Source organism: Butyricicoccus sp. AM78-15b2TA (genome assembly GCF_027665985.1).
GTDB lineage: Bacteria > Bacillota > Clostridia > Oscillospirales > Butyricicoccaceae > Agathobaculum > Agathobaculum butyriciproducens.
Genome location: NZ_JAQEHY010000018.1, coordinates 1 through 42,530 on the forward strand (window position 1 = coordinate 1; position 42,530 = coordinate 42,530).

Annotated in this window: 33 protein-coding genes and 2 pseudogenes; 15 read left to right on the forward strand and 20 right to left on the reverse strand. The window is 47.7% G+C overall.

Annotated elements, in window-relative coordinates:
- The 6 genes from PGS25_RS13325 to PGS25_RS13350 all read right to left on the reverse strand — a co-directional run.
- A partial coding sequence (locus tag PGS25_RS13325) for a Gfo/Idh/MocA family protein (RefSeq protein ID WP_270419047.1) occupies positions 1 to 512 on the reverse strand: 512 nt, incomplete at its 3' end.
- A gap of 2 nt (positions 513 to 514) precedes the next feature.
- A complete protein-coding gene (locus PGS25_RS13330; RefSeq protein WP_118762034.1) occupies positions 515 to 1,636 on the reverse strand; it encodes a Gfo/Idh/MocA family protein in 1,122 nt (373 codons plus the stop codon).
- A gap of 13 nt (positions 1,637 to 1,649) precedes the next feature.
- Positions 1,650 to 2,729, reverse strand: a complete 1,080-nt coding sequence (locus PGS25_RS13335; RefSeq protein ID WP_118762033.1) for a Gfo/Idh/MocA family protein — start codon at positions 2,727 to 2,729, stop codon at positions 1,650 to 1,652.
- Positions 2,730 to 2,868: 139 nt separating this feature from the next.
- Entirely contained in the window at positions 2,869 to 3,882 is a 1,014-nt protein-coding gene (locus PGS25_RS13340) for a sugar ABC transporter substrate-binding protein (protein ID WP_118762032.1), read from the reverse strand.
- A 62-nt stretch (positions 3,883 to 3,944) separates the two neighbouring features.
- Positions 3,945 to 4,955 (reverse strand): Gfo/Idh/MocA family oxidoreductase, encoded by a 1,011-nt coding sequence (locus tag PGS25_RS13345; RefSeq protein ID WP_118762031.1) that lies wholly within the window; start codon positions 4,953 to 4,955, stop codon positions 3,945 to 3,947.
- A gap of 190 nt (positions 4,956 to 5,145) precedes the next feature.
- Complete coding sequence (locus tag PGS25_RS13350; protein ID WP_158580391.1) at positions 5,146 to 6,144, reverse strand: LacI family DNA-binding transcriptional regulator; 999 nt, start codon at positions 6,142 to 6,144, stop codon at positions 5,146 to 5,148.
- Between the two features lie 699 nt (positions 6,145 to 6,843).
- On the opposite strand from PGS25_RS13350, the pseudogene PGS25_RS13355 reads away from it, so the two are divergent.
- Positions 6,844 to 6,966: pseudogene (locus tag PGS25_RS13355) on the forward strand (IS3 family transposase); the annotation flags it as partial.
- Between the two features lie 94 nt (positions 6,967 to 7,060).
- Positions 7,061 to 7,231, forward strand: a complete 171-nt coding sequence (locus PGS25_RS13360; RefSeq protein ID WP_158580389.1) for a hypothetical protein — start codon at positions 7,061 to 7,063, stop codon at positions 7,229 to 7,231.
- 507 nt (positions 7,232 to 7,738) lie between these two features.
- Here PGS25_RS13360 and PGS25_RS13365 read toward each other — a convergent pair.
- Positions 7,739 to 8,992 carry an ATP-binding protein gene (locus PGS25_RS13365; RefSeq protein WP_270419050.1) on the reverse strand — a complete coding sequence of 418 codons (1,254 nt, stop codon included), beginning with the start codon at positions 8,990 to 8,992 and terminating at the stop codon, positions 7,739 to 7,741.
- A gap of 744 nt (positions 8,993 to 9,736) precedes the next feature.
- Between PGS25_RS13365 and PGS25_RS13370 the strand changes: the two genes are divergently transcribed.
- The 4 genes from PGS25_RS13370 (at position 9,737) to PGS25_RS13385 (ending at position 11,885) form a co-directional block, all read left to right on the forward strand.
- Positions 9,737 to 10,330: a type IV toxin-antitoxin system AbiEi family antitoxin domain-containing protein gene (locus tag PGS25_RS13370; RefSeq protein ID WP_270419051.1), complete on the forward strand. Its 594-nt coding sequence runs from the start codon at positions 9,737 to 9,739 to the stop codon at positions 10,328 to 10,330.
- On the forward strand, positions 10,327 to 10,701 hold the full coding sequence (locus PGS25_RS13375) for a nucleotidyl transferase AbiEii/AbiGii toxin family protein (RefSeq protein ID WP_270419052.1): 375 nt from the start codon (positions 10,327 to 10,329) through the stop codon (positions 10,699 to 10,701). The genes PGS25_RS13370 and PGS25_RS13375 overlap by 4 nt, the downstream gene beginning before the upstream one ends.
- 29 nt (positions 10,702 to 10,730) lie before the next feature.
- Complete coding sequence (locus PGS25_RS13380) at positions 10,731 to 11,174, forward strand: nucleotidyl transferase AbiEii/AbiGii toxin family protein (RefSeq protein ID WP_270419083.1); 444 nt, start codon at positions 10,731 to 10,733, stop codon at positions 11,172 to 11,174.
- 117 nt (positions 11,175 to 11,291) lie between these two features.
- Complete coding sequence (locus PGS25_RS13385; RefSeq protein ID WP_270419054.1) at positions 11,292 to 11,885, forward strand: AbiV family abortive infection protein; 594 nt, start codon at positions 11,292 to 11,294, stop codon at positions 11,883 to 11,885.
- A gap of 270 nt (positions 11,886 to 12,155) precedes the next feature.
- On the opposite strand, the gene PGS25_RS13390 is transcribed toward PGS25_RS13385, so the two are convergent.
- The 3 genes from PGS25_RS13390 to PGS25_RS13400 all read right to left on the reverse strand — a co-directional run bounded on the left by PGS25_RS13390 (position 12,156) and on the right by PGS25_RS13400 (position 17,313).
- Positions 12,156 to 12,722, reverse strand: coding sequence for a super-infection exclusion protein B (locus tag PGS25_RS13390; RefSeq protein WP_270419055.1), 567 nt, complete (start codon positions 12,720 to 12,722; stop codon positions 12,156 to 12,158).
- A gap of 391 nt (positions 12,723 to 13,113) precedes the next feature.
- Positions 13,114 to 15,723 carry a DEAD/DEAH box helicase gene (locus PGS25_RS13395; RefSeq protein WP_270419056.1) on the reverse strand — a complete coding sequence of 870 codons (2,610 nt, stop codon included), beginning with the start codon at positions 15,721 to 15,723 and terminating at the stop codon, positions 13,114 to 13,116.
- 12 nt (positions 15,724 to 15,735) lie between these two features.
- The gene (locus tag PGS25_RS13400) at positions 15,736 to 17,313 is read right to left on the reverse strand and encodes a site-specific DNA-methyltransferase (RefSeq protein WP_270419057.1); all 1,578 of its coding nucleotides are present in this window, start codon (positions 17,311 to 17,313) and stop codon (positions 15,736 to 15,738) included.
- A 339-nt stretch (positions 17,314 to 17,652) separates the two neighbouring features.
- Between PGS25_RS13400 and PGS25_RS13405 the strand changes: the two genes are divergently transcribed.
- From PGS25_RS13405 to PGS25_RS13415, 3 genes are all read left to right on the forward strand, one after another.
- Positions 17,653 to 18,822, forward strand: a complete 1,170-nt coding sequence (locus PGS25_RS13405) for a DNA topoisomerase I (RefSeq protein ID WP_270419058.1) — start codon at positions 17,653 to 17,655, stop codon at positions 18,820 to 18,822.
- Positions 18,823 to 19,160: 338 nt separating this feature from the next.
- Positions 19,161 to 19,922 carry a ParA family protein gene (locus tag PGS25_RS13410; RefSeq protein ID WP_270419060.1) on the forward strand — a complete coding sequence of 254 codons (762 nt, stop codon included), beginning with the start codon at positions 19,161 to 19,163 and terminating at the stop codon, positions 19,920 to 19,922.
- Positions 19,922 to 20,227 carry a hypothetical protein gene (locus tag PGS25_RS13415; protein WP_270419061.1) on the forward strand — a complete coding sequence of 102 codons (306 nt, stop codon included), beginning with the start codon at positions 19,922 to 19,924 and terminating at the stop codon, positions 20,225 to 20,227. The genes PGS25_RS13410 and PGS25_RS13415 overlap by 1 nt, the downstream gene beginning before the upstream one ends.
- Positions 20,228 to 20,660: 433 nt before the next feature.
- Here the strand turns inward: PGS25_RS13415 and PGS25_RS13420 are convergent, their stop codons facing one another.
- Positions 20,661 to 21,869 carry a hypothetical protein gene (locus PGS25_RS13420; protein WP_270419062.1) on the reverse strand — a complete coding sequence of 403 codons (1,209 nt, stop codon included), beginning with the start codon at positions 21,867 to 21,869 and terminating at the stop codon, positions 20,661 to 20,663.
- 1,102 nt (positions 21,870 to 22,971) lie between these two features.
- Here PGS25_RS13420 and ssb point away from each other — a divergent pair.
- From ssb to PGS25_RS13435, 3 genes are all read left to right on the forward strand, one after another.
- Complete coding sequence (gene ssb, locus PGS25_RS13425; protein WP_270419063.1) at positions 22,972 to 23,715, forward strand: single-stranded DNA-binding protein; 744 nt, start codon at positions 22,972 to 22,974, stop codon at positions 23,713 to 23,715.
- A 99-nt stretch (positions 23,716 to 23,814) separates the two neighbouring features.
- Positions 23,815 to 24,132, forward strand: coding sequence for a hypothetical protein (locus PGS25_RS13430; protein ID WP_270419064.1), 318 nt, complete (start codon positions 23,815 to 23,817; stop codon positions 24,130 to 24,132).
- Between the two features lie 368 nt (positions 24,133 to 24,500).
- The gene (locus PGS25_RS13435) at positions 24,501 to 25,739 is read left to right on the forward strand and encodes an excisionase (protein ID WP_270419065.1); all 1,239 of its coding nucleotides are present in this window, start codon (positions 24,501 to 24,503) and stop codon (positions 25,737 to 25,739) included.
- Positions 25,740 to 25,877: 138 nt separating this feature from the next.
- On the opposite strand, the gene PGS25_RS13440 is transcribed toward PGS25_RS13435, so the two are convergent.
- From PGS25_RS13440 to PGS25_RS13465, 6 genes are all read right to left on the reverse strand, one after another.
- Positions 25,878 to 26,348 (reverse strand): toprim domain-containing protein, encoded by a 471-nt coding sequence (locus tag PGS25_RS13440; protein ID WP_270419067.1) that lies wholly within the window; start codon positions 26,346 to 26,348, stop codon positions 25,878 to 25,880.
- On the reverse strand, positions 26,296 to 26,853 hold the full coding sequence (locus PGS25_RS13445; RefSeq protein WP_270419068.1) for a DUF3991 domain-containing protein: 558 nt from the start codon (positions 26,851 to 26,853) through the stop codon (positions 26,296 to 26,298). The genes PGS25_RS13440 and PGS25_RS13445 overlap by 53 nt, the downstream gene beginning before the upstream one ends.
- On the reverse strand, positions 26,822 to 27,094 hold the full coding sequence (locus tag PGS25_RS13450) for a hypothetical protein (protein WP_270419070.1): 273 nt from the start codon (positions 27,092 to 27,094) through the stop codon (positions 26,822 to 26,824). Before PGS25_RS13450 ends, PGS25_RS13445 begins: the two co-directional genes overlap by 32 nt.
- 462 nt (positions 27,095 to 27,556) lie before the next feature.
- A complete protein-coding gene (locus PGS25_RS13455) occupies positions 27,557 to 29,977 on the reverse strand; it encodes an S-layer homology domain-containing protein (protein ID WP_270419072.1) in 2,421 nt (806 codons plus the stop codon).
- 224 nt (positions 29,978 to 30,201) lie between these two features.
- Positions 30,202 to 30,882 carry a copper amine oxidase N-terminal domain-containing protein gene (locus tag PGS25_RS13460; protein ID WP_270419074.1) on the reverse strand — a complete coding sequence of 227 codons (681 nt, stop codon included), beginning with the start codon at positions 30,880 to 30,882 and terminating at the stop codon, positions 30,202 to 30,204.
- Between the two features lie 148 nt (positions 30,883 to 31,030).
- The gene (locus PGS25_RS13465) at positions 31,031 to 32,218 is read right to left on the reverse strand and encodes a nuclease-related domain-containing protein (RefSeq protein ID WP_270419076.1); all 1,188 of its coding nucleotides are present in this window, start codon (positions 32,216 to 32,218) and stop codon (positions 31,031 to 31,033) included.
- A gap of 314 nt (positions 32,219 to 32,532) precedes the next feature.
- Here PGS25_RS13465 and PGS25_RS13470 point away from each other — a divergent pair, with 314 nt between their 5' ends.
- Positions 32,533 to 33,138 carry a recombinase family protein gene (locus tag PGS25_RS13470; protein WP_270419085.1) on the forward strand — a complete coding sequence of 202 codons (606 nt, stop codon included), beginning with the start codon at positions 32,533 to 32,535 and terminating at the stop codon, positions 33,136 to 33,138.
- A 301-nt stretch (positions 33,139 to 33,439) separates the two neighbouring features.
- A complete protein-coding gene (locus PGS25_RS13475) occupies positions 33,440 to 37,858 on the forward strand; it encodes an S-layer homology domain-containing protein (protein WP_270419078.1) in 4,419 nt (1,472 codons plus the stop codon).
- Between the two features lie 173 nt (positions 37,859 to 38,031).
- Here PGS25_RS13475 and PGS25_RS13480 read toward each other — a convergent pair whose 3' ends face one another.
- Together PGS25_RS13480 and PGS25_RS13485 are read right to left on the reverse strand one after the other, a co-directional pair.
- A complete protein-coding gene (locus tag PGS25_RS13480; protein WP_270419079.1) occupies positions 38,032 to 39,600 on the reverse strand; it encodes an RNA polymerase sigma factor in 1,569 nt (522 codons plus the stop codon).
- Positions 39,601 to 39,618: 18 nt separating this feature from the next.
- On the reverse strand, positions 39,619 to 40,905 hold the full coding sequence (locus PGS25_RS13485) for a stalk domain-containing protein (protein WP_270419081.1): 1,287 nt from the start codon (positions 40,903 to 40,905) through the stop codon (positions 39,619 to 39,621).
- A 340-nt stretch (positions 40,906 to 41,245) separates the two neighbouring features.
- On the opposite strand from PGS25_RS13485, the pseudogene PGS25_RS15775 reads away from it, so the two are divergent.
- A pseudogene (locus tag PGS25_RS15775) lies at positions 41,246 to 41,418 on the forward strand (transposase); the annotation flags it as partial.
- 268 nt (positions 41,419 to 41,686) lie between these two features.
- On the opposite strand, the gene PGS25_RS13495 reads toward PGS25_RS15775, so the two are convergent.
- A partial coding sequence (locus tag PGS25_RS13495; RefSeq protein ID WP_270419082.1) for a sugar phosphate isomerase/epimerase family protein occupies positions 41,687 to 42,530 on the reverse strand: 844 nt, incomplete at its 5' end.

A 42,530-nucleotide genomic window follows, 5' to 3' on the forward strand; every position in this document is an offset into this window, starting at 1 on the left:
ATCGGAATGGACGGGTCAAGCAGCATGTCCTGATCGTAGGTAGCGTGTACGCGCATGATCTTGCCCAGCTTGCCGGACTTAACCAGCTCTGCAACGTACTGGTTTGCCGGGTTCATGATGTTGGAGAAACCGCAGTAGTTGACTACGCCCTTTTCCTTAGCCAGATCAGCCAGCTCGCGGGACTGCTCCGCAGACAGCGACAGCGGCTTCTCGCAGAAAACATGCTTGCCGTGCTCGAGAGCAGCCTTTGCCATCTCGTAGTGCATGCAGTTCGGGGTTGCAACGTCAACCAGGTCGATTTCGGGATCGGTAACAACGTCCATCCAGTTGGTGGTGTAGCGGTTGTAGCCCATGTCCTTGGCGAACTTTGCTACTGCGTCCTCGCTGACGTCGCTTACCAGCTCAAATACCGGCATATCATCGCCGAAGATCATGCGTGCATTGTGGAATGCGGTGGTGTGTGCCTTGCCCATCCAGCCAGCGCCGATCAGACCGATTTTAATTTCTGCCATCTTCAATCCTCCATACAAATCCATATATTCCCTTTTAGATGACTTTCTACTACCTTATCGACAAAACTTATTGCTTCAATACCATCATCAGCATTAGGGAACAGACAATTTTCGGAGTTTCCCTGACGAATTGCTCGCGCAATATTACAGTACAGATTACCAAGTGCCTCCAAATATCCTTCCGGATGACCTGCGGGTGTACGGCATTCCTGTGCTGCGCTTTGAGGCAGCAGTGCAGAACCGCGTTTATAGATATGCTTGGTATCGTTTTCATCGATTAATACCAGTTCTTCGCAGTTTTCCTGCTCCCACTCTATGGTTCCCTTATCACCAAAAACACGAATTTTTAAAGCATTATCCATGCCCGTAGCTACAACAGATGCCCAATATACACCGGTTGCACCATTTTCATATTCACATAAAACAACGCCGTTATCATCTAATTGCCGGCCCTCAACCATTGTATCCAGCTTGCCAAGTAAGCGCTTAATTTTCAGACCAGTCATGGTATGTACCGCATTTTCGATATGGGTACCGATATCTGCCATACAGGCAGATTTACCGCTTTGCGTCGGGTCCAAGCGCCAGGCCTGTTTTCCGCCCGCGCCGGCTTTAGACAGCCAGCCTAATGGATATTCCGCCATAATCATGCGGATATTGCCGATTGCTCCGGCTGCAATCATTTCCTTGGCTGCACGCAAGGTCACATGTCCCGTATAAGAATAGGTTACTGCCAAAATCAAATTTTTAGCATCGGCCAACTGCTTTAACGCTACAGCCTGTTGCTTTTCAATGGTCAATGGTTTATCGCAAACTACATGGATTCCCGCATTCAGAAAAGCACGGCAAATCACATAGTGAGAGCTGTTCGGCGTGCATACAACGACAAAATCAATGCCGTTTTCGCGTGCAGCCTCTGCTTGAGCCATCGTCTCGTAATCTGCATAGACTCGTTCGGGTTCTACATATAACTGCTCAGCTAATTGTAAGCTTTTTTCACGCGTCTGAGAGAAACAGCCTGCAACTAATTCAGCCGTCCCGTCCAATGCAATAGCCCGGCGGTGCATTGCACCAATATAGGAACCAATGCCGCCACCGACCATTCCGTATATCAGTTTTTTCATCTGCAATCCCCCATCAATCAATGCTCTTTTGCGCTATTTCCTGTGCCAGCAGCAAATCTGCGCGCGCGTCTGCCAGAGGAGTCATCGGAGATGTTTTGTTGGTAATACAATTTGCAAATTCGATCAGTTCATTGCGGAAATTATCCGTGTACCAAGGTCCGAAAATCGTTTTTTTATTTTCCAGTCCGATTGTTTCTGTCATCTCTAATGTTACCGGCAGATTACGAATGTAGGGACTTTCAAATTTCAGCAGAAACTTTCGATTGCCTTGAAAGATCTCAATGGCCTCGTCGAAGGCAGCAACAGACTGGTCATTGACATATTCAAATACGCCCATAAAATTATCGTATTCCAACAGTGCAGCAATACGCTTTCCTTCATTCGTTGCAAAAGAACGTGCGACTCGCTTTGGCGAACCGACCAGATCACGCACAGCTGACAGAATATGGACACCGGAACAGTTTACATAAGTATAAGTATTCTGCAGTGCATCAGATGGATTTTCTCCTAATGCTTTTTTCATTTGCTCAGTTCGAAGTTGTTTACCTTCAGAAATCATTTCTGGTGAAATATCTTTCCCTCGGAAAATTCCTCGTGTTTGTTTCAAATAAAACGGTGCTTCGCATACCAGCGTACGACACCGCAGATACTCTACCGGGCGAGGATCTTCTGCTAATAACTGCTTCAGTTTACGAAATGGATCCGCATATCGGCGTACATAGCCAACCATTGCTGTCAAATCACGGTGTTTTTCTGCTACATCAATCATATCTTCCAAATCTTCCAAGCACAATGCTGCTGGCTTTTCCAGAAAAACATGCTTGCCATTCTGCAATGCAGTCTGCACCTGCTGTGCGTGATAAGCATCCGGACTGCATAAAATAACGGCATCAACCGTATCACTGCACAGCAACTCATCCGCATCATAAAAGCGATGCGGAATATGAAATGTTTCTGCAATATAATCAGTTGTCCCACGCGAAGCATCGGCTACAGCCGTTACTTCATAACGATCCCGGAGCTGCTCTAATGCTGGCATATGAAGTGCTTGTACAGCCTCGCCTAAACCAACTAAACCAATTTTAATTTTCATAACGCACCTCTTGCCACATGTGTAAAATTTATAGTCGGATATCTGTGCAGTATCAAACCAATACGACTATATTCATATAATGTGATAATGAAGTCCCTAAAAGGGACTTCATTATCAGAAAAGAGAGAGTTGTAAAACCTTATTTCAAATAACCCTTCAGCGTATCCAACTGCTTCTGTGCATTATCCTGGGTAATAACAGAACAACCGGTATCAATAAACTCGTCCAGCTTTTCTCCATTGATTGCTTTAACGCATGCTTCAACAGATTTATAACCCATACCATAGGGATCCTGTGCAACAGACATCGTTTCTACGCCCTCAATAATGCTTTCGCAAGCCGACTGAATGCCATCAAAACCACAGAAAACAGTATTCTTATATGCTGCGTTGCTTTGCGCGGTTCTTGCTGCTGCAATAGCCATATCGTCATTATTGCAAAGGATAATAGCGATACCTTCCGGATGCATCTGCATAATGCCTTCCATGGAGGTAACTGCCTTATCCGCCAGAGAATCCGCATACTGCGTTTCATTGCTCAGGAATGTGCCGCCTGCGTTTTCGACGCCTTCCTTAAAACCGTTTGTACGTTCAGCATGGGTGGGATCACCCTGTACACCTGCGATATTAATTGCCTTAATTTCTGTCCAACCGCGAGCCTTTGCTAATTCAACAGCTGCTTTAGCACCTTCGGCTGCTGCAGCTTCGTTACCAGTGCCCACAAAACTTAAACTTTCTGGTGCATCCAAACGGCTGTTTACCGATACAATTGGAAGTTTCGAGCCTGAAACGAGTGTTTTTGCGGTATCAGCTTGCAATGCAGAAATGACCATACCATCGTAATCGCCTGATGTCAGCGTGGTTTCAATCATATTCTGCTGCTCATCATACGATGTTTCAGACGGAGGACCCTGCACATTGACCTCTATACCATGTTCCTGACCGTATGCTTTAGCACCAGCCGAAACATATCCCCAATATTCCGAAGACAGCGTGTTTAAAATAACACTAATCTTCAGATTATCGCTCTTAGAAGTGCTGCTATCCGCCTGACTGTTTTCCGCTGGTGTAGATGCGTTTCCGCAGCCAGTCAAAGCACCTGCGAGAAGTCCACCTGCCAAAGTGACTGCCAGTAAACGTTTCGTTAATTTCATAATACTCGTCCTTTCTCATTTCTCTTTATCTTCTTGTCCGCATCTGCGGAGAATAACTGATATTATATAAGGTAAAATTCCGGTGTTTCTTCAATATGCACTGCTTCCCATTTACCGGTTTCTCGAGATTTCAGGCAGGCTTCTGCTACTGCGATCGCAGCGTAACCGTCCCATGCAGTCGGTCCATCTACGATGCCAGCCTTCGTGTTGTTGACCCAGCTTTGGAATTCAATATTATATGCATCAATAAAGCGATATCGCCAATCCTCCAAAATATCAAAACTGCACTTTGCTTTTTGACGAACAATTACCTGTGCGGGATCCGGCAGACGGATAGTTCCCTCTTCGCCGACTACTTCGCACTGAATATCATATCCATATTGACAATGCAGAAAAGTTTCTACATCGATAATGATACCGGTTTTCGTCTGAAATACGATGATCTGCGGATCTTTTTGCCCGTTTTTCACATACTTAGATACACGTGGCTGAACAATTTTTGCGGCTACGATATCATCATTTAACAGCCAGCGCATAACATCAATCTCATGAATCGCAGTACCCGTTACGTTAACTTTCGTTTCATACTGCGAATTTGAAGTTGCATTGCGATGGACACAATGTGCCATCAATGGCGCTCCCATGCTGCCGGAATCCAGTCGAGCCTTCATTGCGCGATAATCGGTATCAAATCGCCGCATAAAACCGACTTGAACCAAATGTTTTCCGCTTTCCATTTCCTGCTTAACAATATTTCGGCAACTATCTGCGGTTTCTGCTAAAGGCTTTTCACAGAAAACAAATTTACCTGCTTCAATCGCAGCCAGTACATATTTTTCATGTGTCGGATCCCACGAGCAAACTACAACAGCCTGCACCTCAGGATCACGAATCAAATCCTCGCCCTGTGCATAGCACTTGGCCCCGTACTGTGCTGCAACACTTTGTGCAGTCTCCTGATTGATATCGGATACTGCAACAACGCGTGCGCCCGTAACGTGATTGGTCAATCTTTCGATATGTGTCCGACCGATTGCTCCGGTTCCAATCACACCAACTTGAAGTACTGTCATGTGATATTCCTCCGATCTATTTGTAATTTACTTATCTTTAACTTATGTATTTAGTATAATAGCTAAACAAGCTAAACACAATCGTTCAATTGAACAATAGTTTTAAATTATTTTCGTTTAATCATCCAATGTTGTAATCTGCTTTCAGAATAAGAAAATGGAGATGCACCATATATGATGCATCTCCATTTTATGCTCTTTTTCTACAGGTAGATTCTCGCTGCACTAAAAATGGCTCGATGTAACTATGCACTATAGCCCGCGACGGATCTGCAAGAATCTGCTGCAAACGATCTATCGCCATTCGTCCTAATTCGCGTGCATTAACATCAATTACGGTCAAGGTCGGAGAAGAGAATAGCGCAATCCGGGTATTATCAATTCCTATTACAGATATGTCTTCCGGAACAGAAATTCCTAATTGGAGTAAATTTTGAATGCATTTTGCTGCAATTACATCGCTTTCACAAAAAATTGCACTTGGATGCAAGGATGAATCTGTAAACGCTGGTATGATTACTCGCTCTACATTTTCTGATGTACTATTAATGTCAAATACGAAGTTGTCCATAATATTCAAGCCCAATCGTTCGGCAGCTGCTTTAAAAAAAATAAAGCGTTGTTTAAGATCGCTACGAGTTGGCACACACCGTAAATAGCCAATATCAACATGGCCGAGTTTATGCAAATGTTCTGCTGCCATATTAGCAATTAACCGCTGATCAATATTAACCGTATTTATAGAGCGATCAGAAAAGCAGCCATCCAAATATACCTTGGGCAGCGGAATACGCATGGTATACTGTAAGCATTTTTCTTGCATATCGCTTGCAAAAAAAATGATTCCACACAGGTTTTCCAAATCCAATGCTGCAATTTTTTGTTCATATGTATCATTGGTGATATTCACCAATGATACGGTATAGCCGGCACGGTTCGCATATTCCTCAATGGCGTCCAATACAAGAATGGAAAACTCATCATTCTGATGAGAAGCACGGCATTTAATAATACAAATCTGCTGAGAAAGTATTTTTTTTTCAGGAAAACGCAATTGATATCCATTTTCCCGCAGGGCATTTTGTATGAGCTGTCGCCGTTTTTCTCCTACGCCAGGCTTATTATTTAACACAAGCGATACTGCTGCCGGTGATACACCCAATTTTTCTGCAATTTCTCGAATTGTCACAGCTCCCCCTCCTCCATCCACTTATATGATTTTATTATAACATGTTTGCAGGTTTTTGTTAAGTAAACTTTACTTATAATTTTTTAAAATTCTACTCAACACGCAAAGGCTCAAAGCATGGTTAACTACAGTAGGAAATCTCGCTACATCTGTCAGCCTTGCCCGAGTATTATACAAAAACCGCAAGATAACTTCTCAAAAATGCCCTCTTTCGGTTTTACGCTATTTATAAAACCGTTCGCCATTTTGCATACCTCATCAGCAGCGGTACAGCTCCCGCATAGCCTCCATGAACCGATCCATAGTATGGGCGCATCAGAACACCATGAAATATATGTTGTCTTCAGTATAGCATTCGACCAGATATCACGCAACGTTTCCAAGTGAATATCTGACAGAAATTCAAAAAACGCTTCTGCAGAAGCAAAAAAAACAAACGCTGAATGGGCATTCCCTATCTGCTACAGTTCCATCTTTTCGAAAAAGTTATAAAGTTAAAACGTTTCTGAACAGCACCCCATTTGTTAGACAGTATGATATACTATCTAACAGATGGGGTGATTTATTATATCAAGAGGAAAACCGAACAAACGGTACACGCCGGAGTTTAAGAAGCTGGTAGTCGAAACGATGCTCAATGAGAAATTGAGCTACAGTGAAACCGGACGGAGATTTGAAGTGAACAGCCACGGCAGGATTATGGAGCACTTCAAGCAGGAACTCATTGATTATCTGGACTATTACAACAATCGCAGAATCAAGGCAAAATTGAAGGGCTTGCCGCCTGCGGTTCACAGACAACAAGCCCTTTCGGCAGCTTGAATAATTTTTACTTTGAAAGATTGTATAACTTTTGGGGGGCAGTTCAAGGAACGATCTTGCTTTTCATCCTTTGCCGCTGCGCCGAACACCGAATATGATACTGAAACAGCTGTGCCTGCATCTGGGGTGTGAGTATGTGTCCGATCTGCCTTTTCTGGACGGAGAGAAACACGAGCAGCTGAAGTTGTTGCTGGCGCAAATGCCGCATAAGGATACTACCGAACAGGAATGGGACGAGGTCTATTCGTATCTGAAAGAGCGGTAGAAACGTAGACAGACCTAGTATACACATACACAACATTCTTGAATAACGTTCAAAAAAGCGTAAAATACACATAGATACAGCGCCGCTACCATTTTGGTAAGCTTCCGCAGATAGAAACACGACAGTCCGGCTTGCTTGTCCGTCTCGGCAGCAGCGCGGTGATTTGCAGTGAATGGTCACCACAGAAAGCCCTTTCGGCAGCTTTTTACGCGGTTTTATCCGATTATTAAGCCAAATGATAATAAAATCGTAGTTTTATTTTGCCCTCTCACATAGACGGTACTACCGCCTTTGTGGGAGGGCATTTTTTACCGCATGATTTGCGTCTTTTAGGTTTCAAAATATGGATCCCAAAATCGAGGGCAGGGTTCAAAATTCAATATATATGCCCAATGTCCGCCTTCGCGGTATCGCTCATTTCATCAATCATGCGGTGAGGGACCACAAAAACAAAAGGTGCCGCAAGGCAGGAAAGAGCAGCGCCTTTTTTTGATACATCGGATTTTCTTAAAACTCCAGACTGTCCGCGTTCAGCAGAAAATACTTCATGCCCATGATAACGAAGCCTTCATCGTTGCGCCACGGTTTGCGGACGCCGTTTACGATGACGATTTTCTTGAACGAGTCCGGGATGTGGCGGAGCGAGTTGAACTCCTGCGCCTGCTTCTCCTCCGAGGTGAGGTCGTAGGCGACCTGGATATAATATCGCTGACTCGCCTGATTGACGACGAAATCGACTTCGAGCTGCTTACGCAGGCGTTTGCCGCTGCTATCCTTGCCGAACGCCTCAACGATGCCCACATCGACATGATACCCGCGAATGCACAGCTCGTTATAAACGATGTTCTCCATGATGTGAGTCGGCTCCTGCTGACGGAAATTCAGCCGGGCGTTGCGCAGACCGAGGTCGGTGAAGTAATATTTGAGATTGGCACCGATATACTTGCGCCCTTTAATGTCATAGCGCTGCGCCTTCTCGATCAGAAAAGCATCTGCCAGAAAATCAATGTGCTGTGAAATGGTCTTGTTGGTGTAGCTCATCTGGCGCTCGCTTGCAAAGGTGTTTGCAATTTTAGACGGGTTGGTCGGCGCGCCGATCGCAGATGCCAGAACGTCAACCAGAATGTTGATCTCCGCATCGTTCTGAATGCGGTTGCGCTCGATTACATCCTTCAGATAGACGTTAGCAAAGATGTTTTTCAGATAGTCTGCCTTCTGTCGCTCGCTTTGAAAATTCACCACCTGCGGCAGACCGCCGTAGAGCATATATTCGTCCCAGGCATCGTCAAAGTCGCCGTCCCAGACCGAATAGAACTCTGCAAACGACAGCGGATGAATGCGTATCTCGTCACCGCGGCCGCGAAATTCGGTCACGATGTCGCTGGAAAGAAACTTGGAGTTGCTGCCGGTCACATAGACGTCGATATTGCTCATGCGCAGCAAGCTGTTCAGAACTTCCTCAAACCGGGGCATGAACTGCACTTCATCGAGCAGAAGATAATACGGCCCGTCGCCGCGCATGGCATCCGTGATATAGCGGAAGCATACCTTGGGGTCGCGCAGCTCCTCGTTCTCAATGCCGTCCAAAGCGATCTCGATAATATGATCCTCCGGAACGCCGCTTTCAAGTAGATACCGCTTGAATATGGTGAACAGCAGATAGGATTTTCCGCAGCGCCGTATGCCGGTGACGATCTTGATCATGCCGTTGTCCCTGCGCTCGATCAGTTGGTTCAGATATGCCTCTCGCCGGATCTCCATGCGATCACTCCTATTTTTTGTGCCATGCACGTTTTTTAGTAATATCATTGTAGCATATCAGCTTTGACCGCGCAATCGGTGCAGTCCTATTTTCTGCGGCACAGAACAGATTTATGTATCGGGAAAGCAGCGGGAAATCATACACATACACAATACACATACACAATGTGTATACTGAAACACTCCCGTTCGTGCGAAGTCAAGGGGATGGCGGAAGTGCGCGATGTGGAGACCAGGCAGGAGACGCCTTCCGGAATTATCGGTGCATACGAACGCGATATGGCAATCGAAGGTTATTCGAGTGTGACGTCATCCTATTAAACGCCTGAACGGATACGAGATCGGAGTGATACCTAAAACTCAAAGGTTTTGAGACAGACTCGCATCATATCTAGCAATTACACGCAGATATTTTTATACCGCCTCCATTAGCCAGCCGTCAGGTTTTCAACCTTGATGCCGTTGTAATTCCCGAGCGTGAGCCGGTCGTTGGTCTGCATGATCTTTTCGCAGTTGTCCCGATTCCCGATCAACAGCCGCAGTTCGCGTTCGAACCACTATATGTATTGTGTATTATCTCTACACAAATTTTATATTGATACTATATTCTAATTTGTCTATGCGCTTTGCTTGACGATAATACATTATTTTGTTATAAAGTAATGTGTGAATGTCAATCAGCTGTTGACTAATACACATTATTTCTATATAATATAATGTGTGAATGTTGAGCGAGGTGATAGCATGAACAACATAGATAGAGTAGAGAAACTGGTTCGATCTTCTCCTAACGGTATCATCACAACTGCACAGCTGACGAACGCCGGTCTGCATCGAGGCTATCTGCATGATTTCGTCGAGCGCGGAGAACTATACCGTTTTGGGCGAGGTCTGTATGTGCAGAGTAACGCATGGGAAGATGATTTTTACCTTTTGCAGCAAAAGTACGGCCGCGGTATCTATTCGCATGATACTGCTCTTTATCTGCTGGGGTATTCCGACCGCACCCCGGCTCGGTATACGATGACCTTTCCAAAGGGCTACAACGCACCGTCCCTGAAACAAGAAGATTTGATCGTTAAGCGTGTTATTCCAGAAAATTATAACTTCGGCATTATCAAAATCCAATCCCCCTCCGGCAATCCGATTTGTGTTTATGATTTGGAACGGACGCTGTGCGACACCCTGCGCGGCAGCGGAAGCGATATTCAGATTGTAGGAGCTGCTATGAAACGCTATGCCGCATCCAAAGACAAGGATATTCACAAACTGATGCAGTACGCAGAACAGCTTCGCGTAAAGCCCAAAGTTCTGCGCTACATGGAGATTTTACTATGATTACAAAAAATCCAATGCAGTTAAAAGCCTATATTAAAAAGAAAGCCGCTGAGAAACACATTTCCGCGCAGCTTGTAATGCAGAATTATATGCTGGAAAGACTGCTGGAACGTATTTCCCTTTCACCGTATAAGCATAACTTCATCATTAAAGGCGGCTTTCTTGTGTCGGCCATCGTTGGTCTGGATACGCGCGCTACTATGGATTTGGACACGACCATCAAAGGCTTTACGCTGACCCATGAGGCGATTCTGTCCATTTTCAAAGACGTGTGCGCGGTGCAGATTGACGATGATGCACAGTTTGAAATTGTGGGGGTTGCGGACATCCGTGAAACGGACGCGATTACCCCGGTATCCGAGTATCCCTGAAAGCTAACTACCCACCAATCAGCGTCCCTCTGACAGTAGATGTCACAACGGGTGATAAAATAACGCCTCGCGAGATCGAGTATACCTTTTCAACGCTGTTCGATGACCGCACATTCAGCGTTTTAGCCTATAATCTTGAAACTGTGCTGGCTGAAAAACTGGAGACTGTGCTGTCTCGCAATATTGCAAACACTCGCCCGAGAGATTATTATGACATCTATATTCTGTACACACTGCGCGGAGACGAGTGCGACAAGGCTCTGCTGCGGCAGGCGCTGGAACGGACAGCAGAAAAGCGCGGCAGCAGCAAGATCTTAACACAGTACCCGGAAATCATGCAGGAAATCCGGGAGAGTGATACACTGCGCAGGCAATGGAACAAGTATAGCCGCGAATATGACTATGCAAAGGAAATTTCGTTTGACGATACCTGCGATGCAATCCGGAAAATCATGGACGAAATCATCAAATGAGGTAAAATAGAGTCTGATAATTTGATGGCTGCCATATCGCGTAGATATCATCATCACAAAAAGGCTTCCAATGTTCTAATATTTTTATAACTGATTACTTTTTGAGGAGAAAGCAGCATGATTGCCCCGTCGAAATCAATATTAGAAGTAGCCAAAGTTCTAAACAGTGAAAGTAATTTTTTCATCAAAACCGCAGACGATCTTAACATTGGCATTGACCATTTATTCCGACTTATCAAAGATTCCTATATTCTGTATCAAAACAAATCTTTTGCATCGTCAGTGTTTCTATCAATTGCAGTTATTGAAGAAGTTGCTAAAATTCATATGGCCCTGTTTGTAAAAGGTACAAATACATATGTGAAAAAGGAAAAACTAAGAGATCATAAATCAAAAGAGATGATAGGTGTAAACTATACAGTCTGTATGGGAACTCGCATCAAAGAAGCTCTTGGTGATGAAATGCTTGAAAAAATATATAATCTTGCATACTCAGGAGAATTAAAAGAACTGCGCGAAAAATCGATATACTGCGAACGTTGTGATGGCGCTGTTGTAACGCCATACGATATTATCACACAAGAATTTTCAAAAAGTATTTTACTGTTTGCCATCGATTCTTTTGACGATAACCTTGTTGGATTAACAACGCATTCTATGGATGTTTCAATAAAAACAGATGCTTTATTTGAGAGCTTGGCTAGTTCATAAAAATAACAAAATGCCAGACACAGCAGCCACAAAGTCGCTGTGTCTGGCATTTTCATCCCGACAGAAGTGCTACTCCTGCTTAAGATAATATGTCATGACCAGATTAACGGTATTTCCCATCGGTAAAAGCAAATTTTTACTCATTCAAGTCAGCATCAGTCATACACTTCTCATCAGAAGACTCATGTACACGATAATCTGCATCAGTATCTTTTTACAGCCGCTTATTTGGGAAATTCGGTATTAGTGATCAATATTTCTCCGTATCTTTCAATAATTCAAAAAGTTATACTCCCCATATATCTCTGCGTCTGTAATATCCGGAAATCCGGCAAGATACTCTGGATGCCTGTCCAGATATGCCACTACCCAAGGCTGGAGAAACCAATCAAATAGTATGCCTTGTCCGCTCGTCGATGGACGACTGATAATTGATAGGCCATACATCAGCTCTGCTGTTGCGCTATCAACCGGCAATCTCAGGGAATGGCTTTCGGAATTGTACATTCTGCAGACAATCCCTTTTCCGATTATGCTCAGCGAGTCCAATCTCTTTTTCGCATCCTTGCCGGTATACTGCAATCTCTTCTTTACCCATTTAATACTCTTATCAACGACATCGATAAGCAAAATTACAGCTGCACCAAGAAATATCAATCCCAGCAATGGTTGTGATTTTACACGTAATTGTCCAAGTCCTAGCCTGTCGATGAGTGATACAGGTGTAAACAACAAAATTCCAGTCATCACCAGAACAAATATATCGATCCGGAGGCCGGAATGTGTTTTTATTAGATCTAAAAAATATTTAATGATTTCTTTAACTGTAGGATTCATGTTTGTGCTGCATCCTTTCCAATAATCGCATATTATTATAGCATATTATGTAAACAATTGTAGTACTTATTTGCCTAGAGATTGGCCGATTTCTGAGCAACAGTACTATCGTAACGCGAAAAGATAACGCTTTGAAATAATGCGTAGCCGCCTTTCTGTTTTGTGGTGCACGTTACCTCCGAATTGACTACGGTAATTTCTACTCATGCAGCGGCATTTGCTGTTTGGTTGTCTTCATCGCCATAGCTTCCAGTTGCATATACTATTATGTAAAGAGAATTGTATAACAAAAACCGCAGGATGACTTCTCAAAGAATGCCATCCTGCGGTTTTACTCTATTTACAGAACAATTTTCTGTTTTATATACGCCATAAGCACAACCTTGCAGCGTTACAGCTCCCGCATGACCTCCAGGAACCGATCCATGGTATACGCACCGTCGGCGTTAAGCTCACGGTTTTTGAACACCATGAAATAGCGGTAATTCTCGCCGCTGTGTGCGTCCCACTGACGGCCGAGCTCGAGCTTTTCCCGGCTGTTGCTGTTATCCCGGTCACCGCCCTTGTATTCCAGCAGTACCAGCCTGCCGGCGTTCGTCATCACCAGGAAGTCCGGATAATGGTTGATATATCCGTTCAGCCGGAAACCCTTGTTTTCAATAATGCGGTGCCACCACTTAACGTTATCCAGCGCCACGACTGCATCGATAAAATCGTGTTCTTCAGAATTCATGTCGTCTGCTTCCGCCTCGTACAGCGACTTGGGGATCACATCCGTAGCCTTGGACGGCGTGATAACCGGCGGCAGCGTATAGGATTCCCGGCACACGATCTTTCCTGCATCCAGCCACTGCTTGAACTTCTTTTCCCGATAAACCGACTCGAGAGCCTCAATTTTGTCCTTGATCTTGCGCGCATAGGTCGGGATTGCGGTCTCCATCGCAGTAAGCTCGTCCTCAGTCATGCCGCCGACAATGCGATGCACATAGTCCCTGATCTCCGCCGCCTGATAGCGGTTATTCTGATTAAGCTGGTCGCAGAGCATTCGCGTGCAGCTCTCGATCTTCTGCTCCGGCAGAAGCTGTGCCAGACGGCTGCGGATAAACTCGCTCAGCTCACTGGAAGCGCGCTTGTACTTCGGAACGGCTTCGCCGCTTTCCGATACGTCCACGCGGTACATCTCACCGCTTGCGAGTTCAAAGCTGATCTGTGCATCCTGACCGGCGAGAGAAAATCCTTCGGAGAGATTTTCCTTTTCCAGCGGCACATATTCCCCGCCGAACAGGTCTGGAACCGACTTCAAACAGAACTGCGGAATCCGCAGTCCGGAAACCTCCCCGGCCAGATAGGGCTGTATTGCGTACTGTTTCAGCATATCTCCCAGTTCACCTCCGATAAATCCATCATCCGGCTGCTCGGCCTGCGCTGTGTAGGCGGCGGCCTGCTGTGCGGCCCGCTTCACCATATCCGTTACAGCCGGAGCCGCTGCCGTCGCGGCGTTCTCCAGTGCGGCCTTGACTTCGCCGATATTGACATCGTCAAAGGTATCGTTTTCGGGTTCCTTCGACTGCGGTTCCATCTCCATCTGCGGCGCTTCCGGCTGTTCCGGTTCCTGTACCGGGATAATGTCCTCGCCGAGCCGGTAATCCCGGCGGCTGAAACCGGCCTTGTTCAGACCTGTCACGATATTTTTAAGCGTATCGCGGAAATCCCGAGAATTTGTCAGCACATAGGACGTATTCAGCAGCGGCGAAGCGTGCTGCACCGCGTAAGGCTGGCGCAGGATACGACCGAGTATCTGCTCAACGTCCACTGTTGAAGTCCGGTTCGCGAGCGACGCGAGAATATACGCAAACGGGCAGTCCCAGCCCTCTTTCAGCGCGTTGACCGTGATGATATAGCGAATTTGACAGTCGCGGCTCATCAAGTCCTGTCCCCTGAGGTCATCGACACCGGACGTTTTCACCGCGATCTGATTTTCCGGGATACCCATGCCGGTCAGCATGGTTTTGATCTTGTCGAACGTGTCGCTGCTGTCGCCGGTGCGCGGCTGTGCCTGAAACAGCACGATCGGACGGATGTATCTTCCGCCTGCCTGCTCTGCGGCAATGGCGTCCTGCTCAATACTGCCGCGCAGCTGAATGGCGTCCTGAATGACGCTCTGGCGGGTGGTACGGTTGTACACAACGACCGGCAGCTTGACCATGCGCTCTTTTTTCAGCTCACGCGCATCGACATAACAAATAATATTGCTGTTTTTGCGCGGTGTCGCGGTCAGATCGAGCACGAACGACGGATTGAGGTTGTTCAGCATTTCGGTGCTGAGGTCAGAACCGGCGTTGTGGCTTTCGTCCACGACAACGACCGGCTCCAGATGGCGGAGCACCTGAATGAGCGCGGTATCCGGCGTATCGGCCAGAAGAACATCAGTATCCCTGAAATAATCAGCAAAGCGGAACAGATTGCCGTTTTCCTGATACACCTTGCGGACGTCCTTCTTTTTGCTGTTAATACGCAGCGAGCCGTAGCTCATCACGCAGACGGTCAGCATTTCCCGAACCGTATCCGGCGAAAAGTTCTGACCGGTCAGCAGCATTTCCTTCGTATAAATGCCGACGCGGCCGCCGAAATCCTGATCGAGCTTCTGGCGGTACGGGTGATCGACATTGGACAGGTTGCGGATAGTCTGTGTCAGAATAGAGTCGCTCGGCACGAGCCAGACGACAACCTGCGGCCTGCCTGCCGGAAGTCCGTCGAAAATGCGCTTGACGGATGCACAGCCCATAAAGGTCTTTCCGCCGCCGGTGGGCACCTTCATGCAGACGTGCGGCACCTTTTCGATGGAGTTGTTATAGAGCGGCACGCCGCCCAGACCGACCGCAACGTCCTTTTCCGCCCAGTATTCGCGCCATGCGGCGAACAGATTAGGCGTGCGGTCCACACAGGCCAGATAGGCGCCGAGGTCGCGCATAACCTGCTTCTGATAGCTGTTCAGTTCCATCTTCCGGCCTCCTTACAGTCTGGTAATGTCGCGCGGGATTTTCTTGAATGTAATGTGGTATTTCTCCAGTTCCGCCTCACTGAGCGTGCAGAGGTCGGCATACATCACATAAGAAGCCGCTCTGGTCTTGACCGTGTGCAGCAGTTCGCGGTTCAGCGTAACGGCGCGGTCCTTTTCATAGCAGAAATAGTAGGCGCTGCTGACATGGAGACCCATAAAATACGGCTCGTCCGGGTGCGGCGCGGGCAGGCGGTTTTTCGTGTCGGTGAAGTAAACGTATTCGCGGATTTTCTCGATACCGACGTTCTCGTTGAGCACATCGCCGCACATGAGCGGCTCACCGAGTTCATAGTAGCTGAAGCTGCCGCCCGTGCCCTCGACGGCCTTTTTGCCCTCGCCGTAGCCGTCAATCACGCGCTTGACGCGCTCAGCGGTGATGGTGTCGGCGTAATCGCCCATTTCCACAAGGATGAATCTGCGGTTTCCGCCGTCCGCCTTGTTCATGTTCAGCACCGCGTGCGCCGTCGTGCCCGAACCGGCAAAGGAGTCGAGAATGATGGAGTCCGGGTTAGATGCTAGCTTGAAAATTCGTCGTAATAATCGAGTCGGTTTAGGATAATCAAAAACAGCTTTTCCTAAAACAGTTGCCGTTTCCTGTGTTGCCTCTTGGGTATGTCCCACTTCTGCATTTGTCCACCAAGTCCAAATACCTTTACCCTCGCGTTCGTAAAGATAAGTCTTTTTTCGAGGCACACCACAACCATCCGCACCAAACCAAAGCCGCCCATCTGCTAATAATTCTTTGTAAACACTTCCAAGGTGTCGCCAGCACCTACCCTCCGGAGGTGTCATTTTTAATCCACTTGGTGTAGTAATTTCATACATCTGGTTTGGACGCCATCCCTGCGCTGTAAAATCAGAGGAAACCCATGGTCCATGTGGATCGTTATCTGGGTTTTTGAATTTCTCCGCATCTTTCCCCTCGATTTCCAAAAGATTGAAACAATCATTCTGTGAATTTTTGGCGTATACAAGAATGTATTCATGTCCATTACTCAATTTCTGACGAGCATCGGGAGAAGTACGCTTTTGCCAAACTAGTGTTTCTACAAAATTATTGGTACCGAAAATCTCATCGCAGATTAACCGCAAATTAGACTGTTCATTATCATCAATGCTAATAAATATCGCGCCGTCCTCGGCCAGCAGTCTTTGCAGCAGTTTCAGCCGCGGATACATCATGCACAGCCACTTGTCATGGCGGCTTAAATCCTCGCCCTCTTTGCCGACTGTCTTGTGCAGCCAATCCCTCATGCGCGGGTCGTTTACGTTGTCGTTATACACCCAGCCCTCGTTGCCGGTATTGTACGGCGGGTCGATGTAGATGCACTTCACCCGTCCCTCGTACTGCGGCAGCAGAGCTTTCAGCGCTTCCAGATTGTCGCCGTGGATCACCATGTTTTCGCTGGCGTTGTCCGCCTCGTGCCGGCCGTCCGCATCATAGCTGTACTGCCGCTCCAGCACCCGGTACGGAACCTCCAGATGATGGTTGACTACTTTATCTTTTCCGATCCATTCCAGTGTCGGCATTTGTCCTTCTCCCCTGACTTCGGTGTATGTCCCATTATAAAAATAAGCTCCCCTCTATTTTAACAGCAAATTGAGGGGAGCACAACCGCCGGAGGCAGAATAAACACGGCGGCCGCTCCCCTCTTCTGCGGTTATACGCCATATGTTATGGATAACCGCGGTTGACACGCCCTGTTTTCTATGCTCTAATAGGAGCATCAAAGAACGAATACCGGCTGCAAAAAGGGAACCGAAAGTCGTCCTGTGCAGGCGCAGCTGCGTAAAGCCGATAAGGAGAACGCCAAGCTCTCCGCGATGATCGAACAACTGAAAAAATAAAACCAGAAAGGGTGCGTCGATATGATCCAGCGCGCAGTCTGTCTTTGTGACGGAAAGTACATCGGTATCGAAAGCATTTACACGGTAATCAACGGAAAGCAGATCAATATCCCTGAAAAACTGGAGGCGCTTCGGGCGAAAAGCAGAAACGGCGAGTTGTTCTGCCCATGCGGCTGCGGTGCGAACCTCATTCTCATCGCCGGTGACAGGAACCTGCGTGCGCAGCATTTCCGTCTGAAAACCGGCAGCGGCAGGTATAAATGTACCGCCGAAACAGAAGGCATCATCTCGATCTATTCCAGAATCGTGCTGAAATGCTGGCTCGATGAAAAGCTCGCCTCCGGTGATGTGGAAACGCGCGTACCGATTTGTCAACTCGGCGACAGCAAACGCAGATACGAGTTCTCTTTTCTGTCGCGCACACGCAAGATTGCTGTCAGCTATACCGCAAATCGCACAAACCTTTCTGACGAAAAATTCGATATTCTTCGTACAAACAGCAGCGGCATTCAGCTTCTTTACTTCACAGATGCCGCGAATACAGGCACTCACGGCCAGTATCCCGAGTATCTCCAGAAAATCCAGAAACGCAAGGGCTATTGTCTGCTGCTCGATGTGAACAGTCCGTCTTATGAACAGGCCAGGCTGTATGCGGTTTTTTACGCTCAGGACTGTGATGGTCTGTGGCAGGAAGTCCGTTTTGCCGCCGGTCTGCTTGCTGATTTCGGAATTACCGAAGGCGGACAGCTCCTCTATAAGAATGTCCCCCTTCCCGTTTTGCTCTCCGAAAAGAAAGACGCTTTCAGCGAACAGCTAAAGCGCGAACAGGCGCGGCGTGAAGCTGCGCGCAGGCAGTATGAGGAGCAGCTGAAGCAGCTCGAACACGAGCGCCGCACAAGGCAGGCATTGCAGAAAAAGCTGGCAATAGAAAAGCTAGTGCGTGAGAAGGAAGCGGCTGCCCTCCGCGCCCGTCAAAAGCGTCAGGACGAGCTGTCAGCCAAAGACCTCTCTGCCCTGCTCGATCGGTCCCAGACAGAAGTCATCGACTCGAACGGCGTCCAATGGCTGAAATGTCATTACTGCGGTGCTGTCGGAAACGCAAACACCTTTTTCTCGCGCGGTCATGGAGCGTTCATCAACCATGGTATCTGCCGGGACTGCTGGGGACGTGGACATAAATATATTCGCTGAAACTACAGCTCTCTGAATTACACATAAACATTGTGTATACACAATGCTATTACATAATATTTATATGTAATTTTATTATATCTATATATAATGTAATGTTTCTACACATATAATTACATCGACATGAGCTGTAATCTTTCAAATTTCGCATATAGATCGAAAATATCCTATTCACACGCTAAATATCAAAGTTTTATTATGAATATAGGTAAATTTCTTGACTTCGATATAGGAACGTGGTACAGTATAAAATATACAGCATAATATTACACATACTTATAAAAATTACATAATTATATTGTGTAATTGAATTACATCATTTGGGAGGAAAATCCGGTATGACAATACTTGCAATCGCCAACCAGAAAGGCGGCGTCGGCAAAACAACGACGGCCTGTACCCTGGCATATATGGCTGCACATGACGGGAAACGTGTTCTGTTGATCGATGCCGATGCGCAGTGCAACAGCACGGATACGAGCCGCGCACAGAGCGACGGCGTCAGCACGCTGTATGATCTCATTATCAATAAGGACAGCGATAATTGCGTACAGCATACTCCCTACGGTTATGACATTATCGCCGGTGATCCCCTTCTGCGGGATGCTGATAAAATGCTCAGTGGTTTTGCTGATGTGTTTGTTCTGAAAGAGCAGATGGAGGCCGCAAAGCTCGATTACGATCTAATCATCATCGACACACCGCCGGCACTCGGCACTCTGCTGATGGCTTCTCTTACCGCAGCTACAACCGTCCTCGTCCCTATGACTGCCGACCGCTATGCGGCTCAGGGCATCAGCCGTCTGGCGCGAAGCATCGCTGACACACAGAAGTATACCAATCAAGGCCTGTCGTGCTGCGGTGTACTGCTGACACGCAAGGGCCGTCCGACTACGCTTTCCCGAGAGATCGAAGCCGGTCTTCCCGAGCTTGCAGAGCAGCTTGGTACGACTGTACTCGAAACCGCAATCCGCGAAACCGTGCGTGTTCGTGAAGCACAGGCGGCACGTCAGCCGCTTATGGAATGGAATGATACTTGTACTGCGGCACAGGATTATCGTGCGCTGTACGATGAACTGAAACGAAAGGGTGTATTGTAATGGCGAAGAATATCGCAAGCGAAAATATTTTTGACGGACTGAAGGGCGGACCGGCAGCAGCCCAGAAAACCGTTCCGGTACAGGAAGCCACACCAGCCACACCTGCTCCGGTCAAGCCGGAAAACGAAATCAAGGTAACACCGCGCAACGATAAAAACCGTACCGCACGCGCTCAGATCGTTCTTACGCCGGAACTGAAGCAGCGTGCTGTAAAGGTCGCGCAGCATACCGGAGTCAGCTTTAATGAACTGGTTAATCAGCTGCTCGAACAGTATTGCGCAGTAGTAGAAAACAAGCAGGACTAAAACATAATTCTGAGAAAAAAGCCGAGATACGCTTTTCAATAGTGTATCTCGACTTTTTTGCTGTAAAATAATATGTATAAATATTACATATTAAAATTGCATGATAATAATATATATAAATATTATGTAATATCATTGTGTAATTTTTTTACTTATTCTCTTGTCTGAACGGCCAAAGGTTTTAGACGAGAAGTTTTATTTAAGAGTATTAGGTAGAGAAATTTTTATTATACTATGCCGTTTTGCAACTACTCAAAATCCATAGAACCTATTACCATCATATCGTAAATTGAGTACCCTATAAAAATAGGGTAATGCTGAAACTAATAAAAAGCAGACGGAACTTTGAAGCCGCCTGCAAGTAATTTTGAAGGATATTAAGTTTTGTACACACGATAACCAGCCATGACGCTTGTCATGGCTGACTATGTACTTAATCCTGGTACTCGCCGCGAGCGATCTCTTCTTCGCGGCGGCGCCGCCTGTCCTGGACCTGCGCGATCCATGCCAGCTCCCAGTCGGCAAGCGGCTTGTCCGGCGCTTCGTCGGCAGGGGAGGCGTCCGTGCTACACTGCTTTTCGAGGAAGTCGAACAGCGCGGTCTGTAAGTAGGCGGCCGGGTTTTTGATGCGGCTGAAATCCAGCGTGGTGCTGTCGAGGAAGCGCTCCACGCTTTCCGGGGAAATCATCTGCGCGACAGTTTCGCGACGCTCCTGCGTGATCTCAGCGCCCTTGATGAACAGCTTGTCCGCGTACTTGATATTATAGACCGCTGTCACAACCGTTCCGGTCAAGTCGTTTCCGAACCGCCCGCGGAGCGCATCGGCGTTCAGCTGCTGCTCGATCTGTCTGCGCTCCTTGCGGCGCACGGCGCGCGGCTTGTCCTTTTTCTGGATAGACACGTTCTTGCGGATGCGGGAAACGCGCTTTTTGAGCTTCTCGAGGAAATCACCGATGGTTGCAATCGTGGAAACCGAGCCGTCAACGTGGTAGTTGGTCAGATACGGCGTTTCCAGATCGGGCGTCTCGCAGATCTCATACTCGTATGTCCAGCGGTTTTCCTCACCGGCCGGATGGCGGTGCTGCTTGAGCAGACCGGAAATCTTGAAGCGCTTCCAGAGTGTCGAGAAATGTTTTACTTTTTCCATGCAGAACGCGCGGATTCCCTCGGGACGGAGAACAAAGTCGGGAATTTTCATCAGATGGCTGACGAGCGCGAACAGACCCTTGCTCGCGAGGGAAATGGTTTTATCGCGCAGAACCGCAGTGGCAATGTTCGTGTAGTCGCGCTGGGCGTCGGAAATGCAGATAACGTCGCCGTTCGGGCGGTCGATGGCCGGGGAATAGACGAAGTCGACCGGCGCGGACGGGTGCTGCATCAGATTGTAGACATGACAGAACGCACCATTTTCCGACTGGGAGAAATAGTGCTGCAAATATCCCTTTTGCTTGAGCTCCTTCCACGCCGCGTTCAGCAGGTAGCCGCTGTCCGAGCAGGCATAGCCGAGACGGCGCTTGCTCAGCGCGAAATCCGGCAGGCCGACAAAAGACTTGATGACGGCAAACAGACCCTTGGCGTTGAGGGAAAGCGTTCTGTCGCGCAGAACTTCGTTGTAGATTGTGGTGTAACCGGTCGTGGACATTGCCTTCCCTCCTTTCCATTGCTTCGTATTCGCAGAATAAACAAAAAATCGCTCGATGTTCTCACATCGAGCGACTGAAAATCCTTGTCTTAAATCGTACCAAAAATCGAAAATTCGTAATATTGCACAAGTAAAATGTGTCGTATCAGGTAGAAAAATTGATTTTTGTCGAAAAACGCGCGTCTTATTGACATAACCGCTTGTTGAATGTATAATAGTAATACAAGTAAACGGTATGCGCCATTTGGTAGTCATCGTGGAAAATGACGACTTATGTGCGCGTTAAAGGTCTCAGGGTTAAGGTGAGATCCGACCGCCCGCTGGTGTGGATTACCAAGTGGCGGATATCGTTTATGAAAGAGCTGGTGTCGCCAAACGCCGGCTCTTTTGTTTTCTGTAATTAAGAATACCATGCTTACGAGGAAAAGTCAATCTAAATCGGAAAATACGGGAAAGATATGGTTCGTCGATAAAAAACTTCAAATTTTGAGTGAGTACTTACCGCCGCTGATCTGTGGACTGGATCGGCGGCGTTTTTTTGTGTTTGTGATATTTTTCACGCAATAATAGGAAAGACGGATTAGGTGACTGACGTCTTAAAATAGGATTGGAATATGGTAACGGATCTGCGTTTATCGGGCAGGAGTTCCTAGAGGTAAGACACAAACAGCGACGATGAGAGCCTTCAAAGCTATATACTATACACATAATTATTATGTGATATGATTATGTATGAAATATACATTATATATTACATTGTTAATATACATAATAAATTACATATAATAATTATGTAATTATAATGAACCGTAATCACTAGAAAAGTTGTGCGTTTTGTGCGCATAAGATGTGATACACTCTAAACTGGGCGAAGGCCTACAGGAGCGCCGCATATACGAAGTGCGGACCCTTTGTGTGGTTGTGCGCCGGAAACACACCCAATTTTTTGTCCACTTAGGGGTAGTGCTTTCCACTTCCGGCGCATACCAGTTATTTTATATGTTAATCTGCAAAGTTACAGCACTGGCAGCCGATGGCTTTCCGTGCTGTTTTTTTATGCCGTATTCAGAAATGATCGGCTTTTGACGAGGAGGAGGACACCATGAGCAGCGGTGTATCAATCAACCATATCATTCTGATGGGCCGTCTGACGGACGAACCGGAACAGCGTTGGACGAAAAGCAGCCGACCGGTGACAACGTTTCGTCTTGCGGTCGATCGCCGCGCGAACACAGAAATTACGGATTTTATCCCCTGCGTGGCATATGGCGCACAAGCTGAATTTTCGGCGCAGTGGTTGAGCAAGGGAACACTTGCTATTGTAATTGGGCAGCTTATCTCACATTCGTGGACAGATAAAAACGGGAAGATACATCTGGATTTCGAGGTACAGTGCGATAAGGTGCAGTTTGGAGAAACCAAGAAACAGCGCAATACGCGCGAACAGGAACAGACACAACAGCAGCTTCCAGAGAATGCGCCTGAGCGCAGCGGTCTGCAAATTGTTGCAGTGAATACGCTTACGGGAGATGTACTTTCTAATGCTGCTTATGATGTGTATACGATGGACGGTATTCTGATTAGCCAGCGCAACAGCACAGGTACGGACGGGGGTGTTTCCATTGTAGGCCTGTCGGCAGGGGAGTATCTGATTACCGAGGTGAAAGAGCCTGACGGCTTTCGTGCTGTCACGCGTTCAGTCAGTGTAAAGCTGGAACCGGGTATTAACCATTCGGTCACATTTCCGCATAGTGAGGTGCCTGCGGGTGCGCCTCATTCTTCAATCATGGTCTATGATGAAATGCCGGAAGGATATGACGATGATGATGTAGACAGTATGATTTGAGGGCAGCGTGTTTACTTCGAAATATTCACAAAAACGGTCGATGAAAAAATGTGGTAACGTGTTTCTCTAACCACATTAAAAAACAGAAGGTGAACCGTTATGACAAAAAGAGAATTAGAGCAGCTTACTCTGCTCAACAAAGAGATCGGCCGTGATCTGGAGCGCCTGCATGAACTTCATGCTGTGCTGACAGGCTGTGCATCGTCTATCAGCGGACTGCCACATATCGGCGTACTGAGGGACAGGGACAGGACAGGGCAGTTTGTATCGACGATTGAACTTTTGCAGGATACTATTGTGGAGCGTGTTCTGGATAGTGTGACGCTGTACATCCAAATCAATGCATTTATCAACAGCATTGATGACCCTATGATTCGGCAGATCATCGCATTGCGCTATCTGGATGGTCTATCGTGACGGCAAGTCAGCCAGAAAATCGGAAGCGGTATCTCGGTCAGCGGTGTGCGCATGATGCTGACACGGTATCTGGCTACAGAAAATCAGCTGTAATACAAGAATGTAATAAATATATGTAATATTATTGCGTATGTGTAAAAATATTGTATAGTTAATATATATCGTTTAACAACATTATATAATTGCATTATTTTATTACACAATAAAGTAACATATACGAATGATAAATCTGGTGTCGAAACGGTGCAGTCTTGAAGGCTGCACCGTTTTTTTATTATAGATGAATGGTGGAAAAGTACAAATCTGTTGGATTGAAAGCGCGTCATATCTCTGGTATAATTTGAACATGAAGGCGAGGAGCTGATAAAATGGCAGACAAGAAGCAATACACGCTGATGCACAAAAATATTCCGGTAGCAGATATAGAGCTCGATGAGGCGACCTGTGCAATTTCTGCGATCGGTCCTGTCTATGAAGCATCGCATATTCCGGTGGGGACGCCGGTGAAAAAAGGCGTCATCGACCGTGCCGCGCTGAATGACTGGTGGAAAGGGCGCGCTATTCCTGCGAGCCGTTCTGGCATCAAAAACGCACTGCTGGAACTGAACCTTGCCACAACGCAGAAGCTGCTGGATAAATGTCTGGGACTCAGCCTTTCTGATCAGTACTGGATTCGTCCGATTCATTCCGATATTCAGTGGTCTGAGATCAATTTCTTTGAGCATTCTTTTTCGGAAGATGTGGGAAATATTCTGTTCGGACGAGGATCGTCCAGCGCGCAGATGAGTCTGATGTCGCCGGATAACACTTCGGACGGCTGGCTGAAAAAGAAATGGAAGATCATAGACGGAAAACGCTGTCTGATTAAGGGAGGAAGCGGTGCAACCCAGCAGGAGCCGTATAATGAGGTTCTGGCAAGCCGGATTATGGAGCGGCTGAGTATTCCACACGTTCCTTACAGGCTGCTGGTAGAGGACGATTACCCATACAGTGTGTGTGAGGATTTCATTACGCCGCAGACCGAGCTGATTTCCGCATGGTATATCATGCAGACGATGAAGAAGCCGAACAATGTCTCTGTTTATCAGCATTATCTGAACTGCTGTGAAGCGGCAGGTATTCCGGGGATTCGAGATTCTCTCGACCGCATGATGGTAGTAGATTATCTGATTGCCAACGAAGACCGGCACCAGAACAATTTCGGTGTTGTCCGCAATGCAGAAACGCTGGAATATCTCGGCGCGGCTCCGCTTTTCGACAGCGGCACCTCGCTCTGGTTTGATAAGCCGACAGCAATGATCGGCAGCAAGGAAAAACTGAGCTGCAAGCCGTTCAAGAACAGCCATAAGGAACAGATTAAGCTGGTCACCTCTTTTGACTGGCTCGATCTCAATGCCCTTCAGGGGATTGAGGAAGAACTGCGAGAGCTGGTTCGGGGATCGCTGTTTATCGATGAGGCGCGGTGCGACGCGCTTTGCAGAGCGCTCAAAGGTAGAGTTGATGCGCTGACAGATATTGTGAACACGCAGAGAACGGTCTACGCTGTCAGCGACTGTCGCGACGATGTGAAAGAGGATGTTACTTACAGTGGCTCGGAAAAAGATTGACAATGTATTTTTATTACATAATATAAATGTGCAATAAAAATATGTAATAATACTGCGCATATGCAATCAAAGAGTGTAGTAAGTATATGTGTTTTTGTTACATAATATAATTACATATGCTTGCGAAAGTTGTAACCTTTAGCGTGATAAAGTGCTTTCGCGCGTCCCGCGCGAGGGTGAATTTTTTCCGTTTTGCAGCTTAACACAAAGCTGATCGTTGAAATCTTTCACTTTCGGCACACAGCACTTTATCTCAAATCTTTCGGGATACCGCTGGCGCAGCATTGTGAAAATTCTGCGCGCTGCGGTCTGTCCGGCTGCGTCGTTATCGAAACAAAGAACGACCCGCTTAAAAGAAAAATTGTTAAGCGTTCGCTCCAGCGCGACTGGCAACTTACACTCCGATGCCGTCACGCCGCCGAGTGCAAGATAGTTATCTTTCTTCCAATCCAGGCCTCCAAACTTCCGCAGTGTTGCGACCGAAAGTGCGTCGATTGCCGCTTCACAAACGAACAAGGTTTTACCGCTGCCGCGTAGAAAAAATCCGTAACTTTTATCACTGCCGGTTGCTTCTTGACGGAAGTGTGAACCGGTGAGCGTCCCACGCATTGTTATTTTCGTCCTTGCCAACGAACACAGCATTGTGGTGCTGTGCGTCCTCATACAGCAGGTCATACTTGATGCAGTGGTTGACGATTTCCGCTGCAATGCCGCGCGACCGATGCAGGTACGCGAACACGCGGCGATTGCCATGATTCTTTGGCGGCAGAGCGAACGCTGCGCGCTCAGGCGGCTTTGCTTTGCACTCTGCCTGCGTGGCAGGGATCATCTTAAAATCTTCACCAGCCAGCGTGCGTACTGCATCTTGAAAGCTCATGCCATGAACGGCTTGAAGAAAGCCGATTGCATCGCCGCCACCCTTGTTCTGTGAGAACCAGTTCCACCGACCATCTGCTGAGATACGCATACTGTCATGAGATTTCAGTGTCCATGACTGACCAATGCGTTTCAGCTCTCCGGGCGGCTCATACTGCTGCAAGAACTGCACAAGGTCAATGCTGCGTGCGCGTTCGATCTGCTCGTCAGTCACGCGGCGGTTCGCGTTCGTTGTCATGCGCATTTCCTCCGTCCTTAATATCTGCCGACGGGCGCTCTGCTACTAACAGGTCAAGCAGCGTCTGCGCATCGTCATAGGTTGGTGCAATCTCACTGATCTTTTCAAGCAGAGCGCGTTCCTGCAACTGTTTGCGTTTCTCGGTAAGCTGCGAGAGTTTCTCTTGATACGCTTTGATTTTGGTCTGCACTTTCAAAATATCAGTTTCTATGCGTTTGATCTGGTCACTGGTACTTGCCATATACAATCCCTCCTTTCGTTGTTTTCTCATGCGTCAGTATTGAGCCGCTGACGCTCGCTGTTATCTTCCTTTTATCCTAACGGAGTTCAACTTCCGGCGCTTGCTTCACAGGAGCGCACCCATGCTGTTAGATTTTCAAACTGCACAGCGGAGGATTTGCAGATTCAACAACGCCAGATTTTTCATGAACTAAAATGCTTTCTGCAAAAAGCCTCCACTATACACTGAAAAAGCAGGGGGTTGTTACATTATTTTACGTTTGTTCATAGTTTATTTACAATTCCGCGCGATTTATCAGATATGATGTACGGTAACTCCGCAAAAACGGGCAAAAGAAAAAGACCGGATTACTCCGGTCTAGTTTTCTCATTAAAATATGGTGGGTACTATGTCACTTTCTGTAGATTTTTGTTTGAACATTTTCCCCTTCATTTTTTCGTGCTGTTTCGCTCCAGCCATGTTTTACTCATCGACTGACACAGCCTGACTGTCTGCATAGCTGACGGTTACGCAGTAGCTCTCCGTTTTGTTGGATTGAGGATTATAATTGAAATGAGAGTCCGTTTTCGTGTAATCGGTACCGGCTGTCATGCCGTCAACGGTATAACCCTCGCGAAATACTTCCCACGAAGCCCACACGATATAGTTCGGTGTACTGCCGGACTCGAAATATTCATCCGGGATAGGAACTGTGATTCTGGTTTCGTGATTGCGCACACCCTCTTCAAACACAGGAATCCATCGCGCAATCTCATTATCTTCCCAGCGCTTGCTGTAAATCTCTACCGTCGTCCCTCTGTACGTTAAACCATAATCAGAACTCGTATAGCCGGAAAAAGCATAATCCCTTGCCTGCATCTTTTTGCAGGCAGCAGCTATAATCTCATACGAATAGTCCGGGCAGTCATAGGTAAACTTTGCTTGATTGCCATGCTCTGTGCCGTCTATGATCGCCTGCTGCAGCTCCTGTATTAGCGACTCTACCTGTCTGTCCGTCTCCGCCTTCTGGTCATTTTCGCGGCGCTTGAGTTCATCCCATATATCGTGACGCCAATATTTCAGATGCCAGCGCTTGTCCTCTGTCTGGTTAGGGCTCTCGATGCCGTTTCGTGTTACAGCAGGCTCATATACAGACATATCAAACGTCCTATATGCCTCCAACACAAGCTGATGTAGCTCATAATTATCGGGCAGATAAACATAATAGTCCACATCATCATACGAAATATCCGAAGCATTTTTCAGAGACTCCGCATCCGGATACGCTCTTGCATCGAGTTGCTTTCTGATTTCAGCCTGAATGTTCCGGATCGTCTGCTCGCGTTCCTGTTCCTGCTGCTTGTTCTCTGCTTCCTGCTGTTTTTTCAATTCCTCTTGTTTCTTTGCCTCTTCCTGCTGCTTCAGTTCTTCCTGACGCTTCAATTCATCCTGACGCTGCTGCTCCTCCTGCTGTTTGCGGCGTTCTTCCTCTTCTTTGCGGCGCTGCTCTTCCTGCGCTTCCGCGATTGGATCATAGGTATCGTATTTGGTGCTGGTGCATTTGATACTGCTGTTCCACGATTTATGCTCATGGCTGCGCATATATTTGTCACTGCGAAGAAAATAGGTATAGCAAAGACGTCCCTTTTCATCAGGCACCGGATCATCCCATGTCGTGTCTACATGATACCATTCGCCATCGATTTGAACGATATTCCATGCATGATCACCGTTTGATGCGGTTGTTCCCGCCACGTAATAAGACGGTATGCCAGCCTCGGTCAGCAACGCTTGATATGCGCGCGCGTATCCAGCACATACAGCAATATGATTGACCAGTGCACCGGTTGCCGTATAGGATGCAGCTGGGATTGTGTCATTCAGGTAATTCACAATGTCATATTCGCAGTTAAGAACCAGATAATCGTGCAGTGCCTTGGCCTTGTCAAAATCGCTCATGCCAGAGGTCACATTGTCCTTGACGATCTCCTTGACGAGACTGTTGAACTTGGTGTCTTTTTCTCGTCTCTCCTTAACTTCTGCGACACTGTATTGATAGTGTACCTGTATCCATGCCGGCGTACCATCCGTTTCAGCACCGGTACTGATGCTTGCGATATAATACGGGTTTTGGTCTGCCCGACTGTCATACAGGCTGTCCAGTATTTCTCTGAACTGCTTACTATCTACACGGAAAGAAGAAACATCAATTTTCGTTTCTACATTCTCGAAAGCATGAATAATCGTTGCTTTCAGATTGTCCAGTTCGGTGCCGGAAAGCACCTTGGCATCCGCAGGCCGTTCTTCGTACCGCTTGAGAAATGTGACGATCTGGGCGCGTGTGCAGCTTTCAGCAGGAGAAAAGCAGTTGTCCGATGTACCGGACGTAATTTCCTTTTGTCTTGCCCAGTGAACCGCATTATAGTAGTATGATTTCTCCGATACATCCGTAAATACAAAATATCCCGCTAATTTCGGATTACCTGCCTGTTTATACAGAAAACAAGCCATCTGGGCACGGCTGACCGGCTCGTTTGGTGCGAACTGCGTTGCTGATATGCCAGAAGTAATATTGTTCTGAACAGCCCACAGTACCGCATTATAGTAATAATCCGTAGATTTCACATCAGTAAACGGATTATTAGCGCTTACCTTAGGCGATCCTGCCGCACGCCACATAAACGTGACCGTTTGCGCACGGGTACAGATACCGCTCGGATCAAAATGGTTCGCATCCGTGCCGGAAGTAATTCCCTTGGACACAGCCCAATCCACAGCGCTTTTATAATAAGCACTGTTCGGCACATCTGCAAACGCTGCCTGTGCACCGCTGACCATTACTGCGGCTGTGCAAACTGCCACTGCTGCTAGACGAATGCTGGATTTTTTATTTCGTTTATTCATAGTATTTCTCTCTTTTTCTGTGATTTCCCTCATTTTCAACAGTATAGTTTATTGTCTGCAACTCGATTATATATCCATATTTATCCGCTGTCAAATCAATCTCTGCGAGACACACTGCATCAACTGCTATGCAGATTTTTTCGCCATCATGCTGGAGACCATTCGGTAAGAAGCCGCTGTTTTTCCAACACGATGGCGCTATGTAGTATTTATATTGAACTCAATTATCTGTGGAATGTGATATTGCCGATACCGTATGCACCGACACCGCGCATGTCGATTTTGAGCTGCAGACCATGGTTCAGCGGCAGCGTGATATGCCTGGTCTGCATATCGCCGGTCAGATTACAGGTGTCAATCAATTCATCATCGACAAAGAAGTTCAGCGTTTTGTCATCTGTGCTGCAGTTATCCTGATGTCCAACATCCATGGAAACGCTGGAGTATTCACCGTTCAGATTATACAGCGCAATACCATGATCGAACCATCCGGCCGTAAATCCCTGCGAATACGGCACACCCATCATGTAAAAGGATTTACCTTTTTCGGGCTTGTACAGCGTCAGACTACTCGTCTGATACGGCTCCATATACACGTCCCCCGACTCGTTCGGTGTTGCGCCAAGATAAACGGTCCGAGAATTGCCGTCCCATTTCACCTTTTTACCGACAGCACTGCCTACCGCGCGGACCGGCAGATAGGTGGTCCCGTTGTAGATGAACGGTTCTACCGTTTTGCCGTTTGCATCTTTGGGCACGACCGTCTGACCATCTACAACCAGCTTGATGTCGCTGTACTCGACGCGGATGTTTTTATAGATCGTATTCGCAGCCAGCGCTGTGCTGCTGACCATTCCTGCACAGAGAACCAGTGCGGCAAATCGCTTAAAGATCGTTTTTTTCATTTTGTTTTCCTCCTGTTTTATCGTTTGTCAATATTGTGATTATAATATTTGGTATCGGGTATTTATTGTTTTCAGCATCCATTTTGAGCAATCGCCGGATAAACTCGTAATAGGTCATGCTGTCACCGCCGTTCTATGGCGACGCAGATTATTCTGCGTTCTGACCTGCATTCTGCTCATAGTCCCGGCGGATATTGTCCTGAAGGAGCTTTTCCAGAGAAGAGTATGCAGGGCCATGCTCCTTAATCCGAAAAGCCGGATCGGCATAGAACATACCGTCAATATTATTGCGATAGGTTCGATAGTAGCCATTATCGCGGCAAACGGTATCCCATTCCCATTCGATTGATCTGGGCGTCATCTGACGGGTACCATGTGCATTGTAGTATTTCACCGGATGAGAATAAGCGCCCTGATTCTGCATAACGGCACGCTGCTGCAGCATATCCTCGTACTGCTCACGAGAATAGTGTGCAACTGGCTCTAGAACATCTGCGATACAGTTCACATCCTCACGGGAAAGGTGGGCACCTCCGGTAAACTTCTTCAGGTTCTTGGTTTTAAAGCGAACAGGATGCATCATCATATAACCATCCGGATGGGGCACAAAATTCATTTTATCTGTTTTCATGCCCAGTGCGAGTATAACGGTGTTATAAAGATGCTCAAAGACTTTTTCATATGTTTCGTCTGTCAGTTTCTCGTACAGGTATTCCTGCAGATAATTGCAGTGCGTGATATTCTGCACCAGTGGATTTTTTACTTCGTTGATGGTATTTCCTAATTTCTGCTGAAGCGTCGGGGCGGTCGCGTTGCCGATCAGCTCGCCGTTCCATGCCTTCGCCTCAATTACGAAAATACCGGCCTCACAGACCATGACAACGTCAATCTCATTGAAATCGCCATCCTTTTTAGGAATGACCACATTGTTCAGAATACGTCCGTACATGCGATGTCTGCGCAGATTGGCTTCGCAGGCCATCGTTGCGCAGTACTCGCCGTACAGGCCAAGGTCTTCCAGAACTTCACGCGGTTTGATTCCAGTGTTTCGATACCACGCTCTGTGATTGTAAAACAGGTTGTACCACAGGCGTGAGAACGAGAACAGCATGCGGAACAGAAAAATGTAAACTGCCAGCAACACTGTCAATGTAACAATACGCTGCGGCCACGAATACAAGGTATAGTGGAACAGATCGTTAATTGTCAACGGCAGTGTGACGAAGGAATACAGCAGAACTGCCAGCAGTAAAGCGGCTTTCCATGTAAACTGCGTACCTCTTTCTGTTCCGGCCAGTGCTGCGCGGGGGAAAATGCTGCGAATTATAAACCTCATTTTTTAACATCTCCTTATTTTGTGTTCGAGTTTTTTCGCCTTCTGATTACTTAGTAACAGCTGGGTCCCCGCAGGTTTTATGAATTTCAAAAAATTTTTATTTTTTTGAGAACAAAAGTAAATGTGAAACTGATTTACACGATATAAGCATAGCGGCGGCGAGAAACAATCCTCGTCGCCGCTGCGCTTATATCGTTTTTTAGCGTAGATAGAAGAAAAAATCGCAAAGATTCTGTGAGCAAATGCAGTTGCTCATTGCAAAAACAGTAACTATCCGTTTATATCGAAAGTGAAAGGATGTGAACAATGACAAAATGGCTATTTACGGCTATATCCGCGTTTCGACCAGAGAACAGAATGAAGACCGGCAAGTCATTGCCTTGCACGAAGTCGGCGTGCCGGAGAAAAACATTTATATGGATAAGCAGTCCGGCAAAGACTTCAACCGGCCGCAATATAAAAAACTGCTGCGGAAAATGAAAAAAGACGATCTTCTCTGCATTAAGAGTATAGACCGTCTGGGACGCAATTATGAAGAAATATTGGCGCAGTGGCGGATTCTTACGAAAGATAAAGGCATCGACATTATGGTTTTGGATATGCCACTGCTAGACACCCGGCGAGGAAAGGATCTGATGGGAACCTTCCTCAGCGATATCGTATTACAAGTGTTGTCCTTTGTTGCGGAAAACGAACGTGTTAATATCCGCCAGCGGCAAGCAGAAGGTATCGCGGCTGCAAAAGCGAAAGGTGTACGGTTTGGAAGAGTGCCAAAACCATTGCCCCCTAATTTCCACACCGTCTACCAACGCTGGAAGCACGGTGAAATTACCGGAACGGCAGCTGCAAAAGAATGCGAACTGCCGCTCTCTACATTTCGTTATCGAGCAAAAATCTATCAAAACGCCAAGTCATCGTAAGAAATGTATTTTTTACAAGAATGTGTACTTTTTTGTTAGTCGAGGTTTACATTGTGTAAGATATACAATTAATAGTAGTAATTACTATGCAACAGTGCTATAATAGAGAAAGATTATAAGCAGTTGAGCTGCCGAAAAGTACACCTTTTGACATCTTGTAACTGCCCTTGCACAGAAGGAGGAAAGCACAGCATCAATGCGGCGGACGAAAGAACTGCCGCGCAAGATCAGAAACCTGTCAGGATATTGCCTCAGTGGCCTCGCCTTGGCAGGTATTACTATGTGTAAAGGAGCATTTAATGTGAAAACGAAATTATTGTCATGGCTGTTGACACTGAGTCTGCTCATGACCATGCTTCCGACCGCTGCGTTTGCGGCAGACGGAACTTCTGAAAACACCTATGAGGTGTCGATCGCTAAAGAACTCAGCACCGTGCTGACGCAGATTGCGACAAGCGCCGATACCGAAGCGACCATTGTGCTGAAAGCGGACATAACGCTTTCCAACGACGCTACAAGCGGATATATTTCATCTTTTGGTGCGAAGGGCAAGCATATTACTGTGAAAAGCGATGAGGGAGAAATGAAGAAGCTCTCCTTTCCTTCTTATGGTGTTCTGACCGGTGACTGCACCTTTGATAATGTCAATGTGACCGGCAGCAGACTGTTCTGCAACGGTTACCGGACGATCTTCACCGAAAACGGTCAGATCCATTTAAGCGAAACACTCTATGGCGGCGGTTACAAAACAACAGTAGACAGCACCTATGTGGTGATTGCGGCAAGCGGTTATATTAACCCGTCCTCTTCCAGTGGTCTGCACGATGTGATCGGCGGCTCCTATCAAGGCTCCGTTAAGGGTGACACCTACTTGGAGATCACGGGCGATATTCAAATGCAGAGCGGCAACCATCTGAACCCCGGCTGCATGAAGGGCGACGGCAGCAGCGGCGATAGCAGGGATGTGCCCGATGTCTATGTCGGCGGCAATGCTACGCTGATTTATGACAACAAGAATAGTACCGCTACCGCGTCTCCTGCAATTGAAGGCACATACGGCTGCGAAATGAAGGGAGATGTCACGCTGGATGTTCGTGCAGGCCGTGTAGCGGGCATTGTCGGTACGGAGGCCCCGGTGGATGAATCCATCATTCGCGGTAATCTGCACATCATTGCAGGCAATCCTACTTATGAGAATACCGATCGGGTTCTGCGGTTAGGTGGCAACTGGGCGATTATTGGCGCAGGTCATCTTTTTGCAGCCATGCCCGGTGCTGTGGGCAATTATGCCATCAATGGCAATATTGTAATCGACACCTATGAAAATGTATGGGCATGGGACAAAGGAACTGAGCCCGACTCGGATGATCTGCCGGAAATCTACGGAGCCTTGCGCGGTGACGTAGGCGGTAATATTACGATCAATGCCCACGGTTCTCACATACAGAATATTTTCGGAGCAAGTGATTCAGAGGTTCAAGGCTCTGTTACGGTCAATGCAACCGATGTTGAGCTGAAAAACAGCTACTATGATACTGAATATGATGAAGGCTATATTTTCGGTCTGTGGGAAAGAGGTATCCCAGCTACCGCGGTCGGCCCTGTGACCGTAACGGTAAACGGCGGCGATGTGGGTCTTGTGATGGCTACCGATCAAGAAACTGTACCGGCGGGGTCTTCCATCAATGTCACCGGAAAGCCGAAAATCCGCACCGGTATCCGCGGAACGCAGGCAAGCTCCTACTCGACCGAATTCCCGGTTGCCAATGTCTATGACTGTGAGACAACCATTCCGTTCATCAAGGGAATGTCGCAAGTTAATATCACAAACAATTCCGCAGTGACTGCCCATATTATGACCAGCAATGCCGGCTTGATGGTAGAGGAAGGCAGCACCTTGACCACGGATAACGGTCAGGTCTGGATTTGGGGCAATACTGTCATTAACGGTACCTGGGAGCAGCTGCACAGCCAGACCGACGATTACAACGATATTTTTGTCAACGGCACTACGCAAATCGGCTCCAACGGCCATCTGATCAATCACGGCACAAGCAACCTGAGTGGTGCGGTAACCAACAATGGCGTAATGGCGCTGATGGGACCGGCTTATTTGCAAAATGATTACACCGCAACTAACGGTGAACTGCGTCTGCCGGCAGTAGCGCCCGGTGAAAACTACGATACCGGTACAATTCCGGTAGAAATAAAGGGCCTTTCCACCGGCACCACCACGGTCAACACGGTGGACCCCGCTGATTGGCAGACTCTGAAAAAGCCTGCACTTGGTGACAACTACATTCTTTCCAAGAAAAACACCGATTCCCCCACACAGGATGTGTTTGTATTGGGGAATGCCGATGCCGTGGGAGACGGCTGGTTCCTCAAGCGCATGGCCGATGCCTATGGTACGGACGATAACTATATGTGGCAGGTGGCAAACGGTATCCGCGTCATCTTCGATAAGAACGGCGGCGACACCGAAGCCTCTCCGCGTATTATGTCGCAGGAGAAGGTTGCAGGCAGTGCAAACCATTTTGACCTGCCGACGACCAATCCGACCCGTACCGGCTACCTGTTCAATGGCTGGAACACCAAGGCTGATGGTGCAGGTGCGGTATTTACCGCTGAAACCGACGTAACCGACAACATGACGGTTTACGCGCAGTGGAAGCCGGATGAAGCGTATGCCGTTAAAATCGCACCGATGAACCTGACGGTTTATGTCGGCGGTGACGGCTATAGCGGTGTTATTGGCAGCGATGGTAAATTCTCGACTAACGATCTGCCGGAAATCGGCTTTTATCTGACCTTGCCAGACGATGTGAATGCCATGCTTGGCGGTACTGTCGATAAACCGATAGATTTGAGCAACAAACTGCGGTTGACGTATGATGATGACAACGGCACGACTCGAAGCTGGAGCTTGAAGCTCTACGGCGATGAGAGCATGAGCCATGTTACGGAGAACGGGCACAAGGTTTACATCTATAAACTGATGTCCAGTCAAATCGATGGCACTGAGGAAAAGGTTCCGGCGCGTGTTCAGTTCACCCGTGCAGACGGCTCTGTTATGGTAGACAGTGAGTTCAAGGCACTTCTGAACGACCAGTTCCGTAACTACAAAATCAGTTTCTATCCCGGTCAGCTTGACGAGAGTATCTACAAAGCAACCTTCACGACTACAGACGGACGGACGCTCACCCGTCCGATCAAACTGGGCACCGGTACGCTGAAAGTACGCGGCAACACGGATGAAACCTACCGTGCCATTGAAGAAAATACCACACCGAGCGTTGACCCGCAGGAAAAGGATATCATGCTTGTCAGCACTGCACAAACAGACACGCAGTATTATATCAATAACAGCGGTATCAACGTACCCTCCTCTGACGGTGTAAAACTGATGGTCGATCACAGTCTGGATGATGCACTTTTAAGTGCGTACATCAATCGAACCTCCAACACCGAAGGCAAGTATTCATATCAGTTCCGCTATCTCGATCTGGTTGATACCTCAAACGGCAATACCTACGTTACCATGGGTGCTGGTCAGAAAATGAACCTGTACTGGCCGGTCCCCAGCGATGCAAAGTCAAACTCTGAGTTCCATATCATCCACTTTAAGGGCATCGACCGCGACAGTAATGCCGATGTCAACGATTTGCTGACAACTCGTATCCCGGAAAACTTGACCTGTGAAAAGGTTACGATCGATGGTCAGCAGTTCATTAAATTCACGACAGACAGTTTCTCTCCGTTTGCACTGTTGTATGAGAAATCAGCCTCCTCCGGCGGCAGTTCTTCCGGCGGCGGAAGCAGCAGCTCCTCTAAGTACACACTGCATTATGAGTCCAACGGAGGCACTTCTTATAAGGACGAAAGCTATTCCTCCGGCACGACCGTTACGCTGGACAAGGCTCCCACCCGTGAAAGCTACACCTTCACCGGCTGGTACGCCGACAAAGCGCTGACTGACAAGATCACCAATGTGAAAATGACGGGCAACAAGACGGTCTATGCAGGCTGGGAGGCTACCGGTGTGCCGGATATGCTGAACGGCGATGACCACTACGCCTATGTAGTCGGTTACTCCGATGGCACTGTCCGTCCGAACGCGAACATCAGCCGCGCCGAAGTCGCTACCATCTTCTTCAGACTGCTCAAGGAGGAAGTGCGTGATGGCAATCTCACCGCTGAAAATACATTTGCTGATGTAACGGATGGACAGTGGCACAACAAGGCGATTTCCACGATGGCGAAACTGGGTGTCGTTAAGGGACGCAATGCTGAAGCTTTCGACCCGGATGCTCCCATTACCCGCGCCGAGTTTGCAACGATCTGCGCTCGTTTCGATAAGACCCAGATCAGCACCAGCAGTAACTTCACGGATATTTCCGGTCACTGGGCAGAAAAGTACATCGAGAGAGCCGCAACACTGGGCTGGATCGCAGGCTATCCTGACGGAACGTTCCGCCCCAGCAACTACATCACCCGCGCAGAGGCAATGACGATGATCAACCGCGTGCTCTGCCGTATGCCGCAAAGTGAGGATGACCTGCTGAACGACATGACCGTTTGGCCGGATAATAAACCGAGCGACTGGCATTATCTCGCCGTTCAGGAGGCGACCAACAGCCACGACTTCGACCGCAAAGGCGAGGTCAACGAGAAGTGGACGAAGCTGACGAAAGCGCCGGATTGGACGCGGTATCAGTAAAAAGTGAAAACGACAGACAGGAAATTTAGTACAATAGCGTTAAGCTATTCTGGCTCATTGGGTGTCTCTCTGAGCAAAAAATCCACATCGCACGCTTTTCTTTGTGGGGATGTTTGACGGTTACGAACAAAAACAGGCTGCTTTTCAGCAGCCTGTTTTCGTGTTATGGGAAGTTACGCGTTTTCGTCGTAAACTTCAATGTCACAGTATTGGTGAGCGATCAAACCGCCCGTTCGTGTTACCTTACAGGTAAGAAATGTCCGACCCGGAGCTAATGTTTTGAATGTACAGCAATATTCGCCGCTATCCGAAATGTGCGGGATTGCTTCGACAATGGATGGATCATCCACAATCCATTCGACTTTTTCGATGGTATCGTAGTAAGTTATTCCATCGGTAATTAGAGGATCAGGGACATCCTCCGGTGCAACAACAGGATGAGTATAATTTTGCAAAACAACACAGTTGACTTGACCCGAGTCGGTTACAGAAGGCGTTTGAGGGGTTTCAATACCCACCGGCAGTTCGATCCAATTATCATATACGGGAGCTATTTCATAATAGTATGCAAATTCAAAATGAGCGGTGTCTGCATAATCGCCCCATCGAACTGTCAGGTCAGAAGTGCCTCGTTTACCCTGTCCTGTAGACAATACCTCACCATTTGATGGATTATAGGTCATCAAAGTAGGATCGCTGATAGACCAGTCCAATTGATCAGTTGGAATTGCTTGGTTCGTTAAGATGCTGTACGGCTGAACACCCCCAATGCCCGCTACTTCCTCGGCCGCAATAACCATATGATGTGTGCCGATGTCTATTCCGTCAACAACTGATGTTGGTTCTGGAACGGGCGCTGGCTTGTTGAAAATCATAATGCCGGCTACTGCACTTCCGGCAACGGCAACCGCCACTGCTGCTGCAATTCCTTTATGCGCTGCAACGCCAGCGGCTGTTTTGGCGGAGCCTGCTGTTGCAGCAGCCGAGCCGGAAGCAGTCGCGGTAGTTGCACTTGAAGCAGCTATACCACCCGCAGCCGTTGCCGCAGAAACCGCAGACTTTGCAAGCTTCTGCAGTGCCTCTGCAGAAATATGGCAGGCCGATGCGTCCTCGCGGAGAAAATACAGCAGGAACGGCAGAATAGAGATGCTGTAGAGCTTTGTACCCTTCTTCTCGTAATCTTCCACGCCGATTTTGATCGCTTTGCGCGCATAATTCAAACGGCTTTTTACGGTGTTTTCGGAAACATTCAGTGTTGCCGCGATATCCTTGACGCTCATCTCCTCATAATAGTAGAGCAGCACGCATTCGCGCTGTGCGTCCGGCAATGCGTCAATCAAATCCATGATCATGCGGCGGGTTTCGTCGTTGTCGAGAGCTTTTTCCGGTGCTTTCTGCTCGTCGATATCTTCGAACGTATCAAAAAGGCTGTTTCCGTCCTCATCGTCAACCACCTGTACCTCTTTTTTGTGTGGACCGCGATTGAGAGCGTTGCGGCACATATTTGCAGTAATGCCGCCGATCCAGGAATAGAACGCGCCATCATTCTGCAGCTTATCCAGACTGGTCAACATGGTAATGAGGACTTCCTGCGTAATATCCAGCGCATCCTGCTCACTGCGCAGCATTTTCAGCGCGTAATAGTAGATGCGATCCTGTGTGTCGAGCACCAGCTGCTCCTGTGCGGCCAAATCACCAGTGCGGCAGCGCGACAGAATTTCGCTCATATCTTTTGAGGGCATACAGAGACCTCCTGAAACTTATATGTCCTTGTGACTGCCGATGTATACGCTGTAGCTCGCGCCATCCCATGCAACAGCCTGATCGAGTGCATTTGCAACGGCACGAACCGGCAGATAGGTCGTGCCCTTGTAAAGCAGCACGTCAACCGTCTTGCCGTTGACGTCGGTCGGAACAATCAGCTTGTCGTTTACATAGACCTTAACCCCGGTTTCAACAGCCAGCTTTTCCATTCGACGTTTCGCATTGTACTCGCCCGAGGCCTTGCCGCCCAGAATGGACGACTGCGAGTTGGCGATAGCTTTCAGCTTGGAAAGTGCGATTTCCGGTGCGGGAGCCAGTTTGTCGAGGGTATTATTCTGATGTCCATCCGTATTATAGCTGCTAAAGGTCACCTGATATTCCTTTGCAGAGTAATGCAGTTTGTCGAATTCTTTCCAATCGTTTTCTGTATCAATTACTTCATTAGTAAACAAATCTGTATCCCATACTCTTACTGACTCATAATCCCAATCTTCATAGTGCCAGATGCCTTTCGTCTGCCACTGACCATTCACTACAGTCTCTATCCGCTCTGTTGAATATGCTTTATTATTTCCTGCCAAATCACCATTGCTCATCCATACTAAATAATACTTTCCATTCTGAGAAGCTATATGCAGCATTCGCGGGAAATTACGAGAATCATTCTGTGTAAAGATAAACGGTACTTCGTCTTCCACCAACTTTACGACAGAAGACCCATTCCATGCGTAAACCATATACTTACTGGACGCATTTGTACCATGCTTATCCCACTGGTCAGCTGGAATCTTGTCCTTCGTATTGCAAACACAAAGCAGTTCTTCGTTTCCGTCACCGTCAAAATCAATCAGCATAGCCGTCACCAGACCGCTGACGATACTGCCGTTGGCAGCACGCTTGCCGTACTTGCTCTGCAGCTGTTCGATGACCGAAACATACGCTTTCGCGCGGTTTACCGCATTCTGGTCCACCTTATGCTCACCGAGATACGCACTGGACGTCGTTCCATCCCATGCGATCGGCACATTGAGCGCCGCAGATACCGCGCGAATCGGCAGATAAGTCGTACCATTATACAGCATTGGCTCTACCGGATTGCCGTTTGCGTCACCCGGATTGAGCTTCTGGTCATCCACATAAACCGTAACACCACGCTCTACGGTAATGTTCTTCTGCGTCAGCGCGGACGCAAACGGCATACTCATCACCAGTGCTGCACCCAGCAGACCAGCGGTCAGCCGCTTGCCGAATATTTTCATCGTTTGATTTTCATGCTTGTTCATACTTTTTCTCCCCTTTTGGACGAAAGCCCTGAATATAACCTGATTATACCACAGTTTCCGACTATTTACTATTCTCATTGCATTCAATACATGGATAGGATATCATGAATTTACATTGACACGAAACAGGATAAGGGGTATGAAAATGAAAAAAAGACTGATCTCCATTGCAATGGCGGCTGTTATGGCGGTCGGAAGTATTCCGGCGGCAGGCGCACTGCTTGATGGCTTCAACAATCCGTGATCCCTTTTCCGGAGCCTCATGACAGCGCTGCGATGTGATTGACTCCTACGCCAACCGCTTTCCGAAAGCGGTTCAGTGCCTTGAAGACGGATTGGAAGATTGAATCGTGAAATTCGGAGACGTACCAGCGTGGTCGGAATCTTTCCAATGAAAGTTCCTATGTTCGCCTGGTGACAACGTATCTCATGGAATACGCTGAGGACTGGTCTGTCTCCAGAGCTTATCTCGGTCAGGAATCCATTGCGGCAACACTGACCACTGCAGCCTAACTTCATTTTTCAGGAGCCTTGTTGTGAACTTTACTTGACGCGGTCCATTCTTAACACCTTTCTGCTACCTCATTAGTTTATTGGACACAAACTAATGGTAGCTGTTATTGGGGGTGCTGACAATGGCTCATTTTTTGTGCCATCGGGGTGCTCACATTTTGGAGCTCTTTTGCTCGACTTTTATTTTACCGAAAACACCGGAGGCTTCCACGCAAAAAAAGAGTGGAAAGCTCTTCACTCTCCACTCTTAAATCTTCACTCTGTGAAATCAGTCAGCCCAGTACTTCGCAACATGTGCCTTGGTAACCTCAGCGGCCTTCTTGATATTCTCCTCGTTGGACAGCTTGTAGTAGTCCGGACGGAACACCTCCATGGTGCAAACGTCGCCTTCAAAGCCGATCTTCTTGAGGGTATCTGCGTAACGCTTGTGGTCGAGGCAGTCGCCCGGCTCGCCCGGCCACAGACGCTTCTCGTCGTTGTTGTAAGCAGCGCCGCACGGCATATTCTCCATGCCGTTCAGGTGCCATACGAAAATCTTCTTGCCGTCAGCCTTCTCGAGAGCAGCCCACTCGGAAGCCATTGCATGGAAGTGGTACTGGTCGAGGGTGATGCCGACGAGCGGATGATCTACCTCGGTAACGATGTCGTAAGCGTACTCAAAGCGGTTGATGGACATGGTCGGTGCGCCGCAGAACTCGATGGACAGCTTGATGCCGTGCGGCTCAACCTTCTTTACCATCTCCTTGAGGACTGCAACAGCATCAGCCTTGATCTCGTCAACGGTAGCCGGAACGGTCAGGTCCATGGACGGAACAACAACGATCATCTTGCAGCCCAGCTTGTTGCAGTCTGCGATGATCTGATCCAACTTTGCCATAACGGCGTCCTTTTCCTCCTGGGTCTGCTTCATGTTGAAGAAGATCAGAGCGTTGTAGGACAGCATCTTCAGGTGGTGCTTCGGGTCAGCGAACCAAGCGCCGAGATCATCGATGGTGTACTTGCCGGCAGCGATCTCGCGGTCGAGGCACTCGGACTGGATGTCGATGTAGTCAAAGCCGTACTTCTCGCACAGATCGAGATCTTCAAGTACGGAGTGGTTTTTGCAGAAACGG

Bases quoted from the DNA above. Each gene is read 5' to 3' on its own strand.
- PGS25_RS13335 (WP_118762033.1), bottom strand. From the start codon at position 2,729: ATGAAAATTAAAATTGGTTTAGTTGGTTTAGGCGAGGCTGTACAAGCA.
- PGS25_RS13405 (WP_270419058.1), top strand. From the start codon at position 17,653: ATGATCCAGCGCGCAGTCTGTCTTTGTGACGGAAAGTACATCGGTATC.
- PGS25_RS13345 (WP_118762031.1), bottom strand. From the start codon at position 4,955: ATGACAGTACTTCAAGTTGGTGTGATTGGAACCGGAGCAATCGGTCGG.
- PGS25_RS13470 (WP_270419085.1), top strand. From the start codon at position 32,533: ATGGCTATTTACGGCTATATCCGCGTTTCGACCAGAGAACAGAATGAA.
- PGS25_RS13420 (WP_270419062.1), bottom strand. From the start codon at position 21,869: ATGTCCACGACCGGTTACACCACAATCTACAACGAAGTTCTGCGCGAC.
- PGS25_RS13485 (WP_270419081.1), bottom strand. From the start codon at position 40,905: ATGAACAAGCATGAAAATCAAACGATGAAAATATTCGGCAAGCGGCTG.
- PGS25_RS13370 (WP_270419051.1), top strand. From the start codon at position 9,737: ATGAACAACATAGATAGAGTAGAGAAACTGGTTCGATCTTCTCCTAAC.
- PGS25_RS13455 (WP_270419072.1), bottom strand. From the start codon at position 29,977: ATGAATAAACGAAATAAAAAATCCAGCATTCGTCTAGCAGCAGTGGCA.
- PGS25_RS13465 (WP_270419076.1), bottom strand. From the start codon at position 32,218: ATGAGGTTTATAATTCGCAGCATTTTCCCCCGCGCAGCACTGGCCGGA.
- PGS25_RS13330 (WP_118762034.1), bottom strand. From the start codon at position 1,636: ATGAAAAAACTGATATACGGAATGGTCGGTGGCGGCATTGGTTCCTAT.
- PGS25_RS13415 (WP_270419061.1), top strand. From the start codon at position 19,922: ATGGCGAAGAATATCGCAAGCGAAAATATTTTTGACGGACTGAAGGGC.
- PGS25_RS13435 (WP_270419065.1), top strand. From the start codon at position 24,501: ATGGCAGACAAGAAGCAATACACGCTGATGCACAAAAATATTCCGGTA.
- PGS25_RS13400 (WP_270419057.1), bottom strand. From the start codon at position 17,313: ATGCCGACACTGGAATGGATCGGAAAAGATAAAGTAGTCAACCATCAT.
- PGS25_RS13340 (WP_118762032.1), bottom strand. From the start codon at position 3,882: ATGAAATTAACGAAACGTTTACTGGCAGTCACTTTGGCAGGTGGACTT.
- PGS25_RS13375 (WP_270419052.1), top strand. From the start codon at position 10,327: ATGATTACAAAAAATCCAATGCAGTTAAAAGCCTATATTAAAAAGAAA.
- PGS25_RS13365 (WP_270419050.1), bottom strand. From the start codon at position 8,992: ATGGAGATCCGGCGAGAGGCATATCTGAACCAACTGATCGAGCGCAGG.
- PGS25_RS13360 (WP_158580389.1), top strand. From the start codon at position 7,061: ATGATACTGAAACAGCTGTGCCTGCATCTGGGGTGTGAGTATGTGTCC.
- PGS25_RS13460 (WP_270419074.1), bottom strand. From the start codon at position 30,882: ATGAAAAAAACGATCTTTAAGCGATTTGCCGCACTGGTTCTCTGTGCA.
- PGS25_RS13395 (WP_270419056.1), bottom strand. From the start codon at position 15,723: ATGGAACTGAACAGCTATCAGAAGCAGGTTATGCGCGACCTCGGCGCC.
- PGS25_RS13480 (WP_270419079.1), bottom strand. From the start codon at position 39,600: ATGCCCTCAAAAGATATGAGCGAAATTCTGTCGCGCTGCCGCACTGGT.
- PGS25_RS13450 (WP_270419070.1), bottom strand. From the start codon at position 27,094: ATGGCAAGTACCAGTGACCAGATCAAACGCATAGAAACTGATATTTTG.
- PGS25_RS13390 (WP_270419055.1), bottom strand. From the start codon at position 12,722: ATGAATCCTACAGTTAAAGAAATCATTAAATATTTTTTAGATCTAATA.
- ssb (WP_270419063.1), top strand. From the start codon at position 22,972: ATGAGCAGCGGTGTATCAATCAACCATATCATTCTGATGGGCCGTCTG.
- PGS25_RS13430 (WP_270419064.1), top strand. From the start codon at position 23,815: ATGACAAAAAGAGAATTAGAGCAGCTTACTCTGCTCAACAAAGAGATC.
- PGS25_RS13445 (WP_270419068.1), bottom strand. From the start codon at position 26,853: ATGACAACGAACGCGAACCGCCGCGTGACTGACGAGCAGATCGAACGC.
- PGS25_RS13385 (WP_270419054.1), top strand. From the start codon at position 11,292: ATGATTGCCCCGTCGAAATCAATATTAGAAGTAGCCAAAGTTCTAAAC.
- PGS25_RS13410 (WP_270419060.1), top strand. From the start codon at position 19,161: ATGACAATACTTGCAATCGCCAACCAGAAAGGCGGCGTCGGCAAAACA.
- PGS25_RS13440 (WP_270419067.1), bottom strand. From the start codon at position 26,348: ATGCGTGGGACGCTCACCGGTTCACACTTCCGTCAAGAAGCAACCGGC.